We start from the raw sequence: 57671 nt of genomic DNA, 5'->3' as shown, positions 1-57671 counted from the left end.
GCGGCTTCGGTCGCTCATTTTGACCCGGACGCCGGGACTCTATTACAGTTGTCTCTTGCATGATCCGACCGGTTCGCCGGGCATTCATGTGGCTGCTTCCTTAGCTCAGTTGGTAGAGCGTCTCACTCGTAATGAGAAGGTCGCCAGTTCGATTCTGGCAGGAAGCTCGGGAAGAACCCCCGGAAATCAATGATTTCCGGGGGTTCTGTCGTTTTGCTTGACAGCGGGGTGCACTTATGCTTTCCCACCATTTTGATCGGTTACCGGCATGTCCGTACTTTTGTCGTCACCTTGCCCGGGCACCGTACCGGCCTCCCGAGTCGAGGACTCATAATCGTGAGGTCGGGAGATCGAGCCTCACTACCGCCCCAGGCGACACCCCCGGAATCTTTGAGATTCCGGGTTTTCTGTACGGCGTAAGGCAGGTTTACCGAGAGTCGTCTCTTGAATTCCCCCTGGCAGCCTCCGCGTTCTCTGCGGAGTGACTGTTTAATGGATGTTTCTGGTTTGGCTCGACGCCCGGCCACGACTGCCGTTAGCCCGTCAACAGCCTTATCTGCCCCTTTGCGCCTGCCGCAGCCTTTTGGCGGTACAAGAACACCCGAATAACCGGAAGAAGGGCTTTCAGATGACCCCCAGTGGGCGGGAGGGGATTCGATGCCCTCGATCCTTGGCGCGGCTCGATTCGCTACCAGCGCCAGTCGGTGCTTCTGGCAGCGGTCCGACGTGGAACCTCCGTCTGAAAACGAAAAATTACTGGATCGCCGAGAACATTGCCCGCGGAAGCTTCAACGATGACGAAGCCGCCGCGGATGGGAGAGGTTGCACCCGTACCGCCGCCACGGCGCGGGAGAGAATGTCACCCAGGGGAGGACGGGCGATTAGGCGGGTCAAGGGTGCTGCCAATCAACTCCTTGTCTGCTGGACTGCCACCGCGGGGCCTGATCCAGAATGCGTCGAGGAACAACCAGCTCGAAACCATCACCGACGACGTCATCGAAGCCGCCGCGAGCATCCTCGTCGTCCGCAATAAGCGACAAAGAGCGATCACAAAACACCGCCACTTAGCGGCGAACTCCACAGGATAGGCCGGCTTGGAGGGTCAGAACTCGACTTCGATATCGAAGTTGGTCATTAGGATTGAAGGGGTTCTGATCGTCAGATTGGGTTAGGCCGATCTGACGATCAGATCCACACGGAGTGTCCCAGACCGGCTGCCCAAGCGGCAGGGCGTCGTGACTGTCGTAGCAGCCAGTAAGACCCGGGGAAGTGCGGTGACGGTCGCTTTCTGATTAGACGCGGGTAACCGTTAGTGTGACGCAAGGGCAGGCGTCTGCATAGCGGACCAGCGCTGCCTTCTCTGTGCTGTCGACGCGCAGACCCCAGCGGATCTTCACCGCCACCAACTGGCCGATTTGCGCGCAGCGGTACTTCGGCGGCATCCACGTCGACTCCTGCACCTCCATCGAAGCAGCGTTCGCTGACTGGTCGCTGCAACCTGGCTCCGGGACTGAAAGGATCCCGTGCCCAAGGTCGAAGCGTCGAGGGACTGACCAGAGTCTCCTAGCGGGCTTTGTCTTCGTAAAGCTGGAACAGCACGGCAAGCCGGTCTTCGTCTATGGCAAGTCACTTTCTGCCAGCAAGTACTTCGTCCATCACTCGGTCTAAGACCGAGTGAGCTTTGATGAGGGGGACGGCCATCATATTTGGCTCGTACATTGAAGCCAACGACCGACCAGGGCTCAGTTCGCGAGCCTCCAGAACGACCTTTCCAGCTGAAATTGATTCGTCGCACCGCGTCTCGGAGAGCGCCGGCATTGGGAATGTGTTCCTTACGCCGAGCTTGGAGAACCTGAGGTCACTTTGATCTTCCCGCCGACGGTGCGCTGCCACGCACTGAACGCGAGGGGTGAAATCACCGCGAATAGAAGGCCGTCAGGGTCGTCTGCTAGGAAGTTCGCGTCTCCGGCTACTACCGCCGGTAGAAGAAGCCCTGCAATGAAGTATTTCCGAGTGGCACCTACATGGCGCGGTATGCCGAGGTATTCCGTTCTGGCTGCGAGATTTGACGGAACAGGCGCGCCGTGCCGGCGGCTTCCCTGGTGGATGCGGCCTTGCTCGCCTCGCGGCATGCCACATTCATTGCAAGGAAGCTGAACTGTACCAATTCGTGCATCAGAAATGGCCCGGTAGATGTCTGAGGTGGGGTACATCACAATCTTAATGTGTGGATCCCGCACAGTTGGAGGGCGTTAAAACAGGCGTGATACAGTCGGCCGGGCACCTAGCCGATGACTCGGGCACGCAGAATCCGCCACACCGAAGTGGCCGTGGTTCCAAATTCATAACAAGGGGGACGGTAAATGACGGTAGGGCAAATACAGGCGTATCGGGTGCTTGTACCGCGTGTCGGAAATTCAACTCCCGTGGCCTTGAGGGTCGAGCGGGCACTTGATTTGGGCGGATACGTTTTCGTTTCAGGCTGGCGGGGACTTGACGTGAAAGTGTCACTGAACGCCGACGGTGCGCCGCTCCGGACGGATACGCTCTACAAGCGGCGCGAGGACGTTGCCTCGAAACTCGAGCTGGCGGACGGCGGTAATCTGGGATTCGTGCTCCTCGCCCCCTATCGGCCCGATGCTCCGCTGGCTCTGGAGATAGAGGGTCAGGAGTCCGAGCCTTTCGTCCTGAGCGTTTCACCGATCGAGCCGGACAAGAGCGGGTCACTGCCATTGACGGCGGCTGAGCGCCTCGAACTGAGTGCGTACTTACCCCTCTATAGTGACGCCTGGGCAGCCGTGATCTCCGACGTCCCCGGAATGCCCGGAGGGCATGGAAAGGCGCTGGCCCATTTCGAGTTCGTGAAGGCGGCCAGCCGCACCGGTGGCGCCGTCGCCTCCGGCTGGCTGATGACGGTCGGCGATGTCCGCGCGGTATGGATTCAAAGTAGTTCGAACGCCGTCTTCGATCTGACTCCGGCAATCCGGCGGGAGCGAAAGGACGTCCTCGACGTCCACGGGTCAGCCTTTCCGACGTCCTCTCAACAGCCCGGTTTCGTTCAATATCTGCCGAACGTCGGCCCGAACGAAATCTTGCGTATGCGTGTCCTGCTCCCCGAAGGCGTCGCAGACATCGCCGAGACAACCGTCGGACACTTCCCGGATGACCCCGCCCTGGCCGCGGAGCAGATCTTCAGCCAGAGCCAGCCGGCGGTGCACCTATTCGGCGAGTACGTGAGCTGCGTCGCAGCCCCGGTACTTGAGGGCCTGGTTGCCGAGGATCGAAAAACCTGGGAACGGCTCTCCACCCGGGTCCGCACGCAGGGGACTCTCCCCGGATCCCCTGTTGTCTCCATTATCGTGCCACTCTACGGTCGTATTGATTTCGTCGAGCACCAGCTTATTGAGTTCGCGAAAGATGAGTGGATTCTGGATAATGCTGAAATTGTGTATGTAATCGACGATCCTTCGATCATGGATCAATTCATAACTTTGGCGCCCCAGCTCTACGCGGCCTACCGCGTGCCATTTCGATACCTATGGGGTGAAAAGAACCGCGGTTATTCCGGCGCCAATAACCTCGGCGCACAACACTCGACCGGGAGCTTTCTGTTGTTCCTCAATAGCGACGCTTTCCCCCAGGGTGAGGGCTGGCTTGACGAGTTGGTCGCAACGCTCGACGCCCGGCCGGACGCCGGCGCCGTAGCACCACGCCTTGTTTTTGCGGACGGATCCATACAGCATGCCGGAATGACCTTCAGATATCGGGGCGACTTGGACATCTGGACCAATCATCATCCACATATGGGCCTGGATCCGTCGTTGGACCCGGCCGGGGACACGATCGTCGAGGTGCCGGCCGCTACAGGGGCATGTCTCCTCGTTCGGCGTGGTGATTTCGAAAGCGCGGGAGGATGGGATACCGGTTACCTGATTGGCGACTTCGAGGATTCCGACCTCTGCCTCAAACTACGGGAAAGCGGAATGAAAATTTTGTACAACCCACTTGTCCAGTTGACCCACCTGGAGCGTCAATCATTTGCCTTACTCGGCAAGTCGGACTTTAAATTTCGGGTTGTCATCTACAATGCCATGCGGCACCAGCTGCGCTGGGAGCGTTTTTTCAAGGAGCAAGCCAGTGTCCACTAAAGTCCGCGACCGCATTCTCGTTATGGCGCACGCCCATCCCGACTTCAGTCTCGGCGGCGGTGAAATCGCGGCCTACAACATGTTCAAGGCATACCGCCAGGAGGACCAGGTCGAAGATGCCTGGTTCCTCGGGCGCGTGGACCGCGGCCGCGGCGCGACCGGCATCATTGGAAAGCGCAGGGATCATGAATACATCTGGGAGCAGGGCGTAGCTGACTGGACGATGAAATCCGCAAACCGGGACGCGGTCTATACCTGGTTCGCCGATCTAGTCCGGGCGCTACGGCCGACCATCGTGCACGCGCATCATTACGTCCACCTCGGGTTTGACTTCCTCCGGGTAATTAAACAGATCGACCCTGCGATCCGCATCTACCTCACGCTACACGAGTATATTGCGATATGCGCCAACAACGGCCAGATGATTAAAACGGACGGCCGCCTTTGCTCCCGGGAGTCCATCGATGAATGCCGGCTGTGTTTTCCGCACCGATCCATTGAAGATTTCTGGTTGCGGAAGCATTTTTTTAAGAGCCACTTCGACCTGGTGGACGGTTTTGTGTCCCCTTCCGAATTTCTCCGCGGCCGCTACGTAGAGTGGGGCATCCCCGAAGAGAAGATCGTCGTCATTGAAAATGGCCAGGCGGACGAGGAAACGATACCTCCGCGGCCGCTGCTGGAAGGCGGAACCCGAAACCGTTTCGGCTACTTCGGCCAGATCAATCCGCAAAAAGGCCTTGCGGTGCTGCTCACGGCACTGCACAACATGCCCGTTAAGGAACGCAGGAAACTGGTACTGGAAGTACACGGCGCGAACCTCGAGAACCAGACGGAGGATTTCCGGGACAAAATCGAAGCGCTTCGAGCGCCGCTGATCGAGGAAGGTGTGGTCCGCTGGGCAGGCTCCTACCAGCCTCATGAACTTCGCTCACGAATGGCCGGTGTCGACTGGGTCGTTGTTCCCTCGACTTGGTGGGAGAACTCGCCCATGGTTATCCAGGAAGCCCTTACCTGCGGTCGCCCTTTGCTGGTCTCGGATATCGGCGGCATGGCGGAGAAGGTCCAAAACGGTGTCACGGGGGTCCACGTCCAAGCGGGTAATTCTTTAGCATGGCGCGAGACACTTTCGAGACTGGGTGGTTCTGTACACGAATGGGACACCCTCAGAGAAAGCATAATAAAGCCGGGCACACATGCTGAATGCGCAGACCTGCACCTTCAGGAATTCAACCGATGGGAAACAAGATGACATTCGATAAAGTTGGCCTGATTGATAACCTCCAGAACCCGAATAATCTTGTCCTGGATGAAGCCTACGAAGCCGGCACTGAGCGTTACATGGCTGCCATGGGCGGCAATACCGGAAACCTGGCCTTCGTGTACGGGACACGCAAGAGCATTAAGACGGAATTGACTCGCGTTGGCTGGGGATGGGAGAGGGGAAGAGTCCGGGACCGCGCTGGCGTTTTGGTAATTACGTGCGCCAACCAAATCGGAGCGCATGCCGACCTTGGCGGCTGGGCCGACGCCATTGGACGTTTCGATCTTCCGGTGATACTGGTCGGACTGGGCGCCCAGACCACCAACTACGAAGCCGAGGTGGAAGTCCCCGAGGGCACACGGCGCTTCCTCCGGGAGGTAGCGGCGCGTAGGCCAGGCACCGGAGCAAATATTGCCGTGCGCGGTGAGTTCACCCAAAACGTCCTGTCCTCTTTAGGCGTCGACTCCGAGCCGATCGGATGCCCTTCCTTGTTCATCTCAAGTGACCCTGCCCTCGGCGAATCGATTGTCGAGCGCTCAGCGCTGGGACCAGCCGAGCGCATCGCAGTCGCGTCGGGAAATCCATTCCACCCAGAGAACCGCAAGGTCGAAGCAAAGATGGTGCAGCTCTGCAACGACTACCAAGGGGCCTACATCACTCAGCATCCCGAGGCGATGGTTGCCCTTGCACTCCGTGGGACGATCGAAGACGAATCAAAGCTCTCGTCTATAGCCCAGTCGATGGGATTTGACAGCACCTCCGCATGTGAGGCCTGGTTCCGCCGGAATGCCTATTCGTTCCATGAAACACAGACATGGATGCATTTCCTCCGCCACTACGATGCCGCGATCGGGGCCCGGTACCACGGCGTGGCTCTGGGCGTGCAGGCCGGCATTCCCGGACTGGTGGTCCATATCGACAACCGCACTCAGGAACTGGCACGAACGACAGGAATACCCTCCGTTTCGGTTAGCTCGGTCGGCGACATGTCACTGGAAGAACTGAGGCACGCAGCCCGCTGGGACACCGAGCAGGGTCAACAATTCGACGCGAATCGAAGCACACGCGCGGCCTGGATGAAAGACTTCCTGGCATGCAACGGGATCACTCCGTCTGAGCAGTTGGGGAATCTGGCGTCCCGAGAGGTCCTGGTACCTTGAGGAAAAATGCCCTGTTGATGGGGATCGCCCCGTCGGTCCCTACGGCCGCGCACATGGACGCCACTGGCCTCAATGCTGCAGTCGGTCACAATGTCGGAAATCTTGCGTTCGTCCATGCCATTGACCAGCAGCTGGGCGGAGGGCTCACACGGTTCCGCCGCCTTCATCAGCCGCAAGGTATCAATAACGCCTCTGAACCCATTGCCGTGCTGCCCTGCGCGAACCATCTCTCTTCCAGGCTGGATATGGCTGGCGAAGCTGAACACTTCGCGCAGATCAAGAAACCCATGGTAGCGATTGGTCTTGGCGCTCAGGCCGGAATCAGCATGTCAGAGCTCCCCGATCTTCCGGACGGGTCGGTGAAATGGCTTCGCGATCTGGCTGAAAGGGCGCCTTCGGATGCGCCTAATATTTCAGTGCGAGGCGAGTTCACGCTCCGCGTCCTTGAGAAGTACGGTTTCGGATCGAGCGGCGTTGCTCTCGGTTGTCCAACCCTTTTCCTAAGTCCGCAAAAGGACCTGGGAAGGCAAATCGGACGCGCCTTTGATCGACCGATCCGCCGAGTTGCCGTGGCCGCCGGGCACTACAAGTGGAAGCACATGCGGGACACGGAGCGGTCGCTCGCGAGGTTGGTCGAGCAGACAGGCGGGGCATACATTCTCCAAAGTCCTCTGGAAATGCTGCAGGCGCACCGTGGCGAGTGGGACAAACTAAGCGAAGACACACGACGCGACATGGCTGATATGTCCAATGGCTCCGAGGCAGACATTGTCGAATGGTACCGGCGTTACTCCGCGGCATTCTTTGATATTCCAGCCTGGATGAACTACCTGCGGTCGTTCGACTTCGTCATCGGGCCACGCATACATGGGGTGATGCTTGGACTCCAGGCCGGTGTCCCGGGCGTGTGCATCGCCCACGACTCCCGCACTGCCGAACTTTGCGAGACAATGTCGGTACCTTATGTACTGCACTCCAAGGTCCGTTCCGGCGTGGCGTTGGACGATTTAAAGAGGATGTTCGTTTTCGACGATGTAGCGTTCGACGCTCGTCGTAAAGAGCTCCTAAACCGCTACCGAGATTTTCTCGGCGCCAATGGCCTGACCCTGAACTCTCCGTTATTAGTTGAAAATTGAATCAGTGTCGCGTTCTTTCGATGCCCCAAGGTGAGTGACTCAAAGCGAACTAATTCTCGAAAGGGATGAACCTCCGCCGCTGGTGCGGCAGTCATCCGGAGCGAACGGCGCGACGCCTCCGCATCAGGCAAAAGGACTGCCAACCGGAATCCAATACGAAAGTAGGGCTTGTCAGGCTGCGGTGACAGGGGTGATGGGGCCCTTCGCATTTAGGTATGGTGGATCTTCACGGTTCGTGGGGAACGGGATTCCCGGATGAGTGTCATGCCGCCGTCCGGACGGCACTTCTCATGAGAACAACCGATTTGTAATTGGCAGGGTTCCGGTAGCCGCGGGCGGTGCGTTTGATGTCCTTGATCCCGGAGTTGTTAGCCTCGACCTTGCCTGTCGTAGCGCCGGTGACGATGAGGACTTCGATCTCGTTCCACCACCTGCACACAGTGCGATAGAGCTTGTTCGTTTCCGGCCGTCCGGCAGCATCCACGAGCACCTTGAGGTCCTCTTTCGCGGCGGCGGCATCGGCCAGGGAGTTGGTGCGAAGCAGCATCCGCAGCTGTTCCTTGACCAAATTGCCAGCAAGACGTCCGTCGGACAGCTATATGAGGACTGGATCAAAAGGGTGTCAACTGTCGGCGCTACCGGCCGAAAACCAGCAAGTCCGAAGACCGTGGACAACTACCGGCGATTCTTCGAAAACTACGTTGCACCCCGCTGACGGCCGTGACCTACGACGACACCGCAGAATGGATCACGTCACTCGTGGGCCGCGACGGGCAGCCTGCCGGCACGACGACCCGCCGCGAAGTCGGACTGCTTCGGCAGGCTGATGGGGTTCGCAGTGAAGCGGCGCTTGCTCCCCGCCAACCCTACGAAGAACCCAGTCGGGGGCACCGACTATATTCCCGCCCCCAGAAGATGCGGGAACACGTTTACCTTTCCATGCCGCAGCTCGTTTACCTGGCCGTCGCCGCCGGTGAATATTCACTCTTCATCATGCTCGCCGGCACGGGCGGTCTGCGGTGGAGAGAAGTCACGGCCCTCACAGCCGACGACGTACAGCTCGGCGACCGGCCAACGATGTCCGTGTCAAAGGCCTACGTCGAAGTCGGCGGAAAACTGCTGCTTGGGCCGACCAAAGGCGGGGACAACCGCGTCGTTCCGCTCCCCCGCCTTATCGGGGACCGGCTTGCCCCGGTGGTGGCCGAGCGGGCTCCCGGAGAACGGCTGTTCAGCGGAAGCCGCGGCTCTGCACTCAGAAACAACACGTGGACCCGCCGCCACTACGGCCCCGCGATTGCCGCCGTCGCGGCGACCGACCCCACGTTCCCACGCCCCACCTTCCACGACCTGCGGCACACCGCCGTGAGTCTCGCCATCAGCGCCGGGGTCAACGTCAAGGTCGTGCAACGGATCGCCGGCCATGCGTCGGCAACAATGACACTGGACACCTATGCCGGTCTTTTCGACGACGATCTGCACGGCAGCGCGGACCGCCTGAACCGCGCGCTGACCGGGCTCGGCTGGACGTAGGAGGTCACTTTTCCGTCACCTCGCCACTGATTTTGCGTGAATATATGGGACAAAACACTCCCACTCGTAATGAGAAGGTCGCCAGTTCGATTCTGGCAGGAAGCTCGGGAAGAACCCCGTACCACCGCTGACTCAGCGGGGATACGGGGTTTTTTATTGTTTTCGGCGAGATTGCCGTGTGAGGTTAGGGCACACCTATGGCACACTTTGACGTCGCACGTCGGCGCAGCGGCGCTAATCTGCCGGGGCAACTCCCGCCCAATCGACCGCTTCTTCCATGGGAGCCATAATTACCGCACGGCTATAAGTCCGGGCGGGATCGTTGAAGATTGGGGCCGCCGCGTTTGGTACTTCAAGAGGTCAGACACCAGGTGGCGCCCTTTGCCCACGGCGTATGCCTTCGAGGTCTGAGGTCCGATCAGGCAGGCGGACCATCCGCCGGCAGGGAACTCGCCAGTTCATAGGGCGTCCCGGGGAACAGCAGATCCGCCAGCATCGCGCACAGCGCTGTCGGGATGAGGAAGAGACCCGCCAGATGGGCGTAGAGCCCGTCCGGCATCTCCACCGAAAGCCCTCCCACGACCACCGCTGGCAGCGCCGTCAATACCGACACCCCGGGTGGCCTCCCCCTTAGCCTCGCCCACACAGCACATGCCGCGAACGCCACGGATCCGAGAAAGACCAGGCCGTGCCCCGCCGCCTCCGTCGGTGAACGGACGATGAAACTGAACGACGCCGCCAGCCCGCACGCCGTCAGCACGGCGGCAAGCAGGACCAGCAGCGCCCACGCCCCATCGGCCCAGCGGATAGAGACCCTCATGGGCTGATGGTACCTCGCCCCAGAAACCGACGGCGATGGAGACCACTCCTGCGGAAATCCGCAGCGCCGGCTTCGCCGTTGAAGTCCGTGGTTGAAGATACGATGCAGTCAAACACCTCCCCGGTGTCCCGGGTTGAGCGCGTTGGCACTGACCGTTTTGGGGGAACACAGTGAAGCGTAGGACATGGATCATCCTTGCGGCGGTGTTGGTCGTTGGCGCCGTCGCGCTATTTCTTACCCGGTCCGCGGAAGACAGGGTCACCGCCGACGTAGTCTCCCGTTCCCAGCGGTTCGTCATTCCCGCGGACTGGAAGTTGGAGGACAGTGTGGTGCGGCGGGAGATGTTTCTGTGCATGTCAACCAACCCGTGCCCCAGCATCGCCAAGCGCTGGGACGCCGGCAAAAGCCTCTCCGTCGACGACTTGAAAGCCGTGAGCTCCGCAGCCGGTTTTACCATGAACATCGAGGGCACCTGCACCAGGCGGCCGACCGTCGGCGGTACAACGACAGTCTGCAGCTCCTCGGGAACTGACGGGGAGTACGACTACAAGTTCAACGTGTCCAGCCCGGACAAAAACGATCAAACGAACTTCGTGGTCCTCCTGGTCGAACCGCACCGCTGACCGCTCCGGAAAAGGGATGCCCGTTTTGTCTAGTCAGCGGATAAAAGCGCAGGCAGCCTGAGACCATTCGGGCCGCAACCGGCCTTGAGCCGTCGCTGGGTGCGCCTTTCGGTGCGGGGGGCTTCGCTTTTGCCGCGCGGGCGCCTTCGCTACTTGCAAGTGGTGAGGATCCCGGCGATGGCGTCGTGCTCGGGACGGGTCATCCACAACTTGTACTTGGCCTTCACAGCCGTCTGGCGGGCGACGTATTCGCACCGGAACGCCTTGTTGGCTGGGAGCCAGGCATCGGCCGAGGAATCTGACTTCTGCTGATTCGCGGGGCCGTCGGCGGCCATCAGGTTCAGCGGATCGTTGGCGAGCTGGAGGCGCTGGCCCGCGCTGATCTGCTGGGCGCCGGTCTGCCAGGCCAGGGACAGAGGGATGATGTGGTCAATCTGGACGTCGGCGGAATTCTCGCCGCGGGTGAAGCTGATGGTCTTCCCGGTGTATTTGTCGGCAAGTTTGCCGGAGGCGATGACGCAATCCCTGGTGCCCGGCTTGGTCGTCACATCGGTGAGGTCACGGCGGAGCATGTCGTTGCGCGTGTCGCAGCCGTTGTGGTCAACATCGGACCAGGCGGGACCGAACTGTCCGCGGCTGTAACCGGTCTTCGGGGCCTTGCCCTTCACCGGAATGGACGCCAGCTGGGCTACGGCCGCGGCCGCCTCGCCCGGGTGCGCGGAACCACTGGCGGGAGCTTGGGACGCCGCTGCGCTGTGCACGGCGTCTGCGACTTTGGCGCCAACGTGGGCTGCGGCATCACAGCCGGCGAGGGAGCCTGCGAGAAGCAATCCGGCAAGGACGGTCAGGGACTTAGTGGCGGCGGAGCGGGAGATGTTCATGCCAATCATGAGTGCGGCGAAAATGATCAGATTACCCGCACTCCGTTCCGCGACCGCGGAGGCCGGAGCATGGAGTCGCTCACGTGCAGCTGCGGCCGCGGCCCTAGGGTGAAGTAACTGTGGACGTCGAGATACTTCACCGTGGGCGGTGCTGGTACGCCGAACGTCCTTGCGCCGACGGCTACCTCAAGGTGAGCACCGGGTTGACCGGAGCCTTCAGCGAATCCACCTGCAGGCCCACGGACAGTTTCTGGCCGGCGGCCACCTTGGTGGCCCAGTCCGAGCCGCTGCAGGTTACCGACACCTTGGGGAGGACCATGCACGTGATGCCCCAGGAGTTGGCCACCCGGGTGACGTTTGGATCGGGCCAGCTCACGCTCCAACCGGTAGCCGCCCGGAGGCCGGTGACCTCAATATTGGCCACGTAGCCGCCGGTCCACGAGCTGCCGAGTTTCCAGACCGCGCTGATCGGCCCGCCCGACGTCGGCACGGGCGACGCGGTCGGCGACGGCGTGGGGGTCGGCGTCACAGTGGCAGTCGGCGACGGCGTGGGGGTCGCCGTCGCCGTAGCGGTCGCCGTCGGCGTGGCGGTCGCAGTCGGCGTGGCGGTCGCAGTGGCAGTCGGCGACGGGGACGGCGTCGCGGTGACGGTCGGCGACGGGGACGGCGTCACGGTCGGCGTCGGCGTGCCCGTCAGGATGGGCGCGAGCGCGGCCAGTTTGGCGGCCTCCGGAGTGCGCCAGTCCGCCTGGACAAGGCCGCCGGTGATGCCGCTGTTCGGGTTGAACGACCAATACGCGAAGCTCATGGAATTGGTCCCCAGGTAGGAGACGATCTTCTCCATCCACTGCTTGTCCGAGGTGGTTTGCAGCGCGGTCCCGAACTCCCCGAGCAGAACCGGGGCGATGCCCTGCTTCTGGATGTAACCCCAGTTGGCATCCCACACGGCCGGCAGGTTGTTGGGGTAGCTGGGGTCGCTGAACCACCTCTGCGCAAACAGCGACGCCGGGTAGTCGTGCGGGGAATAGACCACCCGGTTGGGCGTGGCCAGGGTGACCGGCTTGTTCTTGACGTCGGCCAGGCCGCCACCCCACCAGGTGGACGTTCCGTTGCCCTGGTTCTCGATGCCCTCAACGATGATCAGCAGGTTGGGGTTGGAGGCCAAGACCGCGTTGCCGCCGCGGGTGGCCGCAGCCTGCCAGTCGGTGGCGGCGGCGCCGCCCCACGTCGCGGCCCCGGCGGGCTCGTTGTGAAGGTCGGCGCCGATGACGGTGGGATCGTTCTTGTAGCGGGCGGCGAGCATTTTCCAGTCAGCAATCCACCTCGACTCAGGGTAGGCGGAGGTGTACCAGAGCGGGGACTGGTCGGCAGAGGACGGCCGGTGCCGGTCCAGGATGATCTGCAGGCCGTTGGCCTTCGCGCGGGCGATCACCGTGTCCATCAGGACCAGGGGCGTCTTGCCCTCCAGCGCGTAGGCGCGGTTGGCCCAGTAGTTCAGGTTGCCCTTGATGGATGTCGCGGCCAGGCACTCGTTGGAGAACGGCAGGCGGACGGTGTTGAATCCCATCGATTTGATGTTGGCCAAGGCCTCGTCGATGGTCAGGGTCCCCCAGAGCCCGTGCGGCATGCAGTCGGGGGTTTCCATGCCGAACCAGGACGCGGCCTTGATGGTGTGCGGTGCGTTGTTCGAGTCCAGGATCCTGCCGCCAGAGGTGTGCAGCCAGCCGGTGGGCGGCGGCGTTGTGGCGGCAGTGGCCAGGGGAAGCGAGGCCGCGGCGACGCCGGTGAGGGCAAGTCCGGCAGCCACAGCGATGCCCAGAAGTGTGGCAGTCACGCTCGGGCGCCTTCCCCCGGCGTGGAGTGGCGGATTCGAAAACGGTTTCACAGTTCCTCCGTGAGAGTGGCGTGCGGGTGCGGCCTGGTATTGGTGCGGCTCTTGGCGCGTGGGGCGGCACCGAGGATGAAGGCCCCTTCCGGCTGGTGCCGGCGGGTGCCGTCCGAACTCATGGGTGTGTTGCCTTTCAGTCCGTCAATGTGGGTCCCCCCGTCCCGCACAATGCGGATCGGCTCTCAAAAAGTACCAAGCTGCCGCCAAGAAAGAACCCCTTTGGCCAATATTTCCTTCTGCGCATCGACGCGCCCACAGGTCCCTGACCTGCGTATTGTCTTTTTCCGGGCCGTCCGTCAGCCTTAGGGAATGGAACGGCCCGGGCGCAGGCGGCCAGCCCGCCAGCAACTCCCGGCGCCGCCGCCCGGAGTCCAAACCGAGAATTGGCGGCACCGGCTGTGGGGCCCGGTTGTCGGCTTCGGCCTGGTCAGCCTCGCCGCGGACATGGTGTCCGACGGCGCCCGCCCGCTGGGTGGTCCCCTGCTGGCCCAGCTCGGTGCGTCCGCGCTTTTCGTCGGCCTCGTGACCGGCGCCGCGGAGGCCGCGTCCCAGGGGCTCCGGCTGGTGTTCGGCCCCTGGGCGGACCGCACCGGGAAGTACTGGACTTTCACGATGGCCGGCTATGTGCTCACAGCGGTGTGCATCCCGCTGCTCGCGTTGACGCCTTTCGCCGGGACCGCCGGGATCGCCCTGGCGGCCGTGCTCATCATCGGGGACAGGGTTGGCAAAGCCGTCCGCAGCCCGGCGAAAACCGTGCTGCTCGCCGCCGTCGCCGGGCCGGTTGGCCGGGGCCGTGGCTTCGCCGTCCACAAGTCCCTCGATCTGGCCGGGGCGCTTTTGGGCCCGCTGCTCGTCTCGGCGGTACTCGTTGCCACCGGCTCACTGCCGGCAGCCTTTGCGGTGCTTGTCATTCCGGCGGCGGCGGCGGTGGCGATTCTCGTTTGGCTGCGTCGCCGCGTCCGGGATCCCGGCGCGGACAAGCCCGCGCCCGACGCCTCCGGCGTGCCGGAGCCGTCCCGCGGGAAGCCCGCCGGGCGGCCGCCGTCGGCGTTCTCCGGCGTCTTCATCTTGTTCGCCGTGGCCGCATTCTTCTGGAGCGCCGGACTGGTGGCCTTCGGCGTCATCTCCTATCACCTGACGACCGACGTGGCGGTTCCCGTCTCGGTGGTTCCGCTGCTGTACGCCGGCGCCATGGGGACCGCCGCCGTCGGGGCTCTCGCCAGTGGCGTCATTTACGACCACACCGGGGCGGCCGTGCTCCTGGCGCTGCCCGTGCTGATTATGGCGGTGCCGGTGCTGGCCCTGGCACCGAGCGCCGGGCTCGTGTTCGCTGGCGTCCTGGTCTGGGGTGCCGCCACGGGCATCCAGGACTCCACGGTCAAGGCGCTGGTCGCCGATCTGGTGCCCCAGCCCCGGCAGGGCACGGCGTACGGGGTGTTCGCGGCGTTCGAGGGCGCCGGCGCGTTGGCCGGCGGGGCCCTGTACGGGTCACTCTACGGCGCACAGCCGGCGCTCATCGCCGCCGTGGCCGCACTCCAGGCGACGGCCCTTGTCCTGCTGTTCGTCACGCTGCACCGGGTCCGGCACGCGTCACCTGGCCACGGGCCCGCGGATGGGCGGAGCTAACGCGCCCAGACCGAGGCCGCGCCGGAATGTCCCGTGATGATGCTCTGGTAGATGAAGAAGGCCCCCGCCAGGGCGCCGGCAACCAGGACCACTCCCCGGACAATCCGGTTGCTCCGAAGTCCGCCGAGGAACGCCAAGCGCCGGCCAAAGGGCTCGTAGGTGACTATCAACATTGCCGCGACCAGGATGAAAAAGATCACGGAAACCACTTTGAGCACGTCACCCTGCTGGGCGTGCTCGTGGGCCAGCGCCGACGCCGGACGGATTTTCTCCAACTGCTCCCCCGCCTGTGCGGTCAGGAGTGTCACTGGCACCAGCCCCAGTGACAACACGCCCAGGGGCCAGGCCAGGTAAGCCCACCAGCGCCGTGCCACGGCATAAATGATGGCACCAAGACCTGCGATCGGCGCAAGGACCACTACGGCGTGGACGAGCAGGACATGGGCCGGGAGCCCACCAATTTCGATCACGTGAATCTCCTCCAGAACGTGACGGCACCGGGTCTGATGACGGGGCCGCCAACCCGTGGCGGGGCCGGGCTCCTATGATTCTTGCATGGGATCGCGGGAACTAGCGGGCATTGCCGGGCGGCTCTATGCATTGCCCTACGGGGAGTTCGTGGCTGCAAGGACGGCCGCGGCCAAAGAGGTCAGTTCCGTGGGCGTCACCGCGGCCGAGCAGCGTGCCTTGGCGGCCGAAGTCCGTGCCCTGCCCAAGCCGTCGGTGGCGGCATGGGCGGTGAACATGCTGGCGGCGCACAGCCCCGAAATCCTGCGGGAGGTCGCTGGACTGGGAACCTCAATGCAGGCCGCGCAGGACGCCCTGGATGCAGCGGACCTCCGGCGCCTCGCCCAGCAGCGGCGCCAGCTCCTCGCCAGCGCGGTAAAGGCGGCACACGCCCTGGCGGCCCGGCACGGACGGGCCATCAGCGCCGCCGTCGCGACGGAAGTGGAGCAGACCCTGCGGGCCGCCACCGCCGACCCGGGCGCCGCAGCCGCCGTGCAAAGCGGCTGTCTGCTCCGGGGACTCTCGGCGGACGGGGTCGACGTCGTTGATCTCACCGGCGCCGTGGCTGTCCCGGGGAGCCATGCCGCCGCGGCGCCCGGTACTGGAGCCGTGCCGGCAACGGCCGGCGTCCGCGGGACACAGCCGGCGCCCGCCGCCCGCGGGACCGAACCGGCGCACCGGACCGCACGGGGCGGCGGAACTGCCGGCGGAAAGCCGCCAACGGAACAGCCCCGCCTCCGGGCCGTCGGGACGGCACGGGTGACGCCCACGCCGTCGGCGGTGGAACGGGCACGGGCCGGTCTGGAGGCGGCCGAAGTCGCCGCCGCGGAGGCCGGTGAGGAAGCAGGCCGCGCGGCCGCGGAGCTGGCCGAGGCGACGGCGGAGACCACGCTGCTGGCCGATGAGGTGCGCGAACTCAGGCGGCGTCTGGACGCGGCAGAAGCCGGGCTCAAAACGGCCCGGAAGCGTCACGAGCTGGCAGCGGCCCTGGCGCAGCAGACGGCACGGGCCGCCGACCGGCAGCGCCGCAAGGAAGTCCTGGCGCGGGAACGGGTACTGCGGCTCGGCAACACGCCGGAGGAGTGAAGTCTTAGTGTCGGGGGTCGGTTGCACACTGGAATCATGGAGAACAACCAGAATTTCCAGCAGAGTTTCCACCAAGAGGCGGATTTCAACGACGCACAGGACGGCGTTCTGTATTTCGCGGTCACCTACCTGGACACCGACTGCGGCCGGATCCGCACCGAGAGCTTCGATGACGCTGCCGCCGCGGACCGCTTCGCCAGCCGGTGCGTTGCGGGCGAAGACGGCTGGGCCGTGGTCGATGCAATCCCGGCGAAAGAGCGCCGGGCCGCCGCCTGACTCGGTAGTCTTTCCAGACCGGCGCCTGGGTCCGGGCCGTCAGTCTCCGAGCGCGCGGGGTTGGCCGGACACGGTCACGGTCCCGGACGGCGGGAGGGGTCCGGATGCCCGAAGGGCCTCCACCCCGTGCGGGGTGAAGGCCCTGTGCAAACGCCGGCTGGCAGCCGGCGTCGCGGGAGTTGCTTAGGCGAAGTCGGAGACGGCCGGATCCGGACCGATCCGGCCGGCGTCTTCGGCGGAACGGTCCAGCCCGTTGATGGCCTGGATGTCGGTCTCGTCGAGGCTAACGTCCAGGGCCGCGTAGTTCTCCCGGATCCGGGACTCGGTCACCGACTTCGGAATGACCACGTTGCCGATGGCCAGGTGCCACGCGATGACAACCTGGGCCGGGGTGGCGCCGTGCTTGGCGGCAATCTCGGCAATGACAGGGCTTTCGAGGAGCTCGCCGCCCTGGCCCAGCGGCGACCACGCCTGGGTGAGGATGCCCTTGGACGTGTTGAATTCGCGCAGGTCGGCCTGGCTGAAGAACGGGTGCAGCTCGACCTGGTTGATGGCCGGAACCACGCCGGTCTCATCGATCAGGCGCTGCAGGCCCTCCTTGGTGAAGTTGGAGACACCAATGGTCTTGACCCGGCCCTGCTTCTGGAGCTCGATGAGGGCCTTCCAGGTGTCAACGTATTTGTCCTGCTTGGGCTGCATCCAGTGGATCAGGTACAGGTCCAGGGTCTCGAGGCCGAGGCGCTCCATGGATTCCTCGAACGCCTTCAGGGTGGACTCGTAGCCCTGATCCGCGTTCCACAGCTTGGTGGTGATGAAGATTTCCTCGGGCTTAAGGCCGGAACGCTCAATGGCGCGGCCCACGCCTGCTTCGTTGCCGTAGATCTTTGCCGTGTCGATGTGGCGGAAGCCGGCCTCAAACGCCTGGACAACCACCTTTTCGGCCACGTCATCTTCAACCTGCCACACCCCGTAGCCAAGCTGGGGGATAGTGTTGCCGTCATTGAAAGTCAGTTCCGGTGAAAAAGTCATATAAGTATCCTGCCAACTTCGGCGCCCTCCGGCCAGCGACAGGGCGCCGCTAAGCTAGGCGCGTAACCGGGAATACCCGGGAATACCCGGGAAATTCAGGGAATATCGCGAACGCCGGCCACGCCGGGACGGGCCTTCGCCGAAGGCTAAGTCGCGAAGCGGCTCAGGCCGGTGTCGGCCCGCTGCCGGCGGCCTCCGCAAGCCGCCGCTCGGCGTCGTGGACCTGTTCCAGCACGGAATCGGCGCGCCGGCGCACCGACGCGGCACCCGCCGGGACCGGCCCCACGGCGAGCCGGAGCATCGCGGCCGCCTCAGCCGTCATAGCCAGCGAATTGCCAGCCGTCGACAGGGCCCGGTGGACCCCCGCCAGCGGTCCCGGGATATCCAATCCGTTGCTGGGAAACCGTCGCTGGGCCTCCACGCAGACCTGCCGCACCCGGGGCGCGAGCGCGGAGAGCTGGTTGGCGATCTCGACGAGTTCGCCGTACAGCGCCTCGTCCTGGACCCCCTCGAGGACCTGGTGGTAGCGGTCAAGTCCGCGGTTGAACCGGTCATGGGCGCGCCGCCAGAGGCCTTTGCCAAGTTCGGCGTCGTCCCTGCGGCCCTGCAGTGCTGCGCTGAAGAAGCCCAAGGTCGCGCTAAAGGTACTGGCCCGGACCGTGGTCCGGGTCCACGGGTCCGGGCGGCTCCGAGGGATCAGCACCGCGACGCGGTGCTGCGGCCCGGACCGGTTCGCCGTTCTCCCCGATGATGACGCCCGGCGCGATCACAGTTCCGGGGGGCAGCTGGCGCAGCTGCATCTGGGCGTAGGCGTGCTCCCTGGCGGCGTGCTGCGCCGCGATGGCCGTCTGGATGCCGTGGAAGAGTCCCTCAAGCCAGCCGACCAGCTGGGCCTGGGCTATCCTCAGTTCCGCGTCGGAGGGAGTGGCGTTCTCCGGAAAGGGAAGGTTGATCCGTTCGAGCTCCTCAACGAGCTCCGGGGCCAGGCCGTCCTCGAGTTCCTTGATGGAACGGTCGTGGATTTCAGCCAGCCGGACGCGGGCCGCGTCATCCAGCGGCGCGGACCTCACCTCGTCCAGCAACTGCTTGACCATCGTGCCAATCCGCATGACCTTCGCGGGTTGGTCCACAAGGTCCTGAAGTTCGCTCCCCCGGGGCGGCCTGGGCCCGGCACCGGATCCATCGGCGCGGCCGGACGGCACTGCAGCCGGTGAGGCCAAGGGCGTCCCGGGCAGGGCGTCATCCACAGGCGTGCCTTCGACGGGCACGTCGTCCGCAGTTTGGGCGCCGGACTGAGTGTCGTGCTGATCGCTCATGGCTTCATACTCTCACGTGCCCGGCGGCGCGGACCCGGCGTCCGCCGGAAGCGGAAGGGGCGGCGCCGGACACTGTCGTGCCCAACACCGCCCCCTCCCCCGGCCCTAGCGGCAGCTGATCAGCAACACAGTTCAGCTGCACCCGCTCAGCAACACAGTTCAGCAGCACCGCCCCTGCGGGTTGGTGTCCTGCCGGTCGGTCTTCTCACGCCAGAACTCGCGCTCCGTCAGGGGAGGGCTGGTGTGCCCGGAGGCCTCATGGTGCTCCAGGTACTTCTTGTAGGCGTCGGCGCCCAGCACCCCGCCGAGGTACCCGGCAATCCCTCGGAACCCGGCGAGGACCGCGTTCACGCCCGGCTCCGCATCAGTGGTGCCCGGACTTTTCGAGCCGTTCGCCGGCCGGGAGCTGGTTCCACTCGGCCACGAGGTCACGCTCCGCCGCCGTGGGGACAAACCCTGCCGGGGCGAAGACACGGGAGGCCAGGGCGGGGTCTTCGTGCTCGGCGTTGGGCAGCCCCGCGGCCGTGTTCCGCAGCGCCTTGATGGTTGCCACCACTGCCGTGATGATGACGATGATGCTCAGCACCACGAAGATGATCGAGAGCCATCCCTGGATCATCGTGTTGCGGACCACGGCCTCCATGGCGGCCTGGGTCTTGGCAGTGCCGAAGGAGGTCTTGCCGTCCGCCAGCGCCTTGGTGAAGGCTGCATTGTTGGCGAAGTAGCCCACCGCCGGAACAGGCGAGAAGATCTTGTAGAAGCTCGCCGTGATGGTCACGACGGCGGCGAACGCCAGCGGCGCCGCCACAATCCACAGGTACTTCGGGGCGGTGCGTTTGGCAGCAATGGCCAGGCAGACCGAGAGGGCGATGGCCGCGAGCAGCTGGTTGGCGATCCCGAACAGCGGGAACAGGGTGTTGATGCCGCCCAGCGGGTCGGTGACCCCCATCAGCAGGACCGCGCCCCAGGCGGCCACCATGATGGCAGTGCAGAGCCAGGCGCCCGGGCGCCAGGAGTGCTCCTTGAACTTCGGAACGAAGTTGCCGATCGAGTCCTGGAGCATGAAGCGGGCAACGCGGGTGCCGGCGTCGACGGCCGTGAGGATGAAGAGGGCCTCGAACATGATGGCGAAGTGGTACCAGAAAGCCATCATCGCGGTGCCGCCGATGAACTGCTGCATGATGTGGGCAAGGCCGACGGCGAGGGTGGGCGCCCCGCCCGAGCGCGACACGATGCTTTGCTCCCCCACGTCCTTGGCCGTCTGCGCGAGATCACCGGCCGTGATGTTGACGCCGGACAGGCCCAGGCTGTTGACCCACGCGGCCGCGGTCTCGACGGTCCCGCCGGTCAGCGCCACAGGGGCGTTCATGGCGAAGTAGATGCCGCGGTCAATGGAGATTGCGGCCACGAGGGCCATGATGGCCACGAAGGACTCCATGAGCATGCCGCCGTAGCCGATCAGGCGCGTCTGGCGCTCCTTCTCGATCAGCTTCGGCGTGGTGCCGGAGGCGATCAGCGCGTGGAACCCGGACAGTGCGCCGCAGGCGATTGTGACGAACAGGAACGGGAAGAGGGCGCCGGAGAACACCGGACCGTTGTCCCGGCCGGCGAACTCGCTGAAGGCCGGCACGGTGATTTCGGGGCGGACCACGATGATGGCCAGGGCCAGCATCACGATCACGCCGATCTTCATGAACGTGGAGAGATAGTCGCGAGGGGCCAGGAGCAGCCACACGGGCAGGATGGCTGCGATGAAGCCGTAGACGATGAGGCCCCACGCGATGGTGACCTTGTCCAGGTGGAAGAACGCGGCACCCCATTCGGTGCCCGCCACGGCACCGCCGCCGATGATGGCGGCCATGAGCAGCACGAAACCGATCAGGGACACCTCCATGACCTTGCCCGGCCGGATGAAGCGCAAGTACACGCCCATGAAGAGGGCGATCGGGATGGTCATGCCCACCGAGAAGACGCCCCAGGGGCTCTCGCCTAGGGCGTTGACAACCACCAGGGCGAGGATGGCGACGATGATCACCATAATGAGCAGGGTCGCGACGAGGGCGGCCGTGCCGCCGATGACGCCGAGTTCCTCGCGGGCCATCTGGCCCAGGGAACGGCCGCCGCGGCGCATGGAGAAGAACAGGACGAGGTAATCCTGGACGGCGCCGGCAAGGACGACGCCGATGATGATCCAGATCGTGCCGGGCAGGTAGCCCATCTGGGCTGCGATGACCGGGCCCACCAGGGGGCCGGCGCCGGCGATGGCGGCGAAGTGGTGGCCAAAGAGGACGTTGCGGTCCGTGCGGACGTAGTCCTTGCCGTCGGCCTTGTATTCGGCCGGGGTGGCCCGGCGGTCATTGGGCTTGGTCAGGTAACGCTCAATGACCTTGGAGTAGAAGCGGTAGCCGATCAGGTAGGTGCAGACCGACGCGAAAACAAACCAGATGGCGTTGACGGTCTCGCCGCGGACGATTGCGAGCATGAACCAGGCGACGCCGCCCAGCAGCGCGATGGCCGCCCACAGCGCGATCTTGGCGGGCGTCCAGGTGCGGTCCGCGGCGTCGCGGACGGACTCATCCACCGACGTCGGCGGGAGGGACGGGTCCGGAACGGCCCCGTCGTCGAGTTGTGCGGTGCCGTGCGTGCTGGCGCCTCGCATGCTCCCGTGCGTGCTGTCGCCTTGTGTGCCATCTGGCATTGTGCCCATGTCTCCTCCTTGAGAAACCCAACGGGCAGTCCACCGGTACAGAACTGCCCCCCGCACCCTACCAATGCGGCCGGGCCCGGGCGGCAGTCCTGCGCCCGGCGGTGGGGATTGCGCGACGAGCGGTCGGCCGGGCTACGTCTGGAGGTTGCTGAGCTGCATGAGGCGGGCCTCGCAGAGGTCCAGCCAGCGCACTTCGGCTTCGGTCTGGAAGATGAGGGAGTCCAGCACCAGGAGCCGGGCGGTGTCGGCCGGGCGCTGGAGCGCGGCCGTGTCGCGGCGGGACTTGGTGTAGTCCTGCAGCGCCCGGATGGATACCGCCCGCTGTGCCTGGATGATGGCGCCGACGTCGGTCCCGGGAATCGTCAGGCCGAGGGCGAGCTTGATGGCCAGCTCATTCCGGGGCGGATTCGCGCGGGACACCGGGGCTATGAACCAGGCGCCGACTTCAGTCCGGCCGGCCGTCGTGATGCTGTAGATGACGTGCCCGTCGCCGTCGCCGCCGTCTTTGCGGACCAGCCCGTCGCGTTCCAGCCGGTCCAGGGTGGTGTAGACCTGCCCGATGTTCAGCGGCCAGGAGGATCCGGTGCGGTCCTCGAATTCGGTCCTGAGCTGATAGCCATAGCGCGGGCGGTCCTGCAGGAGGGCGAGGAGACTGTGACGGATAGACATGGCGCCCCCCGGAATCGCGAAGTCACGAAATCACACAGCATACACGCGCCCCAAGACGCGTGTATACCGCGTATGGACCCACGTTATCGTCATTGTTGCCCCGGCCGCAAAACCTTGCATGCTCCGACCGGAATAAGTAGGCCCCGACCTGCGGTTTAAGCCGGATCCGGCTTCCCGCTACATGACCAGCAGGACCTTGCCCACGTGATCGCCGGAATCGAAATAGGCGTGTGCGGCGGCGGCCTGGTCCAGCGGGAAGGTCTTGGCCACGAGGGGCCTGATCCTGCCGTCGGTCAGCATCGGCCACACGGCGTCGCGGACGGCGTTCATAATCACGGTCTTTTCCTCGACCGGGCGGGGACGCAGCGCGGTGGCGATGATGGCGGCCCGCTTCCGCAGCAGCTGGCCAAGGTCCAGTTCCGCCTTCGCGCCGCCCTGCAGCCCGATCACCACGAGGCGTCCGTAGTCGGCGAGCGCATCGATGTTCTGCTCGAGGTACTTGGCCCCGACGACGTCGAGGATGACGTCCGCGCCTTTGCCGCCGTTTTGCGCGCGCAGGCTCGCCGGGAAGTTCTCCTCCGCGTAGTTGATGGCGATGTCAGCCCCGAGGAAGGCCTTGGCGGTGCCGACCTTTTCCGCGTTCCCGGCCGTCGTGGCAACCCGGGCGCCCATGGCCTTGGCCAGCTGGATGGCCAAGGTGCCGATACCGCCAGTGGCTCCGTGGATGAGGACAGTTTCGCCCGGCTGCAGCTGCGCCGTCATGATCAGGTTGGAATAGACCGTCGCCGCGACCTCGGGCAACGATGCCGCCGTGACCAGATCCACGCCGTCGGGGATCCTCAGAACCTGGCCCGCGGGCACGGCCACCTGCTGGGCATAGCCGCCGCCGGCGAGCAGCGCCACCACCTTGTCCCCCACGGAAAACGCCTTGGTCACGCCCGGACCGAACCCTGCAATCCGGCCGGAGACCTCCAACCCGGGGATCTCGGAGGCGCCCGGGGGCGGCGGGTAGAAGCCCCTGCGCTGCTGGACGTCGGCACGGTTAAGGCCCGCGGCCACGACGTCGATCAGCACCTCGCCGGGGCCCGCCACCGGGGCCTGGACCTCACGGACTTCCAGGACCTCGGGTCCGCCGGGCTCTGAGATATAGACAGCCTTCATGGAGCACTCCCGATTCCTAACTGGCTCCGCGCACGTTCGCCGCGATCGCCAGGTCCGATCAACATCACTCCCCAGAATATGGCGGGGAGCTGCACACGTCCGCAAGCGCACCGTGTTTATGGTTTTTGTGGCAGCCGACTGCCTATGAAAGACTACTCGTTAGGGAAGGTTGTCCGAGCGGCCGATGGAGCTGGTCTTGAAAACCAGTGTGCGGTGACCCCGTACCAAGAGTTCGAATCTCTTACCTTCCGCGGGAGCGCCGAGTTGGCGCGGTACAGGGGCCGGCCTGGGGCGATCGAAAGATCGTTCCGGCCGGCCTTACTCGTCTCCCGGCCCGGCGTGGCCCTCCCGTCAGCTGGTTGCCCGGCGCCGTTCGATGGTGGCGTCTTCGCTTGCACTCCAGCTGGCGAGGAGGTGCAGCCGTTCGGCTGAGGGCGAGCCCGGCTCGGCGGTGTAGACCATGAGGACCAGGCCCGGCTCCGCGGTGATCGCAAGTTCCTCGTAGGCCAGCGTGAGTTCGCCGGCCACGGGGTGGTGAAAGCGTTTCGTGCCGGACCCGTGGGTGCGCACATTATGGGCGCCCCACAGTGTCCGAAACGTCTCACTGCGGGTCGACAGTTCGCCGACCAGGTCCTGCATCGTGCGGTCGTGGGGGTCGCGGCCGGCTTCAGCGCGCATGATGCCGACGCACATCTCACCGAACAAGTCCCAGTCGGGGTAGAAATCGCGCGAGGCGGGGTCGAGGAACTGGAACCGCGCCAGGTTCGGGGTTCGGCCGCCGTCCCCGATCACCGGAGAGTAGAACGCCCGGCCCAACGCGTTCGTCGCGAGCAGGTTCTGGTACGGGTCGCGGACGAATGCGACGCCCTCGGTGATCGCTTCCAGCGCCCACTGCAGGCTCAGACGCGACCCGGCCTGGACGGTCGCGCGCCTGCGCGGCCGTCCAGGGGCCGGGATGCCGTCTGCGGCGCGGGCCAGGTCGAACAAGTGCGCACGCTCGGTGTCGTCAAGCCGGAGGGCACGGGCGATGGATTCGAGCACGGACGAGGACGCACCGGCGATGGAACCGCGCTCCAGCTTGGCGTAATACTCCACGCTGACGTCGGCGAGGACCGCAACCTCGCTGCGCCTCAATCCAGCCACCCGTCGGTTCGAGCCTGCCGCAAGGCCCGCGTCTGCCGGCGTGAGTCGTGCACGGCGCGACATCAGGAACTCACGCACTTCACCCCGGTTATCCATGCATCAAGGGTAAATCGCTGCGGCCGAACAAGGGGTTCCCTCCCGGTACACGTCTCACCGGGGACTCCCCCGCCCGCGGAAATCGGGCTTGACTGGCCGGAGGGTTGAGCAGTGCTTTCCGGCCTGCGGAACGGTCGACGCCGTCGGGCGGTGCGCCACTTCCTGTGGCTGCGCAGCCACGCTTGACCAACCCCAACGCTGACGCACGAAAGGAACCGCATGACGACCGCCCCCACCCGAACACCGGCGCAGGAAGCCACTGCATTAGGCGACGGCACACCAGAGGACAGCGCCCAAGAAAACAATGCACAGCAAAGACTGCCCCTGACCGCACTCGTGGTCCTGGCCGTCATGGGATTTATCCTTGTCGCCACCGAGACGATGCCCGCCGGCCTGCTTCCTGTCATTGCCGCCGGCCTCCACACCGGCGAAGGTACGGTGGGTCTGCTGGTCAGCGCGTACGCCCTTGGAACGGTCGTCGTCACCATCCCCGCGATCATGCTGACGCGTGGCATGCGACGAAAGCCGCTGCTGCTTGGCGGTATCGCCGGCCTCGTGCTTGCCACTACGGTCACCGCAGTCTCACCCGATGTGACGTTGTCACTCGTGTCACGATTCTTTGCGGGCGCGTTCTCGGGAATCATCTGGGGAATGCTCGCCGCTTACGGGCGCCGCATCAGCCCGCCCCGGTACGCAGGGCTGTCCTTGGCCATCGTGTCCACCGGGGCGCCCCTCGGATTCGCGTTCGGCACCCCGCTCGGCGCCTGGATCGGAACAGCTTTCGATTGGCGCTGGTCGTTCGGTGCCCTGTCCATCCTCGGGGTCATCGTGGCTGCGCTGATCCTCGGATGTGTCCCCGACGCCGACGGCCAACCGCGAGCGTCACGGCTCCCGCTGGGTAGGGTGTTCCGAATCCCCGGCGTCGCCGTCATCCTTGCCGTCATCGTCGCCTGGATGCTCGCCCACAGCACCATCTACACCTACATCGCCCCCTACCTCCGGGCCACCGACACCGGCCTCTCCCCCAGCCTGGTGCTGCTGGTCTACGGCATTGCGTCCGTCCTCGGGGTCGTCGTCACCGGCGCGCTGCTGGACCGCCACCCGAGGCCCCTCCTTCACCTCAGCGTCACCGTGTTTGTCGCTTCCGGACTCATTCTGCTGATCGGACATGCATCGGTAATGGCCATCCTGATCGCCGCCGCGCTATGGGGCCTTACCTTCGGCGGCGCATCAGCCCAAGTCCAGGGACCACTCACCACCGCCGGAGGCGACAACGCCGACGTCGCCAATGCATTCCTGCCGGTCGCCTTCAACCTGGCCATCTTCGGCGCGGGCATTCTCGGCGCGCTCCTCCTGACGCCATTCGACGGGCTGGTGCTCCCGGTCGTCATGATCACCCTCGGCATCACCGCCCTTCTGCTCACCCTCCACGGCCGACGCTCGGCATTCCCGCGCCGGCTCTGACTGGCTATGCATTGAAACTGTCGGTGCCCCGTCATAGTCTCTCTGTGTCTCCACCACAAATCTCCACCAAACACAGAGTCCGGCGGCCGCACGTCCATGGCCGCCACAGAGAGCAGGAGCTCCCATGCCCACACCCGAGCACTCCAACGGCGCACCGTGCTGGATCGACCTCATGACTTCAGATGCAGAGAAGGCCAAGTCGTTCTACGGTGCGCTGTTCGGCTGGACCTACCAGACCGGCGACGAAGCAAAATACGGCGGCTACATCACCGCCTGGAAGGACGGCAAGTCTGTCGCCGGCCTGATGCAGAAGCAGGAGGATCAGGCCGCCTGGCCGGACATGTGGTCCACGTACCTGCGCTCGGAGGACGCCGCCGCCACCGTCAAGGCTGCAACGGAACACGGCGGCCAGGTCTACATGCAGCCCATGGACGTCCCCGAACAGGGCAGCATGGCCATGATCGCCGATGCCACGGGCGCGTCGGTCGGCGTATGGCAGCCGGCTGAGATGAAGGGCTATGAGCTGGCGGCCGAGCCCGGAGCGCCGGCCTGGCATGAGCTCCACACCAAGGACTACGCCGCGGCCGTCAAGTTCTACCAGGACGTATTCGGCTGGGACACCGACGTCATGAGCGACACCCCGGAATTCCGCTACACCACGCTGGGCGCAGGTCCGGCGGCCAAGGCCGGGATCATGGACGCGTCGGCCTATCTCCCCGCCGAGGTCCCGTCCAACTGGCAGGTCTACTTCGCCGTGGAAGACGCCGATGCCTCCATCGAGACGGCAGTGTCCCTCGGCGCCAAGGTGATTGACGGCCCGGATAACACCCCGTTCGGCAGGCTCGCGACGCTGACTGACCCCACCGGCGCGATGTTCAAGATCGTGGCTGACACCGGACAGGGCGAACAGTCCGCCGCGGACGCTTAATCGGCCAGGACTCAAAAGCTCTTCCCACCTAATTACAAAAATTGTTGTAGGAAATACCGGCCAGACCCTTCCTTAAGGGCTACTGGCCGGTATTCTGCTGTGGAGCGTCCGGTGGAGGCACCCGGACACCGCTCACCCGCATCACCAGTCACCATTGCCCGGGGCTTTCGAGCCGCTCCGGGACGGCTGCGGCGCGTCTCGCTGGGGGACGTCCCGCCGAATGCACGTTTAGTCCATACGTTGTTCATTCACCCCTGTTTGGATGGGCCCGGCACGACTTGACCAGGAGTTCCGGCCGGCCACTGTCCGCTGCACCCTGCGGACGCACTGCACCCTGCCTTTTAACTGCACCGCCCTTTACCCGGGGCACCCTAATGAGAGCTTGAGCGGATGAAACAAACACCCTGGAAAACAGCGCTGGGCACAGCGCTGTCGGCGGCGCTGATAGCAGCTCCACTGGCGGCGGCGGCCCCGGCGAATGCCACGGACCCCTCGCCGGCAGCCACCGGAGCCTCGCCGGTGGTCATCAACGAGGCCTACCTCAGCGGCGGCAGCTCCGGCGCGGCCTTCAAGAACAAGTTCGTCGAGCTTTATAACGGCTCCGACGCGCCGGTCTCGCTGGAGGGCTGGAGTCTCCAGTACCGCTCAGCCCCAGGCACCGGGGCACCGAGTTCGGTGGCAGCCCTGGCCGGCAGCATTCCCGCCAAGGGCTACTACCTGCTCAAGGGCGGCAGCAACGGCACAGCCGGCGCCGACCTGCCGGCTGCCGACGCCACCGCCACCGGCTTCAACCCGGCCGGCGGCGGCGGCACGATCGTGCTGGCCAAACAGGCCGCGGCACTCAACCCGCTGCCGACGGGCTCGGTGATCGAACCGGCCAACGTCGCGGACCTCCTCGGCTACGGCACCTCCAACACTTTCGAGGCCCAGGCAGCCGCTGCGCCGTCGGGCAACACCGACGTCAAGAGCCTGAACCGCAGCAGCGGCGCGGACACCAACAACAACGCCGCTGACGTCACCCTCAACGGAGCCATCACGCCGAAAACCGCCAACGGCGCCGCGGGCCCCGTGGACCCGCCCGTGGACCCGCCGGTGGACCCGGGCACTCCCCCCGCCAGCAAGACCATCGCCGAAATCCAGGGCACCGGCACCGCGAGCCCGCTGGCAGGATCCTCCGTCTCCACGCGCGGGCGCGTTACCGCGACGTTCCCCACCGGCGGCTTCGCCGGCTACTACGTCCAGACCCCCGGCACTGGCGGCGATCTCACGCCGGCCAACCACGCGGCGTCGGACGCGGTGTTCGTCTACTCGCCGTCCACGGTCGACTCCGTCAGGATCGGCGACTACGTCGAACTCACCGGCGCCGTCAGTGAATTCTTCGGCATGACGCAGCTGACCGTTGCCGCGGCGGCCGATCTGAAGAAGCTCACCGAGGCCGCCCCCGAGGTCAAGGCCACCGGCTTCGCGCTGCCCGCCGACGAAGCGTTCCGCGAATCCCTGGAGGGCATGCTGTTGACGCCGGAGGGCCCGGTTACCGTCGCGGACAACTTCTCACTGAACCAGTACGGCGAGATCGGCCTGGCCGGCGGCACCACCGCGCTGGAACAGCCCACCGCCGTCGCGCCCTTCGGCTCCGCGGAGTACACCGCCACGATCGCGGCGAATGCCGCCCGCGGCATCAAGCTCGACGACGGCGCCACCACGAACTTCCTCAAGGACGCCGCCACCAAGGCCCAGGTGCTCCCGTACCTGACCACGGCCGATCACGTCCGGGTCGGCGCGCCGGTGACGTTCAAAACCAACGTGGTGCTCAGCTACGCGAACAGCGCCTGGAAGTTCCAGCCCCTGACCCAGCTGACGGCCGCCAACGCGGACACCGTGCAGCCGGCCAGCTTCGGCGCCACCCGGGCCGAGACCCCCGCCGCCGTGGGCGGCAACCTCAAGCTCGCCTCCTTCAACGTGCTGAACTACTTCCCCACCACCGGCGACCAGGTGGCCGGCTGCACGTTCTACCCGGACCGGGACGGCAACCCCATCACGGTCAAGGGCGGCTGCGACGTCCGCGGCGCCGCGAACGCCGAGAACCTCAAGCGGCAGCAGGACAAGATCGTCGCCGCCATCTCCAAGTCCGGGGCCGACGTCGTCACCCTGATGGAGGTCGAAAACTCGGCCCAGTTCGGCAAGACCCGGGACGACGCACTCGCCAAACTGGTGGACGCCCTGAACATCGCCACGCCGGGGATCTGGGACTACGTCCGCACGCCCGCCAACGCACCCCCGCTGGCCGACGAGGACATGATCCGCACCGCGTTCATCTACAAGTTGGCCGCCGCCGAACCAATCGGCGAGTCCATCATCCACAACGACACGGTCGCTTTCGCCAGCGCCCGCAAGCCGATGGCCCAGGTCTTCAAGCCCGTGGGCGCCGCGGATGACAAGAAATTCATCGCGATCGCCAACCACTTCAAGTCCAAGGGTTCCGCCGCCACGCCGGAGGACACCGACAAGGGCCAGGGCGCCTCTAACCTCGCCCGCACCGCCCAGGCCAAGTCCCTGCTGGCGTTTTCCGACGAACTGCAGAAGTCCAAGGGCACCGACAAGGTCTTCCTGATCGGCGACTTCAACTCCTACGCCAAGGAGGACCCGATCAACGTCCTCACGGGCGCCGGGTACGTCAACCAGGACGAGAAGGCGACAAACGCCGACGGTTCCGCCAAGCATTCCTACCTGTTCGGCGGCCTCGTGGGCTCGCTGGACCACATCCTCGCCTCGCCGGCGGCCAACGCCGCCGTCACCGGCGCGGACATCTGGAACATCAACTCCGTGGAGTCCGTGGCGCTGGAGTACAGCCGCTACAACAACAACGTCACCGATTACTACGCTCCGGACCAGTTCCGCGCCAGCGACCACGATCCTGTGGTGGTGGGGCTGGACTTGCCCGTCACCCCGGCCAGCGTGGAGTTGAACTTCCTGGGCATCAACGACTTCCACGGCCGCATCGACTCCAACACCGTGTTCTTCGCGGGGACCATCGAGAAACTGCGCGCCGCTGCCGCCCCGGGCGCCACGGCGTTCATTTCGGCCGGCGACAACATCGGAGCCTCCCTGTTCGCCTCGGCCATCGCCAAGGACCAGCCGACCATTGACGTGCTGAACGCGCTGGAGCTGCGCACCTCCGCGGTGGGCAACCACGAGTTCGACGGCGGCTGGGCTGACCTGCGCGACCGCGTCACCGCCGGCGGGACCAACGCCAAGTTCCCGTACCTGGGCGCCAACGTCTATGCGAAGGGCACCACCACCCCGGTCCTGCCGGAATACACGGTCCTGGACATGAACGGCGTCAAAGTCGCTGTGATCGGCACGGTCACGCAGGAAGTGCCGTCCCTGGTCACGCCGTCGGGCATCGCGGACCTTGAGTTCGGTGACCCCGTTGACGCGATCAACCGGGTCGCGGCGAAGATCAAGGCGGACAAGCTTGCCGACGTCATCATCGTGGAGAACCACGACGGCGCCGGGTCAGGCGCACCCGAGGGCGCCACTTTGGAGCAGGAAATTGCCGCCGGCGGCCCCTTCGCCAAGATGGTCCAGAAGGTCACCCCGGATGTGGCGGCGATCTTCAATGGCCACACCCACAAGCAGTACGCCTGGGACGCCCCCGTCCTGGACGCGGCGGGCCAGCCCACGGGCAAGACCCGCCCGATCGTCCAGACCGGGAACTACGGCGAGTTCATCGGCCAGATTCAGCTGACCATCGACACCAAGACCATGGCTGTGACCGGGTACAAGGCCGCCAACGTCCAGCGCACCACGAGTGCCGCGCAGCCCGCGGCCGATCTCGTGGCCGCCTACCCGCGGGTCGCGGCCGTCAAGGCCATCGTGGACAAGGCTCTGGCCGACGCCGCCGTGGTCGGCAACCAGCCGGTCGGCAAGGTCACCGCGGATATCACGACGGCGTTCGCCGGTTCCCCGGCCGTGCGCGATGACCGGGCCAGCGAGTCCACCCTCGGCAACCTGGTGGCGGACTCCCTGGTGGATGCGCTGAAGGCGCCGGACCTCGGCGCCGCCGAAATCGGCGTCGTCAACCCGGGCGGTCTGCGCAACGAGCTGTACTACGCACCCGACGGCAACATCACGTACGCCGAGGCCAACGCGGTGCTGCCGTTCGTGAACAATCTGTGGACCACGTCCCTCACGGGCGCGCAGTTCAAGACCCTGCTGGAGCAGCAGTGGCAGACCAACCCGGACGGCACGGTTCCCAGCCGCGCGTACCAGCAGCTGGGCCTGTCCAAGAACGTGAACTACACCTACGACGCCGCCCGTGCCGCCGGTGACCGGATCACCTCGATCCGGGTCAATGGTGCACTGATCGACCCGGCGAAGTCCTACCGGATCGGGACGTTCAACTTCCTGGCCACCGGCGGCGACAACTTCCGCATCTTCAAGGAAGGCGCCGGCACTAAGGACTCCGGGCTCGTGGACCGCGACGCGTGGATCAAGTACCTGCAGACTCACAACCCCGTTTCGCCGGACTTCGCCCGCCGCTCCGTGGCCGTCGTGAACACGACGGCGGCCGAGGTCAAGGGCGGCGAACCCGTCACCCTGGCGGTTTCGAAGCTGGATCTCACCTCGCTGGGCAGCCCGGTGAATGCCTCGCTGCGGGCCGAATTCACGGACGCGGCCGGCACCGTGACGGCCCTGGGCACGGTACCGGTGACCGCCGGCGCCGCCACGGTGAACGTGTCGGTCCCCGCCGGCGCCGCCGCCGGCACGGGCACCCTAGTGCTCACCGCCGTCGAATCCGGCACGGTGGTGAAAACGGCGGTGAAGGTCGCTGCCAGCGTCCCCATCCCGCCGAAGTGCACGCCGCCGGTCAAGCCGACCAGGCCCGGGGATGTCGTGGGCCAGGTGAACTACGGGACAGCCATGGCCGCCTACCGGAAGTGCCTCCAGGGCTGATGCCTTAGCCCGGACTTCCTGGTCCCGCACCACGGCACATGCCCTCCCCTGGCCCGCAGCACTGGACATAAGCACCAAGTGTCCACRGCCCGGCCCCACGGGAGGGCATGTCCGTTCYTGAGGGTCGGGCGAGCGGAGGGCATGCCCAYYCCTGGCCCGCAGCACTGGACATAAGCACCAAGTGTCCACGGCCCGGCCCCACGGGAGGGCATGTCCRTTCTTGAGGGTCGGGCGAGCGGAGGGCATGCCCATTCCTGCGCGGCGGGCGGGGCGGACTAGTGGTCCAGGATGTCGCGGGCGATCTCGTCGGCGTCGCGCAGTGTGCGCTGGCCGCTGCGGTAGACCGGGCCGGTCTTCGGCCGGGCCTCGGCGGCGATGGCCGTGCCCCATTGCGTGGCGGAGAGCTGGAGCCCGAGCACGTAAAGCCCTGGTGTCACGGACCCGTTGGCACCCAGCGGGCGGTAAGGATGCGGGACGACGTCCAGCCCGGTGGTCTGCACCGGGGTCCCCTCCACGGTCATCATGAGGCGCGGCCGCACCAGCCCCTCGGCGAGCAACTGTTCCAACAGGGGCGAGGAGTTGACGGCCACGCGGTTAGCCGGGGCCAGCGCCTCGATCATCGCTGCCGCGGACACGGCGCCCGCCACTGCGTTCTCCATCCGCGCCCTCACCGCACCCGCATTCGCCGTCCCCGAAGCGGCACCGATCACGCCGGCACTGCCCACAAAACCGCGGACCCCAGCACCGCCCGCGGCGGCACCACCGACGCCGGCAGGCTCCATTGCGGCACCTTCGGCCCCGCCGTCGGCGCTTTCATCCGTTCCGCCGCCCACCCACGGCGACGCCGCGGTGAATGTCCGGGCCCGGCGATTCACGCCGAATTTGGGGTCCGGGCCCACGAAACGCACGATTCCCGCCCGTGCCAGTGCCGCGAGCTGCGCGGAGCGCAGCGCCGGCGGCCCGCTCGCCAGGCCTTCCACGAATGATTCGAACCAGCCCCGGAGGCCCGCGACCCAGGATTCGTCCGTGATGCCGCTATCGGCCACGGCGGTCTTGAGCACTGCCCGGCCGTGGTGCAGCGCACCGATCGCCATTTTCACGGGGTCGTCCTCGCCAAGGGCCGAGCGCCGGGCGTCGTCGAGCAGGTAGTCGACGACGGCGGCGTCCAGTTCGGCTCTGGAGTCGAACGAGCGCCCGGCCAGGGGCGCCGCGAGGCCGAGCAGGTCCAGGTGGTGGGCGGCCCGGACATGGACGGCAATCACCGATGCCGTGGTGTGCTCCCACTTGGCGGTCGAATGCGCGTGCGGCCGCAAGGACTCGTCCAGGGCGCGCAGGAACTCGGCCGGGTCGGTCAGGATGGCATCGGGCTGCGAGCGCGCGAGCGTTGAGTAGTAGGCCCAGACCGCGTCCCGGTGCAGGAGCGGCCAGAGGTCGTAGTCGAAGGAGGGCCGGATTCCGGAGCCGGCGAACTTCGCGATCGCGTCCTCGGTGCAGTAGCGCAGCTGGACCGTTCCGGGGTAGTAGCCGGTGAGTGTTGCCTTCGCCCGGTAGGGGGTGCCGCGGCGGGAGGCGGCGATGATGAGCGGTTCGCGGCCGGACGGAAGATACGTCAGTTCACCGTTGCCCTCGTCGGCAACGAACCGGCCGCCGCGCCCTTCCGTCAGCTGTCCCATCACGTCAAAGAAGTTCAGGCCCATGCCGCGCACCAGGACCGGTTTGCCGGCCGGAACGGGGGACCAGTCGACGTCGGCGGGCGCCGCCGGCGGCACGTACAGGAGGCCGAGTTCTTCCGCCGCGGAAAGCAGCTCCCGCTGTTCAGGGTTCAACCGCGCGTCGAGGTGGCCCACGGCCAGCACGACGGAGTCGACGGTAAGCACGGTGCCGTCGTCGAGCACGACGTCGAACCGCACCGAAGCTTCCTCCGCGCCGGCCGGCCCGGAGGCGGCGGCAAGCACGGAGGCGGCGGCCGGACCCGCGGCGGCGTGGCGAACGGACGTCGCCGTCGCCGCGTGGAAATCCACGCTGACGCCGGCCGGCAGCACGGTGAGAAGTTCCTCGAGGGTGGACCGCAGGTAACGTCCGTAAAGGGCCCGGCTGGGGAAGTCCGCCTCGCCGAGCCGGGAGACCTCGGCTCGTTCGTCGTCAGTGAGCGAAGGGTTCGGGTGGGCCTGCTGGCGTTCGCGCCACTGGTCGAACGTGTGCCCGGCCAGGGGCGGCGCGAGTTCGGGGTCCTCGGGGACCACTGTGGGATAGAAGGACTGCGTGTTCATCAGGTACAGCCGCGACTGTCCGGGCTGCCAGACGTGCCCCGGGCCCGCCGGATAAGGGTCGACCACGTCGATGTGCAGGGTGCCCGCGGAGCCGGCGGAGGCCCAGTTGGCGAGGAGCCGTTCCAGCACGCTCGTGCCCCGGGGACCGGCGCCTATCACTGCCGTCCGGATGCTTCGAGATATGCCCACGGCATCCAGCGTATCGGCAACCCGGCCGCCGGCTTGCCCTCCGTGTGACTTGCCACTGCCGCACCGATGTTCTTGGATGGGAAAATGACCACCACAGAAGCTGACCACCCGTCCGCGTCCGGCGAGGCCACCGGCGCCTTCCCGGCTGGAGGGACTTCCCCCGAACCCGTCGACGAGAACATCTGGCTGGAGGACATCTACGGCCAGGAGCAGCTGGCGTGGGTCCGTGAACAGAACGCGCGCACCGAGGAGCTCCTCGAGGATGCCGACTACGCCGACCTCGAAGGCCGGATCCTGGAGGTCCTCGACTCCACCGACCGGATCCCCATGGTGGGCAAGCACGGCGAGTGGTACTACAACTTCTGGAAGGACCGGGACAACCCCAGGGGCCTGTGGCGGCGCACCAGCTGGGACAGCTACCGGGCCGGAACCCCACAGTGGGATGTCCTGCTGGATGTCGACGCCCTCGCCGCCGCCGAAGGCCAGGACTGGGTCTTCCACGGCGCCAACTTCCTCCGCCCGGCCCCGGGTGAACCCCACCTGCGGGCGCTGCTGGCCTTCTCCCCCGACGGCGGGGACGCGAACCGCCACCGGGAGTTCGACGTCGAGGCCCGCGGCTTCGTGGACCCGGCCGACGGCGGCTTCGACCTCCCGACCGGCAAGGGCAACGCGTCCTGGCTGGACGGGGACACCCTGCTGGTCGCCACCACCGCCCAGGACCTGCCGCGGACCACCTCGTCCTATGCCCGCACCGGGGTAAAGCTGCGCCGCGGCGGCTTCCTGGCGGAGGCTGAGCAGATCTTCGACATTCCCGAGGACCACATGATGGCGATCGTGGCCCACGACTCCACTCCGGGCTTCGAACGCACGTTTGCCGTCGACTGGATCAGTTTTTTCGAGAAGAACACCTCGGTGCTGCGCGATGGTGCGTGGGTGCAGATCGACGTGCCGGCAGACGTGAACCTGAGCTCGCACCGCGAATGGCTGCTGTTCCGCCCGCAGCGTGACTGGACCGTCAACGGCACCACCCACCCGGCGGGCTCCCTGCTCGCGGCCGGGTTCGAGGACTTCCTCGCCGGCTCCCGGGACCTCGCCGTGCTCTTCACGCCCGATCCGCACACCTCCCTGCAGTCCTGGAGCTGGACGCGGGACTTCCTGCTGCTGAACCTGCTCCGGGACGTGTCCTCGGAGATCCACGTCCTGGATCCGCGGCGCCCGGGCACGGACGCCGCGTGGGCGGCCACCGTGCTGGACGCCTGCCCGCCCCTGCACGACGTCAATGCTTTCGCGGTGGATGATGAGGATGACGCCGAGGGCACGGACGACGACGGTACCGGCGGCTCCGCCTCGGTCGCCGAGGGCGAAGCGGCGGGCGCCGGGAACGACTTCTGGCTGGTGGCCACCGGCTTCACGACGCCGACCACCCTGACCCGCGGGACGCTCACCCGCGACGGCGGATCGGTAACCAGCACGCACGAGGTGATCCGGACCTCGCCGTCGTTCTTCAACGAGGCCGGCTACGAAGTCGAGCAGCACTTCGCCGCCTCCAGCGACGGCACGAAGATTCCGTACTTCCAGGTGGCCGCCAAGGACCTGGTGCTGGACGGCCAGAACCCGACCCAGCTTTCCGGCTACGGCGGCTTCGAGATTTCGCGGACGCCGGCGTACAGCGGCGCGATCGGCCGGGCGTGGCTGGAGCGGCGTACCGCGGAGGCCAGCGGCGCCGAGGGCGAGGGCACGCACCGCCGCGGCGGCGTCTACGTGGTGGCGAACATCCGCGGCGGCGGCGAGTACGGGCCGGACTGGCACCGCGCCGCGCTGCAGGGCAACCGCCACCGTGCATACGAGGACTTCGCCGCCGTCGCGAAGGACCTGATCTCCCGCGGCGTCACGTCCCGCCAGCGGCTCGGCTGCGTGGGCGGCTCCAACGGCGGGCTGCTGGTGGGCAACATGCTCACGCAGTACCCGGAGCTGTTCGGCGCCGTGTCCTGCGGGGTCCCGCTCCTGGACATGCGCCGGTACACGAAGCTGTCCGCGGGCTATTCGTGGATCGGCGAATACGGCGACCCCGACGTGCCGGAACAGTGGGAGTTCCTGAAGACGTTCTCCCCGTACCACCTGCTCAAGGACGGCGTGGACTACCCGGAGACGTTTATCTGGACGGCGACCTCGGATGACCGGGTGGGGCCGGTCCAGGCCCGGAAGATGGCGGCCCGCATGCAGGCCATGGGCATCCCCAATGTCTGGTTCCACGAGGCCCTCGAGGGCGGCCACGCGGGGGCCTCGGACAACCGGCAGGCCGCGGCCCTGCAGAGCCGCAGCCAGCATTTCCTGTGGCGGGCCCTGGCCGGCCAGGAGGCCTGATCCCGCCCCTCCGAAAGCCATGAGCATCGCGGGGTCACTTCGCGCCCATCCTGAGGCCCCGCATGGGCCGGATCTGACCCCGCGTTGCTCTGGGCAGGCCGTTTTGCACTGCGTGGCACCTTCTGCGTATCCTTGGTTGGCTAGTTAATAGCAATTGGAGACGTGCCAGAGCGGCCGAATGGGCTTCACTGCTAATGAAGTGTGGGGCACAACTCCACCGGGGGTTCAAATCCCCCCGTCTCCGCGTTTGGCCCCGGTCCTCGGACCGGGGCCTTTTGCGTTCCCGGACAGATCAGCGCGGATCGACGTCGTATCGACGTCGTTCGTTCGCCCTGGTCTGCCCCCAGCCGTCGCATCCCGTGCCCCAGCCCGTCCGGTGGCCGGACGCCTCACGCCCGCCGGCGGATCCGGATGGCAGGATAGGCCCATGTCGAGCAACACGGAATTTGACGCCATCATCGTCGGTGGCGGCCACAACGGCCTGGCCGCAGCCGCGTACCTGGCCAAGGCCGGGCGGGACGTCCTGGTCCTGGAAAAGCTGGAACACCCCGGCGGCGCCGCCGTATCCGCGCATGCGTTCGACGGCGTCGACGCCCGCCTCTCGCGCTATTCGTACCTCGTCAGCCTCCTGCCCCGGCAGATCATCGACGACCTCGGCCTGCGCATCACGCTGGCGCGGCGGCGCTATTCCTCCTACACCCCGGACCCTGCGGACGGCAGCCGGGCCCTGCTGGTGGACAACGGGGACGAGGCCGCCACGGCCGCGTCGTTCGCCGCCGTCGGCGCTCCCGACGGCGAGTTCGGCGCCTTCACCGCGTTCTACGCCGCCTGCCGGCAGCTCACGGAGGCTCTCTGGCCCACCATGACCGCGCCGCTGCTGGCGCGGTCCGACGCGCGGGCCCTCGCCGCCCGGGCCGGGGCCGACGCGGCGTGGGAAGCCATGATCGAACATCCCATCGGGCAGGCGATCAGCCGGGAGCTGGGCAGCGATCTGGTCCGCGGTGTGGTCCTGACGGATGCGCTGATCGGGACCTTCGCCCGGGCCGACGATGAGGACCTGCAGCAAAACATCTGCTTCCTCTACCACCTGATCGGCGGCGGGACGGGGGACTGGGACGTGCCGGTCGGCGGCATGGGCGCGGTCTCCGGCGAGCTGGAACGGGCCGCGCGCGACGCCGGTGCAACCATCCTGACCTCCGCGGACGTCACGGCCGTCCGGCCCGGCGGCACAGTGGACTACCGCCACGGCGGGCAGGACCACTCGTCTTCAGCCCAGTGGGTGTTGTCCAATGTGGCGCCGGTGGTCCTCGACCGGCKGCGCMGCCGGCCGGCCACCGTTACTTCAGCGGGCGCCGTCACTTCAGCCGGCACCGCTGCCGGCCCCAACCCGAATCATCGCCGCGAGGGCGCGCAGGTCAAGGTCAACCTCCTGCTCAAACGCCTCCCCCGGCTCCTGGACGGATCCGTCAGCCCCGAGGCCGCGTTCGGCGGGACGTTCCACATCAACGAGACGTGGTCCCAGCTCGACGCCGCCTACAGCGCCGCCGCCGCCGGAGCCGTGCCCTCGCCGCTGCCGTGCGAAATCTACTGCCATTCGCTGACCGACCCCAGCATCCTGTCCCCGGAACTGCAGGCCGCCGGCGCCCAGACGTTGACCGTCTTTGGCCTGCACGTCCCGGACCGGCTGGTCACGGCGGAGAACAACGAAGACCGCCGCGCCGAACTGCAGGCGGCTGTCCTGGCCTCCCTGAACTCCGTCCTGGCCGAACCCATTGAGGATCTGCTCCTGACGGATCCGGACGGGCGGCCCTGCATCGAAACCAAGACCACCCTGGACATTGAACGCGCGGTCGGGATGCCCCGGGGCAACATCTTCCACGGCGGCCTCGACTGGCCGTTCGTGGAGGACGGCGAACCGCTGGACACCCCGGCGCGCCGCTGGGGCGTGGCGACGGACGATCCGCAGATCCTGCTCTGCGGCTCCGGCGCCCGACGCGGCGGCGCCGTCAGTGCCATCGGCGGACACAACGCCGCCATGGCCGTGCTGGAATCGGAACCGCCCCTCCGCAATGGGTGAACCTGCGCAATGGGTGAACCGGACCGTGGAGAAACGCGCATGAACGCCGCCCCGCGCGGAGCGGACCCGGCCGGGGTCGGCTGGAGCCCGCGGCTGGCCCTGCTGGTGGCCGCGACGTTCTTCATGGAGTTCCTCGACGGGACCGTCCTGACGACGGCCATCCCCAGTATCGCCGCCGATTTCGGGGTGCCGGCGGCCGACGTGAACATCACCATGACCGCCTACCTGATGACGGTGGCGATGGGCATCCCGCTCAGCGGCTGGCTCGCGGAGCGGCTCGGTGCCCGCAGGGTGTTCTGTCTCGCCATCGCCATCTTCACGGCGGCGTCGCTGCTCTGTGCGCTCAGCCAGGACCTGACCATGCTGACGCTGAGCCGTGTCCTGCAGGGTGCCGGCGGCGCCATGATGGTCCCGGTGGGCACGCTGGTGGTGCTCCGCGGCACCCCGAAGAAGGACCTGCTGCGGGCGACGGCCTTCCTGGTGTGGCCCGGGCTGCTGGCCCCGGTCCTCGCCCCGCTGGTGGGCGGAGCGCTGACGACCTACCTGTCCTGGCACTGGATCTTCCTGGTCAACCTCCCCCTGGGCCTGGCGGCCTTCCTGGCCGCGCTGCGCCTGGTCCCCGCAGTGGGCGGGGACAGCACGCGGCGCCTGGACTGGTTGGGACTGGTCCTGACCACACTCGGGGTGGGCTCCCTGCTGGTCGGCCTGGAATTGATCGGCGGCCGGGACGCCGGACTGCTGGCAGCCGCCGGGATCGTGGCGGGCCTGCTGTTCCTGGCCGCCGCCGCGGCCTGGATGCGGCGGACCAGCACGCCGTTGTTCAATCTGTCCGTCTTCGGCGCGCGGACCTTCCGTGCGACGGCGACGGGAGGCTTTGTGTACCGCCTGACCATCAGCGCGGTGCCGTTCCTGTTGCCGCTGATGTTCCAGGTCGGTTTCGGCTGGGACCCGCTGCAGGCCGGGGCGATGGTGTCGGCCGTGTTCGTGGGGAACATCGGGATCAAGCCCGCCACGACGCCCCTGATCCGGCGTTTCGGGTTCAAGCCCGTCCTGGTGTTCGCGTCACTGGCCTCCGCAGCCACTTTTGCGCTGTGCGCGCTGCTCGACGCCGGTACGCCGGAACCGCTGATTGTCGCGGTGCTGGTGGCCAGCGGGGCGTTCCGTTCGATCGGGTTCTCGGCGTACGCGTCCGTGCAGTACGCCGACGTCCTCCCGGTCCAGCTGCCGTCCGCCAACGCCGTCTCCGCGACGCTCGTGCAGCTCGCCACCGCGGCCGGGATCGCGGTCGGGGCGCTCCTGCTGCGGGTTTTCGAGGCAGGCAGTGACGCAGCATCCACCGGGGTCGCCGGCGATCCGGCGGCGCCGTACCGGGCGGCGTTCCTGGCCATCGCCGTCCTGATGCTCCTGAGCACCCTGGACAGCCTTGCCCTCCCCCGTAACGCCGGCGCGGAGGTCAGCCGGCCTGGCCCAGCACCAGGGGCAGAACGGCGCCGGCGCCCGCGAGCCTGAGGGCCCGCCCGGAGACGGTCAGGGTCCAGCGGCTGTCCACGAGGTCGTCCACGAGCATGACGCTCTGACCACGGATTCCAGCCAGGGCCTCCTCCAGCTCCGGCCCCACCACCAGGCGCTCCCAGACGCCGGCGAGCCGATACGCACTGTTCCCGCCGCGGCCGCCGGTGGGTCCGCCGTGGCTGAGCTGCAGCTGGCCCAGATACGGGATACGGCCGATCTCGGAGATCCCGCGGGCCAGGGAATCGACCAGCAACGGCTTCCCGCGCGAGGGCAGGCTGATGATCGCGGCAGGCCGGCCGGCCCCGCTCCAGCCCGCGGTCCGGGCATCTCCGGTGCCCCACTCCCGGAGCACCTGGACGCATGCCTGCAGCATGCCGGGGTCCACGGCCCGGTCGGGCGCACCGGCGGCGAAGGCCTCCCGCAGGGCCCCGCCCCAGCCAAGGTCCGTCAGGCGCGCCAGCACCCGGCCGTCGGCGAGGGCCTCATCCGGCTTGATCTTGCCCTTGACCGGCACGCCCAGGCGGTCCATGCCGCTGGGCCACTGCAGCCGCGGTTCCAGGACGACGCCGGCCCGGCGCAGGGTCTGCCCGGCGGTCTCCGTGGCGTCCTCGGCGATATCGGCCCGGAACCAGCGGCCCGCGCAGTTGTCGCAGCGGCCGCAGGCACGGGCTGTTTCATCGTCCAGTACCGAGGTGATGTATTCCATCCGGCACCCTGCCGTGTCCTGGTAGATGACCATCGAGTCCTGTTCATCCACCCGGGCCTCGGCGATCCGGCCGTACCGCTCGGCGTCGTAGTTCCACGGCTGTCCCGTGGAGCGCCAGCCGCCGCCGACGCGTTCGACGGCGCCGTCCACCGCCAGGACCTTCAGCAGCAGCTCCAGCGGGGTGCGGCGCAGGTCCACCCGGGCCTCGAGCGCCACCGTGGACACCGCCGTGCCAGCCTCGGCGAGGGCGGTCAGGACCGCGGCGGCCTTCTCCTCGGACGGCATGGATGCGGTGGCGAAATACTGCCAGATGTCGCGGTCCTCGGAACCCGGCAGCAGCAGGACGTCGGCGTTCGCCGCCCCACGCCCGGCGCGACCCACCTGCTGGTAGTACGCCACCGGGGACGACGGCGCGCCAAGGTGCACTACGAAGCCGAGGTCCGGCTTGTCGAAGCCCATGCCGAGGGCCGAGGTGGCCACGAGCGCCTTGACCTGGTTGTCCTTCAGGAGCTGCTCGGCGCGTTCCCGGTCTGCGGGGTCCGTGCGGCCGGTGTAGGCGAGCACCTCGTGTCCCGCCTCGGCCAGCAGGCGTGCGGTGTCCTCGGCGGCCGAGACCGTGAGCGTGTAGATGATGCCACTGCCCTGCAGATCCTGCAGATGGGTCAGCAGCCAGCCCAGCCGTTCGCGGGAATCGGGCAGGGTCAGGACACCGAGCCGGAGCGAGTCCCGGCCCAGGGCGCCACGGATGGTGAGCACGTCCTTGCCGAGCTGTTCCTCGATGTCATGCACCACCCGGGAATTGGCCGTGGCGGTGGTGGCGAGCACCGGGACGGTGTCCGGGAGCTGCGTGATGAGGTCAGCGATGCGCCGGTAGTCGGGCCGGAAGTCATGGCCCCAGTCCGAGATGCAGTGGGCCTCGTCAATCACCAGCAGCCCGGTCCGGCGCACGAGCTCGGGGAGCTGGTTTTCCCGGAAGGACGGGTTGGTGAGGCGTTCCGGCGAGACCAGCAGGACGTCCACTTCGTCGGCGGCGAGCTGCTCGCGGACGGTGTCCCAGTCCAGCTGGTTCGCGGAGTTGATCGCCACCGCCCGCACCCCGGCCCGCGCCGCGGCGGCGACCTGGTCCCGCATGAGGGCCAGGAGCGGGGACACGATCAGGGTGGGCCCGGCGCCGCGGCGGCGCAGCAGCAGGGAGGCGACGAAGTACACGGCCGATTTCCCCCAGCCGGTGCGCTGCACCACCAGGGCCCGCCTGCCGCCGTCGACCAGGGCCTCAATGGCCTCGAACTGGCCGTCATGGAACTCGGCTTCAGGATGGCCCACGAGTTCCCGCAGTACATTCTGGGCCTGTTCCCGGGTCGAGGATGTGGTGCCGGCTGGGGCGGCGCTGGAAAGGGCGTTCTGGTTACTGGCCATTGCTTCAGTATCCCAGCCCCCTCCGACAGCCATGAAGCCTGTTCCCGCTATGTGCACAATTCCGGGGTGCGGACAGGCCGGCGCGTCAGGGCCGCAACGTAAGATAAGACGCGTGACTACGGACAAGACAAAGACTTTTGACCTCTCGACCTCGTTCAAGGCCTACGATGTGCGCGGAATCGTKGGGCAATCCATCACCGCGGAGATCGTCGAAGCCGTCGGTGCCGCCTTCGTCGACGTCCTGGAACTCACCGGCCAGACCGTGCTGGTGGGCGGGGACATGCGCCCCTCCTCCCCCGAGTTCGCCAAAGCCTTCGCCAACGGCGCAGCCACCCGCGGCGCCAACGTCCAGCTGCTGGACCTGATCTCCACCGACGAGCTCTACTACGCGTGCGGGGCCCTCAACGCCGCCGGCGCCACGTTCACTGCGAGCCACAACCCGGCCGAATACAACGGCATCAAGATGGCCAAGGCCGGCGCCGTGCCGATCTCCTCCGAAACCGGGCTCATGGAAATCCAGGCCCGCGCCGAGGAGTACCTCAACGCCGGCGCCATCCCCGCGGCCGGCCGCACTGGCCTGATTGGCGTGCAGGACGTCCTCAAGGGCTACGCGGAGTACCTGCGCAGCCTGGTGGACCTGCGCGGTTCCCGGCCGCTGAAGGTTGTGGTGGATGCCGGCAACGGCATGGCCGGCCTCACCACCCCGGCCGTGCTTGGCGATGCCCTGCTGCCCAAGCTTCCCCTGGAGATCGTGCCGCTGTACTTCGAGCTCGACGGATCCTTCCCGAACCACCCGGCCAACCCGCTGGAGCCGGAAAACCTGCGCGACCTGCAGGCCGCCGTCGTCGAACACGGCGCGGACATCGGCCTGGCCTTCGACGGCGACGCCGACCGCTGCTTCGTGATCGACGAAAAGGGCGAGCCTGTCTCGCCGTCGGCCATCACCGGCATGGTGGCCCGCCGCGAAATCGCCCGAGCCCAGGGCCTCGGTGAAGACACGCCCACCGTCATCCACAACCTGCTGACCTCCCGCGCGGTTCCCGAACTCGTCGAACGCCATGGCGGCCGGCCCGTCCGCACCCGCGTCGGGCACTCCTTCATCAAGGCCGTCATGGCCGCGGAAGGGGCCATCTTCGGCGGGGAACACTCGGCCCACTTCTACTTCCGCGACTTCTGGAATGCGGACACCGGCATGCTGGCAGCCATGCACGTCCTGGCTGCCCTGGGCGAACAGGAGGGTCCGCTCTCCGAACTCGGCCGCGAATACGAGCCGTACCGGTCATCCGGCGAGATCAACTCGGAAATCGAGGACAAGGCCGGCGCCGTCGAGCGGGTCCGCAAAGACTTCCACGACGAGGACGTTGAGGTCGACTACCTCGACGGCAGCACCTTCATCGCCACCGACGGCAGCTACTGGTTCAACCTGCGCCCGTCCAACACCGAACCATTCCTGCGCCTCAACGTCGAAGCCACGGACACCGCCACCATGGAACGCGTCCGCGACCGCGTCCTGGCGCTGGTCCGGGGCTAGCCGTGGCAGCCCACCCGGAAGAATCCGCCAACACCGGATCCTGGCGCGAGTCCGTGCCGGACGCCAGCGCCACGGACCTGGAAAACCTGCTCGGCACCGGCGTCGGCGCCGCGCAGGAGCAGCTGGAACGCAACGGCGGCTTCCTGCCCTTCGCCCTGGTGGTGCAGAACGACGGCGAAGTCCGGCTGGTGGCCGTGACGCCCGCGGACGCGAGCGACGGATCGGACGCCGACTTCGACGCGGACGCCATGATCCGGGACCTGCATGAGCTGCTCCGGCAGCACCGGGAGGAGTTCCGGGCCGCCGCCGTCGTCTGCGACATCACGCTGCTCGAGGAAGACTCGGACGCCATCCACGTCGCGGCAGAGCACCAGGACGGCTCCCTGTTCGCCGCCGTGCTGCCCTACGCCGCGAACGCCGGGACGCACGAACTCGAGTTCGGCCAGCTGGCCGCCGATACCAACGAGCCCGCCGTCTGGGTGGACTAGACCGCCCTAAGGCTGGGGATATGAAGATCAATGCGTTCGCCGATGTCAGCCTGCGCGCCTTGCTGGTGCTGGCGGCCGCTCCGGACGGCGGGCTCCTGACCACCCAGAGCATCGCCGACGCCGTCGGCACGCCGTACAACCACGTCAGCAAGGCGATGGCGAAACTGCGCGCACTGGGCCTGATCGACGTCGAACGCGGCCGCAACGGCGGGTCCCGGCTGAGCAGCGCCGGCCGGACCGCAACGGTCGGCCAGCTGCTGCGGCAACTCGACACCCGCCTGGACCCGGCCGACTGCATCGCTACGGGCGGTACGTGCCCGCTCATCACCGAATGCCGGCTCCGGGCCGCGCTGGCCCGGGCCCGCGAAGCCTTTTACGGCGAACTCGACGGGATCGTGATCGCGTCGCTGCCGACCTCCCGGCAGATGGCGCCCGTCTTTGCGGCGATCGGGCTGCGCCCGGGACTCTGAGCGGCCCGGCAGTTCGGCCCTCGTCCTGCGGGAATCCGGCCAATCTGGGGAAAACCTTTGGTTTGGCGTCCAAACGCGCGTCCTGGCGAGCCTGCCCATTGACTTCAAGCAGGCATGATGGGGATCTGCGCCTCCGGCCCAGGCACGGCGCCAGCGCTCTCCCCCAACCGAGGTCCGGTCCTTTGCCGCCGGCGCCGGCGGGGCTGATCTCCAGAAGTTGTCGGCGACACGTGCCACTGACACCGCCCAATCACACCGGCCGCCACGCCCGGGATCCCGCCGATTTGGCATAGATTTCTACGCAGTGTAGAACTGAGGCATTGATATTTGTATTTCAAATGCAAGTATCGCATCGGATCCGGCTGAAGACGCCGGGCCACTACCTCAGGAGTCAACATGCTCTCGGACAAGTCCTTCCCCGTCATCGAGGCCACCCTGCCGCTGGTCGGTTCCCGGATCGGGGAGATCACCCCCAAGTTCTATGCCCGCCTCTTCGCCGCCCACCCCGAACTGCTGGACGGCCTGTTCAGCCGCTCCAACCAGCGCTCAGGCAATCAGCAGCAGGCCCTGGCCGGAAGCATCGCCGCCTTCGCCAGCCACCTGGTGAACAACCCGGACACCCTGCCGGAGACCGTGCTGTCCCGGATCGCGCACCGCCACGCTTCCCTCGGCATCACCGAACCGCAGTACCAGGTGGTCTACGAGCACCTCTTCGCCGCCATCGCCGAGGACCTGGCCGACGTCATCACCCCGGAAATCGCCGAGGCCTGGACCGAGGTCTACTGGCTCATGGCGGACGCCCTCATCAAGCTCGAGAAGGGCCTCTACGCGGCCCAGGCGAACTCCAAGATGTGGACCCCCTGGAAGGTTGCCGCCAAGACCCCGGCCGGCACCGGCTCCATGACCTTCACCCTGGAACCGGCAGACGACACCCCCATCACCGCGGCGCTGCCGGGCCAGTACGTCAGCGTCAAGGTCACCCTTCCGGACGGGCTCCGCCAGGTCCGCCAGTACTCCCTCTCCGGCGACGCCGGCACCAGCCGCAGCTTCACCACCAAGCTCGACGACGGCGGCGAGGTCTCCCCCGTGCTGCACAACAGCGTGGCCGTGGGCGACGTCATCGAAATCTCCAACCCCTACGGCGAAATCACGCTCAAGGAGGGCGACGGCCCCGTGGTCCTGGCCTCGGCCGGCATCGGCTGCACGCCCACGGCCTCCATCTTGCGCTCCCTGGCCGAGTCCGGCTCGGACCGCCTGGTCCTGGTCCTGCACGCCGAAAGCACCCTGGACAGCTGGGCGCTGCGCTCCCAGATGACCGACGACGTCGAACGCCTGGACGGCGCCGATCTGCAGCTCTGGCTCGAGCAGCCCGAAGCCGGTTCCAACGCGGGCTTCATGTCCCTTCGCGAGGTGGACCTCCCGGCCAACGCCTCGCTGTACCTGTGTGGCCCGCTGCCGTTCATGAAGAACATCCGCAACGAGGCCATCAGCGCCGGCATCCCGGCCACGAAGATCCACTACGAGGTCTTCGGCCCGGACATCTGGCTCGCCAGCTAAAACACTCAATCGGTTGGAGTTCGACGGCGGCCCCGCACCTCTTCGTGAAGGTGGGGGGCCGCCGTCGTCAAGCGGTGCCCGCGCAGCCCTCGCAGGGCGCGTCACCCCGCGGCGGGCGCCCCGGTGATCGCGTGGCCGAAGCGCAGCAGGTTCCCGGGGTCGTACGTGGACTTAGCGGACCGCATCCGCTCATAGACCGCAGGGGACCAGGCCCGGGCCCGGTCGGCCTCGTCGCCCGGCGCGCCATGGAAATTGACGAGGGTATAGCCGGTGGAGTGGGGAGCCATCGCGGCCAGGATCCCGCCGATGGAGGCCGATACGGCCTCGGCTACGGGCGGGATCTTGAACCCGACGAGGAAGAGCAGGAAAGCCGCGTCCCGCCCCGACACCGCATCCGGCAACGTATCCGGCATAGCCCCCGGCCGGGACAGTGCAGTCCGGGCCAGCGCGCCGCCGAGCGGCCGGACCTCCACCAGCAGCAGCGGGCAGTCCGAGCCGTCCCCGGTGAGCTCGAGCAGGTCAGCCACAGTCTCTTCGCCGAAGTCCTTCAGGAGCGCACCGCCGTCCATGAAGGGCAGCGGGTCCGCCGGGTCCATGTGGATCTGGTCGACGTCGAGGTAGCTCATGGGCCCGGCCGTGTCCATCAGCGGGGTCGAGACCGCCCGCATCGGGGCAAGCAGCGCGTCGCCGGCCTCGCGGTTCCCCAGGAAGGCAAAGCGCAGGTGCACGACGAACTGGTTGCGCAGCGGCTCGGGAACGAAGTCCATGTCCGGAAGCCGCAGCAGGGAGACCGAGGGTGAGGCATCTTCAGGCAGCGTGGGCAGCCAGTGACGGAAGGCAGCCAGGACGGTGGCCGCATCCGCTCCGGGATAAATGATGCCGCCGCCGTAGAAGTCACTGAACGGAAAGAGGCTGAACTCAAGGGCGGTCACGATCCCGAGGTTGCCCTTGCCGCCGCGCATCAGTGCAAACAGCTCGGCCTCGGCGTCGGCGTCGATCCGCCGCAGCGCGCCGTCGGCGGTGACAATTTCCATGCTGCGGACGTGGTCCGCCGCGAAGCCGTGGGCGCGGCCGAGCACGGGCAGCCCGCCGCCGAGCGTGTAGCCGACGACGCCGACGTCCGTGCTGGAGCCATGCAAGCCGAGGAGCCCGTGCGGCACGCTGGCCTCCAGGACGGTGCGCCACTTCACCCCCGCGCCGACGCGTGCGGTGCGTTCGCCCGGATCGATCTGCAGGTCCTGCAGCCGGCGGGTGTTGATGAGCAGGCCGCCATCGATCGCCGATTCGGCGCCGTGCCCGGTGGACTGGACGGACACGGGAAGCCGGCGCTCCGCCGCCCATTTCACCGCGGCCGCGACGTCCCGGGCATCTGCGGCACCCAGAACGACGTCGGGCCGGTGCACCGTCGCGACGTTGAAGGCGAACGTCTCCTCCGCGAATGCGGGGCTGTCCGGCAACGCGACCGGACCGCTGACAGCCCTGGACAAAGCATCGATGTCGTCATTGACAAGCATGAGGAACTCCTGAAATCTCGCTGACCGCGAGCAGGTCGGGGGCGCGGCCGCACCCGCCCGGATTGCCCCCAGCGCACGCTCCAACCGGCGGCCGGCCCGGCTGATGGAATGCGGACAAGCCTAGGGATCTGGCCGGACGCGGCCTAGGGACCTAAGTCCCGGCGTCACGGGCGGCAACGAAAACGGCGGCCCCGCATCTTCCGGGAGTCCTGGGTTCTAACGGTCGCTGGTTAAACCGCAACGCGGGGTCACTTACGGTCCATCCACAGTGGTGGGATGGGCCGTAAGTGACCCCGCGTTGCTTTGTGTTGAGCCGGCTGCTACTGCTCGGCAGCCATGCGCTCCTTGAGTCCTGCGAGTTCGGCGCGCAGTGCCTCGGGCAGCGAGCTGCCGAAGTTGGCGAACCACTCCTCGATCGAGGCCAGCTCGGTGGTCCACTCCGCGGGGTCGACACGGACGGCCTCTTCAACCTGGGCCGGGGTCATGTCCAGGCCCTTGAGGTCGATCGCGTCAGCGGTGGGGACGAACCCGATGGGGGTTTCCACGGCGTCGGCCTTGCCCTCGAGGCGTTCGATGGCCCACTTCAGGACCCGGGCGTTGTCACCGAATCCGGGCCAGGCGAATCCGCCCTCGGAATTGCGGCGGAACCAGTTGACCAGGAAGATCTTGGGCAACCGCTCCGGGTTAGCCTTCGCGGACAGGTTCACCCAGTGGTTCAGGTAATCGCCTGCGTCGTAGCCGATGAAGGGCAGCATGGCCATCGGATCCCGGCGGACAATGCCGACGGCACCGGCCGCCGCGGCAGTGGTCTCCGAGGACAGGGTGGAGCCCATGAAGATGCCGTTGGACCAGCTGCGCGCCTCGGTGACCAGCGGGATGGTGGTCTTGCGGCGGCCTCCGAACAGGATCGCGGAAAGCTCCACGCCGTCCGGGTTGTAGTACTCCTCGGCCAGCATGTCGATCTGGTCGATCGGCGTGCAGAAGCGGGAGTTCGGGTGGGCGGCGGGCGTGTCCGAGTCCGGGGTCCAGGAGTTACCCTGCCAGTCGGTCAGGTGCGCGGGCACCTCGTCGGTCATGCCCTCCCACCACACGCCGCCGTCGTCCGTCAGGGCGACGTTGGTGAAGATGCTGTGGCCCTTGGCGATGGCGCGCATCGCGTTGGGGTTGGTGCCCCAGCCGGTGCCCGGAGCCACGCCGAACAGGCCGGCCTCGGGGTTGACGGCGCGGAGCTCGCCTTCCTTGCCGAACCGCATCCAGGTGATGTCGTCGCCGAGGGTTTCGACCTTCCAGCCCTCGATGGTCGGATCCAGAAGGGCGAGGTTGGTCTTGCCGCAGGCCGACGGGAAGGCGGCGGAGATGTAGTAGTTCTTCTGCTCCGGCGAGGTCAGTTTGAGGATGAGCATGTGCTCGGCAAGCCAGCCTTCGTCGCGTGCCATCACCGAGGCGATGCGCAGGGCGTAGCACTTCTTGCCGAGCAGGGCGTTGCCGCCGTAGCCGGAGCCGAAGGACCAGATGGAGCGCTCCTCCGGGAAGTGGACAATCCACTTGTCCGGGTTGCAGGGCCACGGGACATCGGCCTGGCCGGGGGCCAGCGGGGCGCCCAGGGAGTGCAGTGCGGGGACAAAGAACGCGTTGGTCGCGGTGATCTTGTCCAGGACCTTGGTGCCGATGGTGGCCATGATGCGCATGGAGGCGACCACGTAGGCACTGTCGGTGATCTCGACGCCGAACTTCGGGTCCTCGGCGTCCAGGTGGCCCATCACGAAGGGGATCACGTACATGGTGCGGCCGCGCATGCAACCGGCAAACAGGCCGCGCAGCTTTTCCTTCATCTGCGCCGGGGCCATCCAGTTGTTGGTGAAGCCGGCGTCGTGTTCCTTCTCGGAGCAGATGTAGGTCTGCTCTTCGACGCGGGCCACGTCGGCGGGGTCGGAGAACGCCGCAAAGGACTTGGGGAAGAGTTCCTCGTTCAGCCGGGTCAGGGTGCCGGCGGCCACGAGTTCGTCAGTGAGCCGAGTGTTTTCCGCCTCCGACCCGTCAACCCAGTAGATCCGGTCCGGCTGTGTCAGTTCAGCCACCTCTTCTACCCATGCCAGCAGACCGGCATGTGTGGTGGGTGCTTTTTCAAGCAACGGCAGTCGCGCCAGATCTCCCATTACGGTTCCCTTCCTCGGGTTCAGTGGTGTGTCCTAAATGCTAGGGCTCGGCGGGGGGCCCATTCCGGGCCCGGACATGGGATGACCAGGGCGGAGTAAATCAAAAACCGCGGAAATTCAAGGAAATAGCCAGCCGCCATGCGCCCGTTTTGTGACTAAGGTCACGTAGACCGGTCTAGTCGGCTAAATTACACCCGCTTCGATTTGTAACTGGGCCCGGCCTCGCGTAAAGTAATTCGAGGTTCGGGGAGAGAGAAGTTCTCCAAGAGCCGAGAATGCGCCCATAGCTCAGCTGGATAGAGCGTCTGTCTACGGAACAGAAGGTCAGGGGTTCGAATCCCTTTGGGCGCACAGATAAAGATCCGCCCCGGTTCGCCGGGGCGGATCTTTTGCTTTAACCGCCGGGTGCCTTAGGCGCCAGGGCACCGGGTTAGGCTCCGCCGGCTGCTGCTGGGCCGGAGCGGCCCAGCAGCAGGGATCAGGACGTGGTCCGGACGATGATGTTGCGGATGTCGTCGAAATGCGTGCTGAGCCGCTCGGAGGCGAGGGCCTTGTCCGCCGTTGCGACAGCCTCATAGATCCCCCGGTGAACTGCGGCCGTTGCCTGCAGGTCGACGGCGTACGGTCCGCCGAGTTCGAGGTGGATCCGGCGGTAGACCTTCCAGAAGACGTCCATCAGGCTGATCAGCAGGTCGTTGTTCAACGGCTCGAAAAGCCTGCGGTGGAACTCCGCGTCGGCCTCTATGAAGGGCTCCCCCGCGGCAGCCAGGGCTTCCATCCGGTTCACGGACTCCTCCACGGCGGCCAGCTGTTCGGCGCTGATCCGGTCCATGGCGGCGCCGACCAGGCCCGATTCAAGTGCTTGCCGGACCTCCACGAGCTGCAGGGCTTCCTCGCCCTGATGGCGCAGCGACAGCCGTGCCCGGAAGGTGAGCCCGTCGGTCAGGGCCTCGAAATTGCTCGGCGCCACGAACATGCCGAAGCCGTGGCGGATCTCAATGACACCCAGCGCCTGGAGCGCCTTCAAGGACTCGCGCAAGGTGTTGCGGCCGACGCCGAGTGCCGCCGTAAGCTCGTTCTCGGTCGGCAACGGGTCGCCGGGAACCAGGTCGCGTTCCAGGATCAGCTCCAAGATGTCCGACTGCAGCGCCCGGAGCCGGGTCTGGGCGCTGAACCTCGCCAGCGGTATGGCCGGGCCTGTTGTCATGTTGCGTGCGGCCATGGCCGCCTCCTCCCCCAAGTATGGTCCCAACAGTATCGACCGTCCCCCGTCCTGCAAAGGGTTCGGCCCGGCACATTACGCCGGAACCCCGCACCGCCGGAGCCCGGAGCTCCCCCGGATCCGGCCATGGCCCCGGCGTAGGCTGGTGCCATGACGGCACAGGTTGAGCGGGAATTCGATGTCATTGTGATCGGCGCCGGGGCTGTGGGCGAGAATGTGGCGGACCGTGTGGTCCGCGGCGGCCTGACCGCAGTGCTCATCGAGGCGGAGCTGGTCGGCGGCGAGTGCTCCTACTGGGCCTGCATGCCTTCGAAGGCGCTCCTGCGGCCAGGCACCGCGCTGCATGGCGCGCAAACGGTCCCCGGCGCCCAGGAAGCAGTCACCCGCACCCTGGATCCGGCAGCCGTGCTGAAGCGGCGGGACTACTTCACCTCGAACTGGCAGGACGAGAGCCAGGTCAAGTGGGTTGAGGACACAGGCATCGAACTGATCCGCGGCCACGGCTGGATCACCGCTCCGCGGCAGGTCGAGGTGGCCGGGCTGGACGGCAACAGCTACGCGCTCACGGCCCGGCACGCCGTGGTGGTCGCCACGGGCTCCGCCCCCAACCAGCCGCCGGTCGAGGGGCTTCACGACGTCGAGTACTGGACCACCAGGGAGGCGACCTCGGCCCGCGCCGTCCCCGCGCGGCTTGCGGTCCTCGGCGGCGGCGTTGCCGGCGTCGAACTCGCCCAGGCCTATGCCCGACTGGGCTCGTCCGTGACACTCGTGGCCCGCGGCGGGCTCCTGGGCGTTTTCCCGGAGCAGGCCGCAGACCTGGTCGCTGCCGGCCTGCGCGCCGATGGCGTCGATCTCCGCCTGCACACTGGTACGCGGAGTGTGCATGAGAACGACGACGGCTCCCTCACCGTCGTGCTCGACGGCAGCCCCAAGGACGGCCCGGGCGCCGACCCCGCTGCCGGCGCCTCCCGCGGCGCCACGATCACGGCGGACAAGCTGCTCGTCTCCACGGGCCGGCACCCCGCCCTTGAGGGGCTCGGCCTGGACAGCGTCGGCCTACCGGCACCGGAGGGCGGGACCCTGCGGCTCACCACCGATTCCACCGGACTAGTCCACCACGCCACCGAGAACGATGTGTCCGGCTCCCCGTGGCTCTATGCTGCGGGCGACGCCGCCGGACGGGCGATGCTGACGCACCAGGGCAAGTACGGGGCCCGGGCCACCGGAGACGCCATTGCCGCCCGGGCCAAGGGCGAACTCAGCGGCGAGCCGGCACCGTGGAGCCGCTTTGCCCAGACGGCCTATGACCACGCGGTGCCGAACGTGGTGTTTACCGATCCGGAACTGGCGAACGTCGGCCGGACCATGGCGCAGGCGGAGAAGGACGGCTTCCGGGCCTCCGCCGTGGAACTCCCCATCCAGGTGGCCGGTTCCTCCCTGCACGCCGAACACTACGAGGGGTGGGCGCAGCTGGTCGTCGACGAGGACCGCAAAGTGCTGCTGGGCGCCACGTTCGCCGGCCCGGATGTGGCTGAACTCCTGCACGCAGCCACCATTGCGGTGGTGGGGGAAGTGCCGCTGGACCGGCTGTGGCACGCCGTGCCCTCCTATCCGACCATCAGTGAGGTCTGGCTCCGCCTGCTGGAGGAGTACGGCCTCTGACCGGCCGGGGATGAGCCACCGGCGCCGCGGCACCGGCTGAGGCCGCGGCACCGGCTGAGGCCGCGGGCGCAGGCGGCGGCACGTCTCGTTCATCACACCGCCCGCATTCTATTTGAACTGACTGGTCAGTTTAGTTAGCCTTGAGTGGACATCGTTTCTGCGAAAGGCCCGCTTTGCTCTGCGTACACCAGCTCTCCGTGACCGGCCGGCGGGATGACCTCCTGCCGCCCACCTCGCTGGAGGCCGCACGCGGTGGCCTCCTGCTCGTCGAGGGTGTCCGCCAGGACCAGCGCACCGCCCTGGCCCTGGCCCTGAGCGGGCGCATGAGGCCGTCCGCCGGAACCGTGGGCTGGGACGGAAGTGCCCGGATCAAGGACCTCCGGAGGGCAAGCAGCGTGGTCGACTCCCCTGGCGTCAACGAGCCCGAACAGCACCTGAGCGTCCGCGACCTCGTCACCGAGGACCTGGCCCTGGTGCCGCGCCGCCACCGCGGCGCCGCGCGCAGCACACCCTGGCTCAGGCTCAACGGGTTCGAAGACATCGCCTCGCTGTGGACCGAGCAGCTGCCGGCGGCCCGGCGGATCGAGCTGCTCACGGCGCTTGCCCTCGCCAATCCGGACACCGGCCTCCTCGTGGTCGACTCCCCCGATCGGCACAGCGGCGACACTGCCGACTGGCTGCCGCGGCTGCAGGAACTGGCGCACGACGCCGGGCGGCCGCTCGCCGTCGTCGCCACCGTCACCCGGATCCCGGAGCGCTGGTCCGGGCCCGCCGCCGTGATCGGCAATGCACTCGCGCACGAAAAGCTCGCGCCCGAAACCCTCCGAACAGAACCCCTCTCCCCCGAAACCGAGGACGCAAAGTGACTGTGCTGCGGCTGGCCCGCTCCGAGCTCAAACGAATGACCGGCGGGCTGCTGCCCAAGCTGACCATCCTGGCCCTGGCCCTGGTCCCGCTGCTTTACGGCGCCGTGTACCTCTACGCCAACTGGGATCCGTACGGCAAGCTGAACCAGATCGATGCCGCCCTGGTGGTCCAGGACTCCGGTGCCACGGCCGCCGACGGCACGCGGCTGGAGGCCGGCCGGAAGGTCGCCGAGTCCCTGGTGGATGGCCACGTCTTTAACTGGAAGACGGTCGCCAGCACCGAGGAAGCGGACCAGGGCGTCAGTAACGGCACGTACGCGTTCGCCCTGAAAATCCCGCAGGACTTTTCCGCGAACCTGGTCTCCCCCGGCAGCTTCGACGCCGCCAACCAGGCCATGCTCAACGTCACCACCAACGATGCCAACAACTATCTCCTGAGCACCATCGTGGACAAGCTGACCACCGCGGTGCACACCACGGTCGCCAAGGAGGTGGGTGAGGAGACCGCCAACCAGCTCCTCACCGGATTCGGCACCATCCACACGCAGATGCTCAAGGCCTCCGACGGCGCAGGCCAGCTCGCCGACGGCGTCGCCCGGCTCCACGAGGGCACCGTGACCCTGCACCAGGGCACCGGCGAGCTCAAAACCGGTGCCACCGAGCTCTACAACGGCGAGCTCAAGCTCCGCGACGGCGCCGCTTCGCTCAGCGCCGGGGCCGGCCAGCTCAGCAGCGGCCTCACCCAGCTCAAGGACAAGACCGCGGCCCTGCCCGCCGACGCACAGCGGCTGGCCGACGGCGCCGCGCAGGTGGCGGCCGGCAACGCCGCGCTCAACACCCAGGTGCAGGCCATCCCCGGGCAGCTTGCCGCCGCGCAACAGTCCGCTCAGCAAGCCGCCGCGCAGGCCCAGCGCAGCAGGGTGGTGGCGTCCACCTCCCGGCTGGTCGTCGCCGGCGTCCTCACCCAGGAGCAGGCCGACAAAGTAGTGGCCGACGTCGACGCCACACCCGCGCCGCCCGCGGCTTCCGCGGCTTCCGCTGCGGCGGCTGCCCCCGGCGCCAAGCTGCAGGCCGCCGCGGCGCAGGTCCAGAAGCTGGCCGACGGTTCCGCCGCCGTCAGCGCCGGCGCGTCTCAGCTGGCGGGCGCCGCGCCTGCCCTCAGCGACGCCGTCGGCAAGGCCTCCGCCGGGGCGGACCAGCTCGCCGGCGGTTCTGCGGCCCTCGCCGCCGGCCAGCAGAACGCCGTCGACGGCGCGGGCAGGCTCGTGCAGGGTGCGCAGAAACTCGACGACGGCGCGGCGCAGCTGGAGAGCGGTGCGGCGACCGCCTCCGACGGCGCGGGAACACTCGCCGCGGAACTCGCTAAGGGCGCCGGCAAGGTCCCCAACCCCGACGATGCCCAGAAGAACAGCCTCTCCAAGGTCATGGCCGATCCGGTGGCCGTCAGCAATGTCTCGCAGGCCAAGGCCGGGTCCTACGGCGCCGGGCTGGCACCGTTCTTCCTGACGCTGGCCCTGTGGATCGGCATCTTCATGCTGGTGCAGGCGATGCGCCCGGTCACCCAGCGGGCGCTGGCCTCCAATGCACCGGCCTGGAAAATTGCCGCAGGCGGCTGGCTCCCCTTCCTGGCGGTCTCCACCGTGCAGGCGAGCCTGCTGACCCTGGTGGTGGACGTGGGGCTCGGACTGGACCCCGCCCACCCGGTGCTCATGTGGTTCCTCATGCTGGCGGCCGCGATGGCGTTCAGCGCAATCATCCAGGGCGTGGTGGCGCTTTTGGGCTCGCCCGGCAAGCTCGTGGTGCTCATCCTGCTGGTGCTGCAGCTGGTGTCCTCCGGCGGCACTTTCCCGTGGCAGACCACGCCCGAACCGCTGCACGTGGTGCACCAGATCCTGCCGATGGGCTACGTGGTCAGCGGTATGCGGCACCTGATTTACGGTGCTGACCTGGCACTGATCCTGCCCACCATGCTGGGACTGGTTGGCTACACTTTGCTGGGACTGGCAATGTCGACCGTTGCCGTCCGAAAGAACAAATACTGGACTCTCAAGACGCTGAAACCGGAGATCGCCGTATGACCACCAGCCCCAGCGGCGGCAGCCTGGCAGGTTCCGGGGACGCCGGGAAAAAGCTCCGCCCCGCCCGCACGAACGCCACGAAACAGAAACTGTTCGAGGCGTCCATGGAACTGATCGGCGAGCGCGGCGCGGCGGGCGTGACAGTGGACGAGATCGCCACGGCAGCCGGGGTGTCCAAGGGCACCGTGTATTACAACTTTGGCAGCAAGTCGGACCTGATCGCCCAGCTGCTGCGCCACGGCGTGGACATCCTCCTGGCACGGCTCTTGAGTGTCCGCGACGACTCCGCCGATCCCCTCGCCGCCATGGAGGAGATGATCGGCCAGGCCATGGACTTCATGGCCGAGTACCCGTCCTTCGCCCGGCTTTGGGTCAGCGAAAACTGGCGCACCCCCAGCGAATGGCAGGACACCTTCGCCGAGCTCCGCGAGCGCCTGCTCGCGGTGATCGGCTCTGCCATCGACAGCGTCGCCGCCGTCTATCCCGTGGATTCCGGCGTATCCCGGGGCAGCCTGGAAACGGCAATCTTTGGGGCCTGCTTCGTGGTGGGCCTGGACCGCCAGACGTACAACCCGGAGCGGACCAGGGAGCAAAGTGTGGCCGCAATCATGGCCTCCATGCGCGGCTACGTCGTGAAGCAGCCGCCCGCTCAGGCATGATTGTTCACATGCGTCACATGGGTACCAGCGGGAAAGTCGCCATCGGAGCGTTCCTCACTGCCCTGGCACTTCTGGTCCTGACCGGAATCACCCTGCACGAGTGGGTGCTGGTGTGGTTCGTCGGGGCTGCCGCCACGGCCTATGTGGCCTGCGTGGCGGAGGTGGTGGTCCGGCGCCGGCACAAAACTTTGGCCGCGAGCGGGGTCGGCAGCATCCTCTTCATCGCGTTCGGGGTCGCCTTCCTGCGCCAGTGGGGGCTGGCCTTCAACCCCGATCCCGATGCCCTGTCCACGCGCGTCGATTCCGAGCATCCGGATTTGTACTTCTATCTGGCCGCGGCCGCCGGAGCCGTCACCTTACTGTTGCTGTTCGCCGGTACTGTCCTGCCCGGCAGGAGCCACGGCCGGCGTTCCCCGGGCCGGGCTCCGCGACGCCGCCCGGCGCCCGTCGCGCGGGGCGCGGGGGCCAGGTCCGCGAACCCGCGGCCTTCCGCGCCGCGCCCGACGCCGAGAGGAACCGCCGT

46 protein-coding genes and 4 tRNA genes are annotated in these 57671 nt (G+C 67.1%); 28 read left to right on the top strand and 22 right to left on the bottom strand.

All coding sequences use genetic code 11. From position 1 onward, the window contains the following. The first annotated feature begins 94 nt into the window (after positions 1–94). Positions 95–167: transfer RNA gene (locus tag AC1DXI_RS14525), tRNA-Thr, on the top strand. A gap of 1125 nt (positions 168–1292) precedes the next feature. Here AC1DXI_RS14525 and AC1DXI_RS14520 read toward each other — a convergent pair. From AC1DXI_RS14520 to AC1DXI_RS14510, 3 genes are all read right to left on the bottom strand, one after another. After that, complete coding sequence (locus tag AC1DXI_RS14520; RefSeq protein WP_476939228.1) at positions 1293–1466, bottom strand: hypothetical protein; 174 nt, start codon at positions 1464–1466, stop codon at positions 1293–1295. A gap of 160 nt (positions 1467–1626) precedes the next feature. Continuing rightward, positions 1627–1818, bottom strand: a complete 192-nt coding sequence (locus AC1DXI_RS14515; protein WP_476939227.1) for a type IIL restriction-modification enzyme MmeI — start codon at positions 1816–1818, stop codon at positions 1627–1629. Between the two features lie 14 nt (positions 1819–1832). Beyond that, positions 1833–2132, bottom strand: a complete 300-nt coding sequence (locus AC1DXI_RS14510; protein WP_476939238.1) for a type IIL restriction-modification enzyme MmeI — start codon at positions 2130–2132, stop codon at positions 1833–1835. A gap of 231 nt (positions 2133–2363) precedes the next feature. On the opposite strand from AC1DXI_RS14510, the gene AC1DXI_RS14505 reads away from it, so the two are divergent. From AC1DXI_RS14505 to AC1DXI_RS14490, 4 genes are read left to right on the top strand one after another with little or no spacing between them, the layout of a single operon-like run. After that, complete coding sequence (locus AC1DXI_RS14505) at positions 2364–4148, top strand: glycosyltransferase family 2 protein (RefSeq protein ID WP_476939226.1); 1785 nt, start codon at positions 2364–2366, stop codon at positions 4146–4148. Then, a complete protein-coding gene (locus AC1DXI_RS14500; RefSeq protein ID WP_476939225.1) occupies positions 4138–5397 on the top strand; it encodes a glycosyltransferase in 1260 nt (419 codons plus the stop codon). Before AC1DXI_RS14505 ends, AC1DXI_RS14500 begins: the two co-directional genes overlap by 11 nt. Next, positions 5394–6569, top strand: a complete 1176-nt coding sequence (locus AC1DXI_RS14495; protein ID WP_476939224.1) for a polysaccharide pyruvyl transferase family protein — start codon at positions 5394–5396, stop codon at positions 6567–6569. Before AC1DXI_RS14500 ends, AC1DXI_RS14495 begins: the two co-directional genes overlap by 4 nt. A 53-nt stretch (positions 6570–6622) precedes the next feature. Next, positions 6623–7705: a polysaccharide pyruvyl transferase family protein gene (locus AC1DXI_RS14490; RefSeq protein WP_476939223.1), complete on the top strand. Its 1083-nt coding sequence runs from the start codon at positions 6623–6625 to the stop codon at positions 7703–7705. A gap of 262 nt (positions 7706–7967) precedes the next feature. Here AC1DXI_RS14490 and AC1DXI_RS14485 read toward each other — a convergent pair whose 3' ends face one another. Beyond that, positions 7968–8273: a transposase gene (locus AC1DXI_RS14485; protein WP_476939222.1), complete on the bottom strand. Its 306-nt coding sequence runs from the start codon at positions 8271–8273 to the stop codon at positions 7968–7970. A 371-nt stretch (positions 8274–8644) separates the two neighbouring features. Between AC1DXI_RS14485 and AC1DXI_RS14480 the strand changes: the two genes are divergently transcribed. Next, complete coding sequence (locus AC1DXI_RS14480; protein ID WP_476939221.1) at positions 8645–9235, top strand: site-specific integrase; 591 nt, start codon at positions 8645–8647, stop codon at positions 9233–9235. Between the two features lie 418 nt (positions 9236–9653). On the opposite strand, the gene AC1DXI_RS14475 is transcribed toward AC1DXI_RS14480, so the two are convergent. Beyond that, a complete protein-coding gene (locus AC1DXI_RS14475) occupies positions 9654–10055 on the bottom strand; it encodes a hypothetical protein (protein ID WP_476939220.1) in 402 nt (133 codons plus the stop codon). A gap of 353 nt (positions 10056–10408) precedes the next feature. Between AC1DXI_RS14475 and AC1DXI_RS14470 the strand changes: the two genes are divergently transcribed. Then, positions 10409–10678, top strand: a complete 270-nt coding sequence (locus AC1DXI_RS14470) for a hypothetical protein (RefSeq protein ID WP_476939219.1) — start codon at positions 10409–10411, stop codon at positions 10676–10678. Positions 10679–10827: 149 nt separating this feature from the next. On the opposite strand, the gene AC1DXI_RS14465 is transcribed toward AC1DXI_RS14470, so the two are convergent. From AC1DXI_RS14465 to AC1DXI_RS14455, 3 genes are all read right to left on the bottom strand, one after another. Then, positions 10828–11568, bottom strand: a complete 741-nt coding sequence (locus tag AC1DXI_RS14465) for an HNH endonuclease family protein (RefSeq protein ID WP_476939218.1) — start codon at positions 11566–11568, stop codon at positions 10828–10830. A 172-nt stretch (positions 11569–11740) separates the two neighbouring features. Continuing rightward, positions 11741–13393, bottom strand: a complete 1653-nt coding sequence (locus AC1DXI_RS14460) for a cellulase family glycosylhydrolase (RefSeq protein ID WP_476939217.1) — start codon at positions 13391–13393, stop codon at positions 11741–11743. A gap of 47 nt (positions 13394–13440) precedes the next feature. After that, positions 13441–13566: a hypothetical protein gene (locus tag AC1DXI_RS14455; protein ID WP_476939216.1), complete on the bottom strand. Its 126-nt coding sequence runs from the start codon at positions 13564–13566 to the stop codon at positions 13441–13443. A 190-nt stretch (positions 13567–13756) separates the two neighbouring features. Between AC1DXI_RS14455 and AC1DXI_RS14450 the strand changes: the two genes are divergently transcribed. Beyond that, on the top strand, positions 13757–15073 hold the full coding sequence (locus AC1DXI_RS14450) for an MFS transporter (protein WP_476939215.1): 1317 nt from the start codon (positions 13757–13759) through the stop codon (positions 15071–15073). On the opposite strand, the gene AC1DXI_RS14445 is transcribed toward AC1DXI_RS14450, so the two are convergent. Next, positions 15070–15543, bottom strand: a complete 474-nt coding sequence (locus tag AC1DXI_RS14445) for a hypothetical protein (RefSeq protein WP_370118097.1) — start codon at positions 15541–15543, stop codon at positions 15070–15072. The genes AC1DXI_RS14450 and AC1DXI_RS14445 overlap by 4 nt on opposite strands. Before the next feature lie 85 nt (positions 15544–15628). Here AC1DXI_RS14445 and AC1DXI_RS14440 point away from each other — a divergent pair, with 85 nt between their 5' ends. Both AC1DXI_RS14440 and AC1DXI_RS14435 read left to right on the top strand, forming a co-directional pair. Beyond that, positions 15629–16666: a hypothetical protein gene (locus AC1DXI_RS14440; RefSeq protein WP_476939214.1), complete on the top strand. Its 1038-nt coding sequence runs from the start codon at positions 15629–15631 to the stop codon at positions 16664–16666. A 36-nt stretch (positions 16667–16702) separates the two neighbouring features. Next, positions 16703–16942, top strand: coding sequence for a hypothetical protein (locus tag AC1DXI_RS14435; RefSeq protein ID WP_370118091.1), 240 nt, complete (start codon positions 16703–16705; stop codon positions 16940–16942). Between the two features lie 183 nt (positions 16943–17125). On the opposite strand, the gene AC1DXI_RS14430 is transcribed toward AC1DXI_RS14435, so the two are convergent. The 7 genes from AC1DXI_RS14430 to AC1DXI_RS14400 all read right to left on the bottom strand — a co-directional run bounded on the left by AC1DXI_RS14430 (position 17126) and on the right by AC1DXI_RS14400 (position 23824). Next, complete coding sequence (locus AC1DXI_RS14430) at positions 17126–17971, bottom strand: aldo/keto reductase (RefSeq protein ID WP_018774231.1); 846 nt, start codon at positions 17969–17971, stop codon at positions 17126–17128. 163 nt (positions 17972–18134) lie between these two features. Continuing rightward, on the bottom strand, positions 18135–18602 hold the full coding sequence (locus AC1DXI_RS14425; protein ID WP_476939213.1) for a hypothetical protein: 468 nt from the start codon (positions 18600–18602) through the stop codon (positions 18135–18137). 7 nt (positions 18603–18609) lie between these two features. Beyond that, positions 18610–19287 carry a bacterial proteasome activator family protein gene (locus tag AC1DXI_RS14420; RefSeq protein WP_476939212.1) on the bottom strand — a complete coding sequence of 226 codons (678 nt, stop codon included), beginning with the start codon at positions 19285–19287 and terminating at the stop codon, positions 18610–18612. Between the two features lie 159 nt (positions 19288–19446). Further along, complete coding sequence (locus AC1DXI_RS14415; protein WP_476939211.1) at positions 19447–19638, bottom strand: YbdD/YjiX family protein; 192 nt, start codon at positions 19636–19638, stop codon at positions 19447–19449. Between the two features lie 13 nt (positions 19639–19651). Beyond that, complete coding sequence (locus AC1DXI_RS14410; RefSeq protein WP_476939237.1) at positions 19652–21946, bottom strand: carbon starvation CstA family protein; 2295 nt, start codon at positions 21944–21946, stop codon at positions 19652–19654. Between the two features lie 180 nt (positions 21947–22126). Continuing rightward, positions 22127–22663, bottom strand: coding sequence for a PadR family transcriptional regulator (locus AC1DXI_RS14405; RefSeq protein WP_476939210.1), 537 nt, complete (start codon positions 22661–22663; stop codon positions 22127–22129). Positions 22664–22840: 177 nt separating this feature from the next. Further along, positions 22841–23824, bottom strand: a complete 984-nt coding sequence (locus AC1DXI_RS14400) for an NAD(P)H-quinone oxidoreductase (protein ID WP_476939209.1) — start codon at positions 23822–23824, stop codon at positions 22841–22843. A 163-nt stretch (positions 23825–23987) separates the two neighbouring features. Between AC1DXI_RS14400 and AC1DXI_RS14395 the strand changes: the two genes are divergently transcribed. Then, positions 23988–24075, top strand: a tRNA-Ser gene (locus AC1DXI_RS14395). Positions 24076–24175: 100 nt separating this feature from the next. On the opposite strand, the gene AC1DXI_RS14390 is transcribed toward AC1DXI_RS14395, so the two are convergent. Further along, the gene (locus AC1DXI_RS14390; protein ID WP_476939208.1) at positions 24176–25063 is read right to left on the bottom strand and encodes a helix-turn-helix transcriptional regulator; all 888 of its coding nucleotides are present in this window, start codon (positions 25061–25063) and stop codon (positions 24176–24178) included. Between the two features lie 219 nt (positions 25064–25282). Between AC1DXI_RS14390 and AC1DXI_RS14385 the strand changes: the two genes are divergently transcribed. The 3 genes from AC1DXI_RS14385 to AC1DXI_RS14375 all read left to right on the top strand — a co-directional run bounded on the left by AC1DXI_RS14385 (position 25283) and on the right by AC1DXI_RS14375 (position 32411). Beyond that, positions 25283–26527 carry an MFS transporter gene (locus AC1DXI_RS14385; protein ID WP_476939207.1) on the top strand — a complete coding sequence of 415 codons (1245 nt, stop codon included), beginning with the start codon at positions 25283–25285 and terminating at the stop codon, positions 26525–26527. 124 nt (positions 26528–26651) lie between these two features. Further along, positions 26652–27455, top strand: coding sequence for a VOC family protein (locus AC1DXI_RS14380; RefSeq protein WP_476939206.1), 804 nt, complete (start codon positions 26652–26654; stop codon positions 27453–27455). A 390-nt stretch (positions 27456–27845) separates the two neighbouring features. Beyond that, positions 27846–32411, top strand: a complete 4566-nt coding sequence (locus AC1DXI_RS14375) for an ExeM/NucH family extracellular endonuclease (protein ID WP_476939205.1) — start codon at positions 27846–27848, stop codon at positions 32409–32411. Between the two features lie 275 nt (positions 32412–32686). Here the strand turns inward: AC1DXI_RS14375 and AC1DXI_RS14370 are convergent, their stop codons facing one another. Beyond that, the gene (locus AC1DXI_RS14370) at positions 32687–34870 is read right to left on the bottom strand and encodes an FAD/NAD(P)-binding protein (protein WP_476939204.1); all 2184 of its coding nucleotides are present in this window, start codon (positions 34868–34870) and stop codon (positions 32687–32689) included. An 84-nt stretch (positions 34871–34954) separates the two neighbouring features. Between AC1DXI_RS14370 and AC1DXI_RS14365 the strand changes: the two genes are divergently transcribed. The 4 genes from AC1DXI_RS14365 to AC1DXI_RS14350 all read left to right on the top strand — a co-directional run bounded on the left by AC1DXI_RS14365 (position 34955) and on the right by AC1DXI_RS14350 (position 40820). Beyond that, complete coding sequence (locus AC1DXI_RS14365; protein ID WP_476939203.1) at positions 34955–37234, top strand: prolyl oligopeptidase family serine peptidase; 2280 nt, start codon at positions 34955–34957, stop codon at positions 37232–37234. 156 nt (positions 37235–37390) lie between these two features. Continuing rightward, positions 37391–37478: transfer RNA gene (locus AC1DXI_RS14360), tRNA-Ser, on the top strand. 183 nt (positions 37479–37661) lie between these two features. After that, positions 37662–39311, top strand: a complete 1650-nt coding sequence (locus tag AC1DXI_RS14355) for a phytoene desaturase family protein (RefSeq protein ID WP_476939202.1) — start codon at positions 37662–37664, stop codon at positions 39309–39311. A gap of 39 nt (positions 39312–39350) precedes the next feature. Further along, positions 39351–40820, top strand: coding sequence for an MFS transporter (locus AC1DXI_RS14350; protein WP_476939201.1), 1470 nt, complete (start codon positions 39351–39353; stop codon positions 40818–40820). On the opposite strand, the gene AC1DXI_RS14345 is transcribed toward AC1DXI_RS14350, so the two are convergent. Next, positions 40765–42945 (bottom strand): RecQ family ATP-dependent DNA helicase, encoded by a 2181-nt coding sequence (locus AC1DXI_RS14345; RefSeq protein ID WP_476939200.1) that lies wholly within the window; start codon positions 42943–42945, stop codon positions 40765–40767. The genes AC1DXI_RS14350 and AC1DXI_RS14345 overlap by 56 nt on opposite strands. Positions 42946–43057: 112 nt before the next feature. Here AC1DXI_RS14345 and AC1DXI_RS14340 point away from each other — a divergent pair, with 112 nt between their 5' ends. The 4 genes from AC1DXI_RS14340 to AC1DXI_RS14325 all read left to right on the top strand — a co-directional run bounded on the left by AC1DXI_RS14340 (position 43058) and on the right by AC1DXI_RS14325 (position 46991). Next, entirely contained in the window at positions 43058–44476 is a 1419-nt protein-coding gene (locus AC1DXI_RS14340) for a phosphomannomutase/phosphoglucomutase (protein ID WP_476939199.1), read from the top strand. A gap of 2 nt (positions 44477–44478) precedes the next feature. Then, positions 44479–44964: a hypothetical protein gene (locus AC1DXI_RS14335; protein ID WP_018774249.1), complete on the top strand. Its 486-nt coding sequence runs from the start codon at positions 44479–44481 to the stop codon at positions 44962–44964. 20 nt (positions 44965–44984) lie between these two features. Next, positions 44985–45434: an RrF2 family transcriptional regulator gene (locus AC1DXI_RS14330; RefSeq protein WP_018774250.1), complete on the top strand. Its 450-nt coding sequence runs from the start codon at positions 44985–44987 to the stop codon at positions 45432–45434. A 396-nt stretch (positions 45435–45830) separates the two neighbouring features. Next, entirely contained in the window at positions 45831–46991 is a 1161-nt protein-coding gene (locus tag AC1DXI_RS14325) for a globin domain-containing protein (protein WP_476939198.1), read from the top strand. Positions 46992–47092: 101 nt separating this feature from the next. Here AC1DXI_RS14325 and AC1DXI_RS14320 read toward each other — a convergent pair whose 3' ends face one another. Both AC1DXI_RS14320 and AC1DXI_RS14315 read right to left on the bottom strand, forming a co-directional pair. Next, positions 47093–48505, bottom strand: coding sequence for an FAD-binding oxidoreductase (locus AC1DXI_RS14320; RefSeq protein ID WP_476939197.1), 1413 nt, complete (start codon positions 48503–48505; stop codon positions 47093–47095). Between the two features lie 320 nt (positions 48506–48825). Beyond that, positions 48826–50661, bottom strand: coding sequence for a phosphoenolpyruvate carboxykinase (GTP) (locus AC1DXI_RS14315; RefSeq protein WP_476939196.1), 1836 nt, complete (start codon positions 50659–50661; stop codon positions 48826–48828). Between the two features lie 277 nt (positions 50662–50938). Here AC1DXI_RS14315 and AC1DXI_RS14310 point away from each other — a divergent pair. Continuing rightward, positions 50939–51012 (top strand) — tRNA-Arg (locus AC1DXI_RS14310). 127 nt (positions 51013–51139) lie between these two features. Here AC1DXI_RS14310 and AC1DXI_RS14305 read toward each other — a convergent pair. Continuing rightward, complete coding sequence (locus AC1DXI_RS14305) at positions 51140–51868, bottom strand: FadR/GntR family transcriptional regulator (RefSeq protein ID WP_476939236.1); 729 nt, start codon at positions 51866–51868, stop codon at positions 51140–51142. Between the two features lie 165 nt (positions 51869–52033). On the opposite strand from AC1DXI_RS14305, the gene AC1DXI_RS14300 reads away from it, so the two are divergent. The 5 genes from AC1DXI_RS14300 to AC1DXI_RS14280 form a co-directional block, all read left to right on the top strand. Then, positions 52034–53545 (top strand): dihydrolipoyl dehydrogenase family protein, encoded by a 1512-nt coding sequence (locus AC1DXI_RS14300; protein WP_476939195.1) that lies wholly within the window; start codon positions 52034–52036, stop codon positions 53543–53545. 173 nt (positions 53546–53718) lie between these two features. Further along, positions 53719–54411 carry an ABC transporter ATP-binding protein gene (locus AC1DXI_RS14295; RefSeq protein ID WP_476939194.1) on the top strand — a complete coding sequence of 231 codons (693 nt, stop codon included), beginning with the start codon at positions 53719–53721 and terminating at the stop codon, positions 54409–54411. Next, entirely contained in the window at positions 54408–56489 is a 2082-nt protein-coding gene (locus AC1DXI_RS14290) for a YhgE/Pip family protein (protein ID WP_476939193.1), read from the top strand. The genes AC1DXI_RS14295 and AC1DXI_RS14290 overlap by 4 nt, the downstream gene beginning before the upstream one ends. Beyond that, on the top strand, positions 56486–57148 hold the full coding sequence (locus tag AC1DXI_RS14285; protein ID WP_476939192.1) for a TetR/AcrR family transcriptional regulator: 663 nt from the start codon (positions 56486–56488) through the stop codon (positions 57146–57148). Before AC1DXI_RS14290 ends, AC1DXI_RS14285 begins: the two co-directional genes overlap by 4 nt. An 8-nt stretch (positions 57149–57156) precedes the next feature. Then, positions 57157–57671 (top strand): hypothetical protein (locus AC1DXI_RS14280; protein WP_476939191.1); only part of this gene is annotated, 515 nt, incomplete at its 3' end.

The sequence above is a fragment of the Arthrobacter sp. P1_H7 genome, from assembly GCF_056405215.1.
The sequence above is the reverse complement of the archived record's forward strand: the minus strand, read 5'-3'. Positions and strand labels throughout refer to the sequence as shown.

Excerpts from the sequence above, each read along its gene's own strand:
- AC1DXI_RS14520 (WP_476939228.1), bottom strand. The coding sequence starts at position 1,466 with ATGGAGGTGCAGGAGTCGACGTGGATGCCGCCGAAGTACCGCTGCGCG.
- AC1DXI_RS14515 (WP_476939227.1), bottom strand. The coding sequence starts at position 1,818 with ATGCCGGCGCTCTCCGAGACGCGGTGCGACGAATCAATTTCAGCTGGA.
- AC1DXI_RS14510 (WP_476939238.1), bottom strand. The coding sequence starts at position 2,132 with ATGCCGCGAGGCGAGCAAGGCCGCATCCACCAGGGAAGCCGCCGGCAC.
- AC1DXI_RS14505 (WP_476939226.1), top strand. The coding sequence starts at position 2,364 with ATGACGGTAGGGCAAATACAGGCGTATCGGGTGCTTGTACCGCGTGTC.
- AC1DXI_RS14495 (WP_476939224.1), top strand. The coding sequence starts at position 5,394 with ATGACATTCGATAAAGTTGGCCTGATTGATAACCTCCAGAACCCGAAT.
- AC1DXI_RS14490 (WP_476939223.1), top strand. The coding sequence starts at position 6,623 with ATGGACGCCACTGGCCTCAATGCTGCAGTCGGTCACAATGTCGGAAAT.
- AC1DXI_RS14480 (WP_476939221.1), top strand. The coding sequence starts at position 8,645 with ATGCCGCAGCTCGTTTACCTGGCCGTCGCCGCCGGTGAATATTCACTC.
- AC1DXI_RS14475 (WP_476939220.1), bottom strand. The coding sequence starts at position 10,055 with ATGAGGGTCTCTATCCGCTGGGCCGATGGGGCGTGGGCGCTGCTGGTC.
- AC1DXI_RS14470 (WP_476939219.1), top strand. The coding sequence starts at position 10,409 with ATGTCAACCAACCCGTGCCCCAGCATCGCCAAGCGCTGGGACGCCGGC.
- AC1DXI_RS14465 (WP_476939218.1), bottom strand. The coding sequence starts at position 11,568 with ATGATTGGCATGAACATCTCCCGCTCCGCCGCCACTAAGTCCCTGACC.
- AC1DXI_RS14455 (WP_476939216.1), bottom strand. The coding sequence starts at position 13,566 with ATGAGTTCGGACGGCACCCGCCGGCACCAGCCGGAAGGGGCCTTCATC.
- AC1DXI_RS14450 (WP_476939215.1), top strand. The coding sequence starts at position 13,757 with ATGGAACGGCCCGGGCGCAGGCGGCCAGCCCGCCAGCAACTCCCGGCG.
- AC1DXI_RS14440 (WP_476939214.1), top strand. The coding sequence starts at position 15,629 with ATGGGATCGCGGGAACTAGCGGGCATTGCCGGGCGGCTCTATGCATTG.
- AC1DXI_RS14435 (WP_370118091.1), top strand. The coding sequence starts at position 16,703 with ATGGAGAACAACCAGAATTTCCAGCAGAGTTTCCACCAAGAGGCGGAT.
- AC1DXI_RS14430 (WP_018774231.1), bottom strand. The coding sequence starts at position 17,971 with ATGACTTTTTCACCGGAACTGACTTTCAATGACGGCAACACTATCCCC.
- AC1DXI_RS14420 (WP_476939212.1), bottom strand. The coding sequence starts at position 19,287 with ATGAGCGATCAGCACGACACTCAGTCCGGCGCCCAAACTGCGGACGAC.
- AC1DXI_RS14410 (WP_476939237.1), bottom strand. The coding sequence starts at position 21,946 with ATGCGAGGCGCCAGCACGCACGGCACCGCACAACTCGACGACGGGGCC.
- AC1DXI_RS14405 (WP_476939210.1), bottom strand. The coding sequence starts at position 22,663 with ATGTCTATCCGTCACAGTCTCCTCGCCCTCCTGCAGGACCGCCCGCGC.
- AC1DXI_RS14400 (WP_476939209.1), bottom strand. The coding sequence starts at position 23,824 with ATGAAGGCTGTCTATATCTCAGAGCCCGGCGGACCCGAGGTCCTGGAA.
- AC1DXI_RS14390 (WP_476939208.1), bottom strand. The coding sequence starts at position 25,063 with ATGGATAACCGGGGTGAAGTGCGTGAGTTCCTGATGTCGCGCCGTGCA.
- AC1DXI_RS14385 (WP_476939207.1), top strand. The coding sequence starts at position 25,283 with ATGACGACCGCCCCCACCCGAACACCGGCGCAGGAAGCCACTGCATTA.
- AC1DXI_RS14380 (WP_476939206.1), top strand. The coding sequence starts at position 26,652 with ATGCCCACACCCGAGCACTCCAACGGCGCACCGTGCTGGATCGACCTC.
- AC1DXI_RS14375 (WP_476939205.1), top strand. The coding sequence starts at position 27,846 with ATGAAACAAACACCCTGGAAAACAGCGCTGGGCACAGCGCTGTCGGCG.
- AC1DXI_RS14365 (WP_476939203.1), top strand. The coding sequence starts at position 34,955 with ATGACCACCACAGAAGCTGACCACCCGTCCGCGTCCGGCGAGGCCACC.
- AC1DXI_RS14350 (WP_476939201.1), top strand. The coding sequence starts at position 39,351 with ATGAACGCCGCCCCGCGCGGAGCGGACCCGGCCGGGGTCGGCTGGAGC.
- AC1DXI_RS14345 (WP_476939200.1), bottom strand. The coding sequence starts at position 42,945 with ATGGCCAGTAACCAGAACGCCCTTTCCAGCGCCGCCCCAGCCGGCACC.
- AC1DXI_RS14330 (WP_018774250.1), top strand. The coding sequence starts at position 44,985 with ATGAAGATCAATGCGTTCGCCGATGTCAGCCTGCGCGCCTTGCTGGTG.
- AC1DXI_RS14325 (WP_476939198.1), top strand. The coding sequence starts at position 45,831 with ATGCTCTCGGACAAGTCCTTCCCCGTCATCGAGGCCACCCTGCCGCTG.
- AC1DXI_RS14320 (WP_476939197.1), bottom strand. The coding sequence starts at position 48,505 with ATGCTTGTCAATGACGACATCGATGCTTTGTCCAGGGCTGTCAGCGGT.
- AC1DXI_RS14315 (WP_476939196.1), bottom strand. The coding sequence starts at position 50,661 with ATGGGAGATCTGGCGCGACTGCCGTTGCTTGAAAAAGCACCCACCACA.
- AC1DXI_RS14305 (WP_476939236.1), bottom strand. The coding sequence starts at position 51,868 with ATGACAACAGGCCCGGCCATACCGCTGGCGAGGTTCAGCGCCCAGACC.
- AC1DXI_RS14300 (WP_476939195.1), top strand. The coding sequence starts at position 52,034 with ATGACGGCACAGGTTGAGCGGGAATTCGATGTCATTGTGATCGGCGCC.
- AC1DXI_RS14285 (WP_476939192.1), top strand. The coding sequence starts at position 56,486 with ATGACCACCAGCCCCAGCGGCGGCAGCCTGGCAGGTTCCGGGGACGCC.